The 57,671-nt window shown below is 70.7% G+C and carries 43 protein-coding genes (2 of these 43 cut by a window edge); 26 read left to right on the top strand and 17 right to left on the bottom strand.

The features are described from left to right. On the top strand, positions 1-312 hold the 3' portion of the coding sequence (locus WMF39_RS44640) for a hypothetical protein (protein WP_437742518.1). 663 nt of this gene lie to the left of the window's left edge; 312 of the gene's 975 nt are visible here — the last part of the coding sequence; its start codon lies off the left edge, out of view; it ends in the stop codon at positions 310-312. Between the two features lie 79 nt (positions 313-391). Here WMF39_RS44640 and WMF39_RS44635 read toward each other — a convergent pair whose 3' ends face one another. Together WMF39_RS44635 and WMF39_RS44630 are read right to left on the bottom strand one after the other, a co-directional pair. Next, complete coding sequence (locus WMF39_RS44635) at positions 392-3,568, bottom strand: efflux RND transporter permease subunit (RefSeq protein WP_437742517.1); 3,177 nt, start codon at positions 3,566-3,568, stop codon at positions 392-394. 7 nt (positions 3,569-3,575) lie between these two features. Then, positions 3,576-4,664, bottom strand: coding sequence for an efflux RND transporter periplasmic adaptor subunit (locus WMF39_RS44630; protein ID WP_437742516.1), 1,089 nt, complete (start codon positions 4,662-4,664; stop codon positions 3,576-3,578). Positions 4,665-4,984: 320 nt separating this feature from the next. Between WMF39_RS44630 and WMF39_RS44625 the strand changes: the two genes are divergently transcribed. The 5 genes from WMF39_RS44625 to WMF39_RS44605 all read left to right on the top strand — a co-directional run bounded on the left by WMF39_RS44625 (position 4,985) and on the right by WMF39_RS44605 (position 9,298). Continuing rightward, on the top strand, positions 4,985-5,617 hold the full coding sequence (locus tag WMF39_RS44625) for a TetR/AcrR family transcriptional regulator (protein ID WP_437742515.1): 633 nt from the start codon (positions 4,985-4,987) through the stop codon (positions 5,615-5,617). 304 nt (positions 5,618-5,921) lie between these two features. Beyond that, positions 5,922-6,257, top strand: coding sequence for a hypothetical protein (locus WMF39_RS44620; protein ID WP_437742514.1), 336 nt, complete (start codon positions 5,922-5,924; stop codon positions 6,255-6,257). Between the two features lie 281 nt (positions 6,258-6,538). After that, the gene (locus WMF39_RS44615) at positions 6,539-7,354 is read left to right on the top strand and encodes a DUF5131 family protein (protein WP_437742513.1); all 816 of its coding nucleotides are present in this window, start codon (positions 6,539-6,541) and stop codon (positions 7,352-7,354) included. Between the two features lie 9 nt (positions 7,355-7,363). Next, a complete protein-coding gene (locus WMF39_RS44610; protein ID WP_437742512.1) occupies positions 7,364-8,656 on the top strand; it encodes a three-Cys-motif partner protein TcmP in 1,293 nt (430 codons plus the stop codon). A 207-nt stretch (positions 8,657-8,863) separates the two neighbouring features. After that, the gene (locus tag WMF39_RS44605) at positions 8,864-9,298 is read left to right on the top strand and encodes a DUF488 domain-containing protein (protein WP_437742511.1); all 435 of its coding nucleotides are present in this window, start codon (positions 8,864-8,866) and stop codon (positions 9,296-9,298) included. Between the two features lie 78 nt (positions 9,299-9,376). Here the strand turns inward: WMF39_RS44605 and WMF39_RS44600 are convergent, their stop codons facing one another. Further along, a complete protein-coding gene (locus WMF39_RS44600) occupies positions 9,377-9,574 on the bottom strand; it encodes a hypothetical protein (protein ID WP_437742510.1) in 198 nt (65 codons plus the stop codon). Positions 9,575-10,036: 462 nt separating this feature from the next. On the opposite strand from WMF39_RS44600, the gene WMF39_RS44595 reads away from it, so the two are divergent. The 4 genes from WMF39_RS44595 (at position 10,037) to WMF39_RS44580 (ending at position 15,953) form a co-directional block, all read left to right on the top strand. Next, entirely contained in the window at positions 10,037-12,466 is a 2,430-nt protein-coding gene (locus WMF39_RS44595) for a protein kinase domain-containing protein (protein WP_437742509.1), read from the top strand. Between the two features lie 12 nt (positions 12,467-12,478). Further along, positions 12,479-13,234 carry a hypothetical protein gene (locus tag WMF39_RS44590; protein WP_437742508.1) on the top strand — a complete coding sequence of 252 codons (756 nt, stop codon included), beginning with the start codon at positions 12,479-12,481 and terminating at the stop codon, positions 13,232-13,234. 5 nt (positions 13,235-13,239) lie between these two features. Further along, positions 13,240-14,340 (top strand): hypothetical protein, encoded by a 1,101-nt coding sequence (locus WMF39_RS44585; RefSeq protein ID WP_437742507.1) that lies wholly within the window; start codon positions 13,240-13,242, stop codon positions 14,338-14,340. A 221-nt stretch (positions 14,341-14,561) separates the two neighbouring features. Further along, positions 14,562-15,953 (top strand): PGRS family protein, encoded by a 1,392-nt coding sequence (locus tag WMF39_RS44580; RefSeq protein ID WP_437742506.1) that lies wholly within the window; start codon positions 14,562-14,564, stop codon positions 15,951-15,953. Positions 15,954-16,149: 196 nt separating this feature from the next. On the opposite strand, the gene WMF39_RS44575 is transcribed toward WMF39_RS44580, so the two are convergent. Further along, positions 16,150-16,806 carry an MATE family efflux transporter gene (locus tag WMF39_RS44575; RefSeq protein WP_437742505.1) on the bottom strand — a complete coding sequence of 219 codons (657 nt, stop codon included), beginning with the start codon at positions 16,804-16,806 and terminating at the stop codon, positions 16,150-16,152. A 316-nt stretch (positions 16,807-17,122) separates the two neighbouring features. Between WMF39_RS44575 and zigA the strand changes: the two genes are divergently transcribed. Beyond that, a complete protein-coding gene (gene zigA, locus WMF39_RS44570) occupies positions 17,123-18,367 on the top strand; it encodes a zinc metallochaperone GTPase ZigA (RefSeq protein WP_437742504.1) in 1,245 nt (414 codons plus the stop codon). Between the two features lie 97 nt (positions 18,368-18,464). Here zigA and rpmG read toward each other — a convergent pair whose 3' ends face one another. Further along, positions 18,465-18,635, bottom strand: a complete 171-nt coding sequence (rpmG, locus tag WMF39_RS44565; protein ID WP_437742503.1) for a 50S ribosomal protein L33 — start codon at positions 18,633-18,635, stop codon at positions 18,465-18,467. A 426-nt stretch (positions 18,636-19,061) separates the two neighbouring features. On the opposite strand from rpmG, the gene WMF39_RS44560 reads away from it, so the two are divergent. From WMF39_RS44560 to WMF39_RS44505, 12 genes are all read left to right on the top strand, one after another. Continuing rightward, the gene (locus tag WMF39_RS44560; protein ID WP_437742502.1) at positions 19,062-21,533 is read left to right on the top strand and encodes an AAA family ATPase; all 2,472 of its coding nucleotides are present in this window, start codon (positions 19,062-19,064) and stop codon (positions 21,531-21,533) included. Then, entirely contained in the window at positions 21,530-22,771 is a 1,242-nt protein-coding gene (locus tag WMF39_RS44555; protein WP_437742501.1) for a hypothetical protein, read from the top strand. Before WMF39_RS44560 ends, WMF39_RS44555 begins: the two co-directional genes overlap by 4 nt. Before the next feature lie 191 nt (positions 22,772-22,962). Continuing rightward, positions 22,963-24,360: a hypothetical protein gene (locus tag WMF39_RS44550; RefSeq protein ID WP_437742500.1), complete on the top strand. Its 1,398-nt coding sequence runs from the start codon at positions 22,963-22,965 to the stop codon at positions 24,358-24,360. After that, positions 24,350-26,401 (top strand): phospholipase D family protein, encoded by a 2,052-nt coding sequence (locus tag WMF39_RS44545; RefSeq protein WP_437742499.1) that lies wholly within the window; start codon positions 24,350-24,352, stop codon positions 26,399-26,401. The genes WMF39_RS44550 and WMF39_RS44545 overlap by 11 nt, the downstream gene beginning before the upstream one ends. Continuing rightward, the gene (locus WMF39_RS44540) at positions 26,401-28,824 is read left to right on the top strand and encodes a DEAD/DEAH box helicase (RefSeq protein ID WP_437742498.1); all 2,424 of its coding nucleotides are present in this window, start codon (positions 26,401-26,403) and stop codon (positions 28,822-28,824) included. Before WMF39_RS44545 ends, WMF39_RS44540 begins: the two co-directional genes overlap by 1 nt. Positions 28,825-29,280: 456 nt before the next feature. Further along, positions 29,281-30,147: a fumarylacetoacetate hydrolase family protein gene (locus tag WMF39_RS44535; protein WP_437742497.1), complete on the top strand. Its 867-nt coding sequence runs from the start codon at positions 29,281-29,283 to the stop codon at positions 30,145-30,147. Positions 30,148-30,158: 11 nt separating this feature from the next. Continuing rightward, entirely contained in the window at positions 30,159-31,664 is a 1,506-nt protein-coding gene (locus WMF39_RS44530) for an aldehyde dehydrogenase (NADP(+)) (RefSeq protein WP_437742496.1), read from the top strand. Then, positions 31,661-33,610, top strand: coding sequence for a YjhG/YagF family D-xylonate dehydratase (locus WMF39_RS44525; protein WP_437742495.1), 1,950 nt, complete (start codon positions 31,661-31,663; stop codon positions 33,608-33,610). Before WMF39_RS44530 ends, WMF39_RS44525 begins: the two co-directional genes overlap by 4 nt. Before the next feature lie 426 nt (positions 33,611-34,036). Continuing rightward, entirely contained in the window at positions 34,037-35,284 is a 1,248-nt protein-coding gene (locus WMF39_RS44520) for a sugar ABC transporter substrate-binding protein (RefSeq protein ID WP_437742494.1), read from the top strand. A gap of 81 nt (positions 35,285-35,365) precedes the next feature. Continuing rightward, a complete protein-coding gene (locus tag WMF39_RS44515; RefSeq protein WP_437742493.1) occupies positions 35,366-36,934 on the top strand; it encodes a sugar ABC transporter ATP-binding protein in 1,569 nt (522 codons plus the stop codon). Continuing rightward, entirely contained in the window at positions 36,931-37,986 is a 1,056-nt protein-coding gene (locus WMF39_RS44510; RefSeq protein WP_437742492.1) for an ABC transporter permease, read from the top strand. Before WMF39_RS44515 ends, WMF39_RS44510 begins: the two co-directional genes overlap by 4 nt. 5 nt (positions 37,987-37,991) lie before the next feature. Continuing rightward, positions 37,992-38,960 (top strand): ABC transporter permease, encoded by a 969-nt coding sequence (locus WMF39_RS44505; RefSeq protein WP_437742491.1) that lies wholly within the window; start codon positions 37,992-37,994, stop codon positions 38,958-38,960. Here the strand turns inward: WMF39_RS44505 and WMF39_RS44500 are convergent, their stop codons facing one another. The 9 genes from WMF39_RS44500 to WMF39_RS44460 form a co-directional block, all read right to left on the bottom strand. Continuing rightward, a complete protein-coding gene (locus tag WMF39_RS44500; protein WP_437742490.1) occupies positions 38,961-39,881 on the bottom strand; it encodes an SMP-30/gluconolactonase/LRE family protein in 921 nt (306 codons plus the stop codon). It abuts the gene before it with no gap. A gap of 12 nt (positions 39,882-39,893) precedes the next feature. Further along, on the bottom strand, positions 39,894-40,793 hold the full coding sequence (locus WMF39_RS44495) for a M20/M25/M40 family metallo-hydrolase (protein WP_437742489.1): 900 nt from the start codon (positions 40,791-40,793) through the stop codon (positions 39,894-39,896). Positions 40,794-40,885: 92 nt separating this feature from the next. After that, positions 40,886-43,390 carry a GH25 family lysozyme gene (locus WMF39_RS44490; protein WP_437742488.1) on the bottom strand — a complete coding sequence of 835 codons (2,505 nt, stop codon included), beginning with the start codon at positions 43,388-43,390 and terminating at the stop codon, positions 40,886-40,888. Positions 43,391-43,688: 298 nt separating this feature from the next. Beyond that, complete coding sequence (locus WMF39_RS44485; RefSeq protein WP_437742487.1) at positions 43,689-45,323, bottom strand: pyridoxal phosphate-dependent aminotransferase; 1,635 nt, start codon at positions 45,321-45,323, stop codon at positions 43,689-43,691. Further along, positions 45,316-46,044, bottom strand: coding sequence for a cupin domain-containing protein (locus WMF39_RS44480; protein WP_437742486.1), 729 nt, complete (start codon positions 46,042-46,044; stop codon positions 45,316-45,318). Before WMF39_RS44480 ends, WMF39_RS44485 begins: the two co-directional genes overlap by 8 nt. Positions 46,045-46,120: 76 nt before the next feature. Further along, the gene (locus WMF39_RS44475) at positions 46,121-46,891 is read right to left on the bottom strand and encodes a TauD/TfdA family dioxygenase (RefSeq protein ID WP_437742485.1); all 771 of its coding nucleotides are present in this window, start codon (positions 46,889-46,891) and stop codon (positions 46,121-46,123) included. Between the two features lie 95 nt (positions 46,892-46,986). Then, positions 46,987-48,912, bottom strand: coding sequence for a methionine--tRNA ligase (locus WMF39_RS44470; protein ID WP_437742484.1), 1,926 nt, complete (start codon positions 48,910-48,912; stop codon positions 46,987-46,989). A gap of 351 nt (positions 48,913-49,263) precedes the next feature. After that, the gene (locus tag WMF39_RS44465; protein ID WP_437742483.1) at positions 49,264-49,446 is read right to left on the bottom strand and encodes a hypothetical protein; all 183 of its coding nucleotides are present in this window, start codon (positions 49,444-49,446) and stop codon (positions 49,264-49,266) included. A gap of 120 nt (positions 49,447-49,566) precedes the next feature. Continuing rightward, positions 49,567-51,444 (bottom strand): hypothetical protein, encoded by a 1,878-nt coding sequence (locus tag WMF39_RS44460; RefSeq protein WP_437742482.1) that lies wholly within the window; start codon positions 51,442-51,444, stop codon positions 49,567-49,569. 169 nt (positions 51,445-51,613) lie between these two features. Between WMF39_RS44460 and WMF39_RS44455 the strand changes: the two genes are divergently transcribed. From WMF39_RS44455 to WMF39_RS44445, 3 genes are all read left to right on the top strand, one after another. Continuing rightward, the gene (locus WMF39_RS44455; RefSeq protein ID WP_437742481.1) at positions 51,614-51,862 is read left to right on the top strand and encodes a phosphopantetheine-binding protein; all 249 of its coding nucleotides are present in this window, start codon (positions 51,614-51,616) and stop codon (positions 51,860-51,862) included. Between the two features lie 4 nt (positions 51,863-51,866). After that, the gene (locus tag WMF39_RS44450; RefSeq protein WP_437742480.1) at positions 51,867-53,477 is read left to right on the top strand and encodes a class I adenylate-forming enzyme family protein; all 1,611 of its coding nucleotides are present in this window, start codon (positions 51,867-51,869) and stop codon (positions 53,475-53,477) included. Positions 53,478-53,685: 208 nt separating this feature from the next. Then, on the top strand, positions 53,686-54,882 hold the full coding sequence (locus WMF39_RS44445; RefSeq protein ID WP_437742479.1) for a cytochrome P450: 1,197 nt from the start codon (positions 53,686-53,688) through the stop codon (positions 54,880-54,882). Positions 54,883-54,905: 23 nt separating this feature from the next. Here WMF39_RS44445 and WMF39_RS44440 read toward each other — a convergent pair whose 3' ends face one another. The 3 genes in view from WMF39_RS44440 to WMF39_RS44430 are tightly spaced (at most 1 nt apart) and all read right to left on the bottom strand, a layout consistent with a single transcriptional unit that may run on beyond the window. Beyond that, the gene (locus WMF39_RS44440) at positions 54,906-56,132 is read right to left on the bottom strand and encodes a threonine aldolase family protein (protein ID WP_437742478.1); all 1,227 of its coding nucleotides are present in this window, start codon (positions 56,130-56,132) and stop codon (positions 54,906-54,908) included. Beyond that, complete coding sequence (locus tag WMF39_RS44435) at positions 56,129-56,383, bottom strand: acyl carrier protein (RefSeq protein WP_437742477.1); 255 nt, start codon at positions 56,381-56,383, stop codon at positions 56,129-56,131. Before WMF39_RS44435 ends, WMF39_RS44440 begins: the two co-directional genes overlap by 4 nt. Before the next feature lies 1 nt (position 56,384). Beyond that, on the bottom strand, positions 56,385-57,671 hold the 3' portion of the coding sequence (locus WMF39_RS44430) for an HAD-IIIC family phosphatase (protein ID WP_437742476.1). Its footprint extends 432 nt past the window's final position; the window shows 1,287 of its 1,719 coding nt (coding positions 433-1,719); its start codon lies off the right edge, out of view; it ends in the stop codon at positions 56,385-56,387.

The raw sequence follows: 57,671 nt of genomic DNA, 5'->3' as shown, positions 1-57,671 counted from the left end.
GGCGCGAGCTTCGACGGGCAAGAGCCGGTCAAGGTGCGCAGGCACATGGACGGCGCCACGCTCATCGAGTTCGTCCCCCCGGGGACGCTCGAGGCCCCGAGCGGCCTCGAGGTCCACGAGGGCCTCGTCTACGTCACGGATCACGCGACCAGCAGGATCTACGCCTTCGACACGGCGGGGCAGGTGGTCCGCACCCTGGACACGGGCCTGCCCGCGGGCTCGCTCGCGGGGATCACCTTCGGGCCGGACGGCAAGCTCTACCTCGTCGACACGCTGACGAGCCGGGTCTACCGCATCGATCCGATCCTCTGAGGCGGCCGATCGCGCGCCGCGCGCCGGCCGTGACGGCCTCGGCAGCGCGGCGCGCCTGCGCCCCTGCGCTCCTAGCCCATCACTCGCCGCCCGCCGGCGCGCTCGCTTCCGGCCCGCCGAGCAGCGCGTCCAGCTCGGCCTCGCCCTTGTCCTCCGCCGCCCTGCGCCGGCGGCGGCGGAGCCACTCGGCCGCGTCGTCGAAGAGCGAGTACGCCACCGGCACCGCGAGCAGCGTGAGGACCAGGGAGAGCGACTGGCCGCCGAGCACGATGGCCCCCGTCGTCCGGTTCTGGCCCGAGCCGACCCCGTGCGAGAGCACGAGCGGGATCATGCCGGCCACGAAGGCGATCGTCGTCATGAGGATCGGGCGGAGCCGGTCCTTGTTCGCCTGCAGGATCGCCTGGAGCCGCGGCATCCCCTCCGCGCGCAGGTGGTTCGTGTGATCGATCTGGAGGATCGCGTTCTTCTTCACCACGCCGAAGAGGACGAGCAGCCCGAGCCCGGAGAAGAGGTTCAGCGACTGGCCGAAGAGCTTGAGCGAGAGCAGCGCGAAGGGCACCGTGAGCGGCAGCGAGAGCAGGATCGTGATCGGGTGGAGCCACGACTCGAACTGCGCCGCGAGGATGAGGTACATGAACACGAACGCGAGCCCGATGACGACGACGAAGCTCGCCGCCGTGCTCGCCGTGTTCTTGGAGCTGCCCACCGGCTGCGCGGAGTAGCCCGCCGGCATCCGCTGCTCGGCGATGATCCTGTCGAGCGCCGCCTGCACCGCCGAGTCGCCGACGCCGGGGGCGGCGTTCGCGCTGATCGTGATCTGCCGGCGCCGGCCGAGGCGGCCGATCGACGAGGGGCCGCTGTCGGGCTCCATCGTGACCACGCTGTGGAGCGGGACGGCGCCGTGCTTGGACGACGGCACCGTGAGGAACGCGAGGCTCTCGGCGTCGGCGCGGTGCTTCGCGTCGGCGCGCACACGGACGTCGTACTGCTCGCCGGCCTCCGAGTACGTCGACACCTTGAGCCCGCCGACGAAGAGCTGGAGCGCGCCGGCCACGTCGGCCACCTGGACGCCGAGATCCGCGGCGCGGTCGCGGTCGATGGTCGCGCGGAGCTCGGGCTTGCCCACGACGAGGCTGTTGTCGACGTCCACGGCGCCGGGGACCTTCCGCAGCTCCTCGGTGATGCGCGCCGCGTACTCGCCCAGCCGGTCGAGATCCGGCCCCTGGATCGCCACCTGGATCCTGGCCGAGGACTGGCCGCCGGACGAGATCGCCTGCACCTCGCCGGCCGTGACGCGCAGCTCCTTCGGCAGCTTCGCCAGGATCTCCTCGCGCACCCGCTGCATGATCGCGAGCTGCCCGAGCGCGCGCTGCTCCGGGTCGACGAGCATCACGTAGACCTTCGCGACGTTCGCGGCCTGCTGCTCGCCCTCCCCCACGGTCAGGAGCGTCCGGGTGACGCCCGGGAGCCGGCGCACGTCGCCGGCGATCCGCTCGGCGATGAGGCGGGTCGAGGTGAGGCTCGTCCCCTCGGGCGCGCGCATGTTGATCTCGAACTGCGCCTGATCGTCCTCGGGGAGGAAGCCGGCGGGCAGCGTCTTCGCGATGGGCGCGCACGAGCCGAGCGCGACCGCCGAGGCGACGACGATCACCCAGCGGCGCTTCATGACCCACGAGAGCGCGGCCATGTAGGCGCGCTCGATGGGCCGGTAGAAGACGTCGACGGCGCGCTCGAGGATCGAGGGCCGCGCGGGCGCGCCGTCATGCGCGTTGCGCGCGTGCCCCGAGAGCCACCGCGCGGCGAGCGAGGGCGTGAGGGAGAAGCTGACGATCAGCGAGACCCCGATCGCGAACGCCATCGTGAGGCCGAAGCTCTTGAGGAAGCGCCCCACGATCCCGGGCATGAACGCGACAGGGATGAAGACCGCCATGAGCGACAGCGTGGTCGCCAGCACCGCGAGGCCGATCTCCTTCGTCGCGAGCACGGCGGCCGGGAACGGCTTCATGCCCTTCTCGTCGATGTACCGGACGATGTTCTCGAGCACGACGATGGCGTCGTCGATGACGATGCCCACGGCGAGCGCGAGCGCGAGCAGCGTGAGGAAATTCAGCGTGAACCCGGCGATCCACATCACCGCGAACGTGCCGACGACCGAGATCGGGATCGCGAGCGCCGCGATGAGCGTGCTGCGGGCGTTGCCGAGGAAGAGGAGCACCACCGCCGCGGCGAGGAGGGCGCCTAGCACGAGGTGCTCCTTCACGGCGGCGATGCCCGTGCGGATCACGCGCGAGCCGTCGCGCACGACCTCGATCTTCGTCCCCTCGGGCAGCGAGCGCTGCACCTCGTCGAGGCGCGCCTTCACGGCGTCGACGACGGCGACGGTGTTCTGGCCCGACTGCTTGACCACCGACAGGAGGACGGTGCGCCGCTCGTCGAGCTGGGCCCAGGTCTTCTCCTCCGCGCGGCCGTCCTCGACGCGGGCGACGTCCGAGAGGCGCACGGCGTGACCGTCCTGCTCCCGGAGGACGATGCGCCCGAGGGCCTCGGGCGACTCGACGCGCCCCATCACGCGGAGCGTGAGGTCCTCGGGGCCGGTCTCGACGCTGCCGCCCGGCGTCATCAGGTTCTGCGCCGCGATCGCCCGCTGCACCTCGGCCGCGGTGATCCCCTGCGCCCGCAGGGCGATCGGGTCGAGCCAGACGTTGATCTGCCGGCTCTGCGCGCCGATCAGGCTGACCTGGCCGACGCCGGAGATGCCCTCGATCTGCCGGCGCACCCGCTTGTCGACGATCTCGCTGAGCTCGCGGATCGGCTGATCGGACGCGACGGAGACGAGCAGCACCGGGGCCGCGCCAAGGTCGATCCTGCTCACGATCGGCGGATCGACGCCCTTGGGCAGGCTGGGCAGGACGACGCTTATCTTGTCGCGCACCTCCTGGGCCGCGACGTCGGCGTCCTTCTCCAGCACGAAGCCGACGACGACCTGGCTCACGCCCTGGGTCGACGTCGAGCGCAGGTCCTCGATGCCGCTGATGGTGTTCACCGCGCCCTCGATCCGGTCGGAGATCTCGGCCTCGACCTCCTCGGGCGCGGCGCCGTCGAGGCGCGTCGTGACGACGACGTACGGGACGTCGATGTCGGGGAACTGGTCGAGGCCGAGCCGGGTGTAGCCGGCGACGCCGAGGACCACGATGACGAGCATGAGGACCGACGCGAAGACGGGCCTCTTGACGCAGACGCGAGCGAGCCACTGCATGACGACCTCACTCCACGGCTTGGCCGTTCTGGAGCGCCTCGGACGGGTTGATGACGATCGCTTCCCCTGCGCGGACGCCGCGGAGGACGGCCACGGCGTCGCCCTTCTCCACGCCGGTCTGCACGACGCGCTCCTCGAGCCTGTGGTCGACGACGGCGAACAGGTGCGCGCGCCCGTCCCGCGGGACGATGGCGGATCTCGGCACCACCGGGCCAGGCGCTTCGGCCGTGGCGAGCGCGACGGACGCGAACATGCCCGGCCGCAGCGCGCCGTCGGGGTCCTGCACCTCGGCCTCGGCGACGAGATCGCGCGTGGTCTCGCGGACCGCGGCGCCTACCCAGCGCACCGTGCCCGCGAACGACCGCCCCGGGTACGCCGGCACGGTGAACGTCAGCGCGCCGCCGGCCTTGACGGCCGCGAGGCTCGCCTCGGGCACGGTGAACCGGAGGCGCGGCGCGCCCTTCGAGACGAGCGCGACGACCCGGGAGTCCTGGCGGACGTACTCGCCGACGTCGACGAAGCGCTCGGCGACCACCCCGTCGAACGGCGCGCGGATCTGGCCGTCGCCGACCCCCTGCGCGGCGGCGCGGGCGCGGGCGGAGGCGGCCGCGACCGAGAGCGGGGCGCTCCGGCACTGGTCGGCGATCCGGTCGTGCTCGACGCCGGAGATCGCGCCGCTCTCGAGCAGCGCCCTGTAGCGCTCGCACTCGCGCTTCGCCGTCTCTTCCTGGGCGCGCGTCAGCGCGGCGTTCGCCTGCGCCTCCGCGGCGGAGAGCGCGGCGGCGCGGACGTCGAGGCGCGCGAGCAGGTCGCCCTTCTTCACCTCGGCGCCGCGCTCGACGAACGTCTCCACCACGCGGCCGACCGCGTTGGCGGCGAGATCGGTCTCCCGATCCCCGCGCAGCGTGCCGGTGAGCGCGATGCTGCGCGGCATGGGCTGCTCGCGCACCTCCGCTGTCTCGACGCGGGCCTTGGGCCCGTTCGTCTCGGCGGCGGTGGAGGCGCTGGCCCTGGTCCCGCAGCCCGCCGCTGCGGCGGCGAGCGCGAGGAGCAGGAGGAGGCTTCGGGCGCGGCCTTTCGTCGTGGTGTGGCTCAAGGGTCCCTCGGGGCAGCGTCGGTCGCGGAGCGGCCTGATGCGGGCGGAGCGCGGCCTCGGCCGAGCACGGCGCCGCGCGCGCCGGCGCACGCGCCGGTGCGCTGCGCCGTCCGCTCGTTCCCCCGTCGCCCAGCCTCCGGCCTTGCCGCCCGGGCGCGCCGGCGCCCAGGCGATCGCAACCGACAGTTGCGATGGGTATAACACGGCCGAAGCCGACCGCAACCACCGGTTGCGATGATCGCAACGAAAAGGTGCGATAGCCGGCCACGCCGTGAAATTGGGCTGGCGTGTGCCGCGCGGCGGAACTTCAATGGCGGCCGATGCAGGCGACGACGGCGAAGCGCACGGCGAAGCGGGGCTCCGCGAAGGCGCGCGCGCTCGTGCGCGGCGAGCCTGTCGTGCGGGGCATCCTCGCCGCCACGCTGGAGGAGCTCGCCAGCGCGGGGTATCGCGCGCTCCGGATCGAGGACGTGGCGACGCGCGCGGGGGTCAACAAGACCACCGTCTACCGGCGCTGGCCGACGAAGGAGGACCTCGTGCGGGCCGCGCTCCTGTCGGTCACGGACGAGAAGATCATCCCGCCGAACACGGGCTCGCTCCGTGGAGATCTCGTCGCGCTCGGGCGCGCGATCATCGAGATCCAGACGTCGCCGGTGGGGCAGAGCCTCTTTCACGTGTTCCTGTCGGAGGGGCCCGACTCGGAGCTCATCACCATCGCCCGCTCGCTGCGCGCGGTCCAGGAGGCAGGGCTCCGGGCCATCATCGAGGCCGCGGTCGCGCGCGGCGAGCTCGCGCCGAGCGCGGATCCGCTGCTGCCGTGCGAGCTGCTCGCGGCCTATCTCCGGCACCGGATGCTGGCGGACCGCACGGTCGTGGACGAGGCCCAGCTCGCTCACGTCATCGACGTGATCCTCCTCGGCGTGCTGCGCCCGGACAGGCGGAAGCGGGCCTGAGCCGCTCGGCTGCCCCGCCGAACGCGATCCCTCCTGCCGACGCACCGCCCTCGACGCGGCCGTTCGACGCGCGCGCCACCGGCATCGACTGTTAGCGCTCGGTCTCGCTACGGCCTTCTCCCCCTTTTCAATCAAACTCACCGAGGGGGACCTCCGCCCGCGCCAGTCTTCGCCCCCGGCCGCGCCACGAGCGCGCTCCCCGGCGCCGCCGCGCGATGATACCGCCGCCGTACCGCAGGTCGCCGGAATCATGCCCCAACGTTGAACCCGCAGGCATCCATGCTCGACCTTTCAGCATGGAATGATGGCCTGCCCATCATTCCGCGCTGGCCGAGCCAGCATCGACATTGAACCAGCCAGGAGGACTCCATGGCCCCCCCGAACGACCACGAAGGAGAGCGCGGAGAGCACCAAGAAGCCGAGCAGCGACAAGCCCCTGAAGCCGCCGAGCACGCGCGAGCTCGCCGCCCGCGCGATGAAGATGCTCGAGAAGCTCGCCCGGCGGGTCAACGCCCTGAAGGAGGACGACCGGGATCTGCCGCGGCGCTGGAAGCTCCTGCTCGACTTCCTCGGCACGTTCCGCCAAGGCGGCGCCAAGCGGAAGGCCGCGCCCGCGGAGCCGGCCGCCGCCGTCGAATAGAGCCGCGGAAGCGAGCCTCGCCAGCGGCGCTTGACCACGCGTGCTCGGGTGGCCATCGCCGGACGACCGTGATGCAGCCGGCTCGCATCTGTGGCCACGTCCGCTCCCCGTCGCGTCCGCTTCCGTCATCTCTGTCGTCGACTCCTGTACGTCCGGGGAAGCCGCGGACGCCGAGGTGCGCCTCACGCATCGAAAGTTGGGGGAGGTGACACGGGGCGCACGACCCGTGTCACCTCCCCTACTTGCTGCGCCTAGGTCTCTACTGTACACCTGTGCAAGTCATGAGCGACGGCAGCGCGATCGAGTGGACGGACGCGACCTGGAACCCCCTCCGTGGCTGCACGAAGGTCAGCCCCGGCTGCAAGCACTGCTACGCGGAGATCTTTGCGGAACGCTTCCGGGGCGTGCCCGGTCATCCGTACGAGCAGGGCTTCGATCTACTGCTGGTGCCCGACAAACTCTTCGAGCCGTTCCGATGGAGTCGCTCGCGCAGGATCTTCGTCAACTCCATGAGCGACCTCTTCCAGGTCGGAGTCCCAGATGAGTATGTCCGCCAGGTCTTTGAGGTCATGGCCTCCGCTGATTGGCACATCTACCAGATGCTCACCAAGCGTGCGGCACGCCTCCGCGCGCTCACGTCGCAGATGCCGCCCGAGATCGTTCGCCGCAAGCATATCTGGCTTGGGGTAAGCGTGGAGGACCGGGCTTACGGCCTCCCGAGAATCGACGAGCTCCGCCGGACTCCAGCCGAGGTACGCTTCCTCTCCATCGAGCCGCTGCTCGAAGACCTGGGCCGGATCGATCTAGAGGGCATCGACTGGGTGATCGTGGGCGGTGAGAGCGGTCCAAGGGCTCGTCCCATGGAGGAGCGCTGGGTGATTTCGCTCCGCGACCAGTGCAGGGAGGCGGGCGTCCCGTTCTTCTTCAAGCAGTGGGGAGGGGTCCAAAAGTCACGCGCCGGCAGGGAGCTTGGAAAGCGAACGTACGACGAGTACCCTGCGATTGAAGCGGCGGCGCCGCCCCCTGCGGTCGTACGCGCGCAGCGGCTTGCAATGCTTCGGGAGCGCTTCCAGCGTGGGGCACTGGCGGCGGAGTAGGAGCGCGTCGTGCCGAAATACGATTATTCTGACGGCCCAGCGACGCTGGGGGCCCACAGCTTGGCGAAGCACACGATCCTGAGGGAGTACATAGAGCGGTATATTCCCATCTTGACCAAAGGCGGCACTGTACCCCTCAAATTGATGCTCATCGACGGGTTCGCCGGAGGAGGTCAGTACGTCGTCGAAGGCCAGGGCAACACGCCCCACCCCGGCTCACCGCTCATCCTGATCAACGCTGTCCGGGCCGCAGAGGCGCGGCTCAACGCCACGACTGGCCGTAAGAAGCCGTTCTCCGTCGACGCGAGCTACGTCTTTATCGAGAAGAACCCCAAGACTCACGCTTATCTGAATGAAACGTTGAAGTCGCATGTCGGCGAGAGCTTCATCCGAGAGAAGGTCGACCTTCGGCGTGGGGCGTTCGAGGAGGAGCTCGATAGTGTCCTGGATCGGATCAAGGCTACGACTCCGAGGCGCCCGCGGCCGATCTTCGTGCTCGACCAGTACGGTTATAGTGCCATCCCCGTCGACTTCATCGCGAGGATCATGACGGAGATTCCCACAGCGGAGGTGTTTCTGACCCTGGCGGTAGACTACATCTCCGCACACGCGAAGACAGCCGGAGAGGCGCTCTCCAGGCTGAAGGACGCGCGCCTGGTCGCGCCCGAACTGGACGCGTTCCTTTCCGGTTTCCGGGAGATGGACGAAGCGGCGACACTGTCCACCGAGGACCGTGGCCAATTGATGCGCTCGATCCAGCTTCTCCTGCACGAGACGTTCGCGAAGCGCGCTTCTGCCAAGTGCTATACGCCATTTTTCATTAGGTCTAAGCTCAGCCACCGTTCGTACTGGTTCCTGCACCTTGCCAATAGCTCCAGGGCGAACGACGTCGTGAAGGCTCTCCATTGGTCGGTGAGCAACCACTTCGAACATTTCGGCCGCGAGGGCACGATGATGCTGGGCTTCGATCCGACGAAGAACAGGGACCAGATCCTCTTGCCGTTTTCGTTCGAGTTCGACGACTCGGCGAAGACGCGGACGGTCAGGGCTCTCGTCGAGGAGCTGCCGGCAATCTTCCACGCCAGGCACCAGAGCGGCGTCTCCCTCAAGGATCTCTACAGCGCCCTCTGCAACGAGACGCCGGCGGATCTAGCAACGCTCGGCGACGCCGTCAACCGGCTGTGTGCTGACCTCGAGTTCGAGAAGCGCGGAGCGAACGGTGAGGAACGCGAGATGTCGACGAAGGTAAAGAACTCGGACATCATCCGCCCCGCCAGACAAGGACGTCTGTTCAGGAAGTGAGCTCGACGAACGACGTGGGGAACGCGATGATGTGCATCCGACGCTCGACGCGTGTCGAGCGACCCCTCGCGCGCCCGCTTGCCCACGGCCGGCTCGGGTGAGCGCGTCCGCGTGGGCAAGAGACGCTGGATCGCTGCGCGAAGATGTCTATCCGCGCCGCGCTAGAGAGATCGAGTACGCGGAGTCGCGCTCTGAGGAGGACCGCGCATGAAGGTCTACACGATTGGCTTCACGAAGACTTCGGCCGAGCGGTTCTTCGGACGCCTCAAGGAGGCCGAGGTTCGGACGCTGATTGACGTTCGGCTCAACAATGTTTCCCAGCTCGCGGGCTTTGCGAAGAAGGACGACCTTCGGTACTTCACCCAGGAGATCGTGCGCGCGCCTTATATCTGCCGACCCGAGCTCGCGCCGACCAAGGACATTCTCGACAGGTACAAGAAGTCTGGTGGTAGCTGGGACCAGTACGCACAGAGGTTCCTGGACCTCATGGCTGTGCGTCGGATCGAGACGACGATGCGACCCGCCGATCTGGATGGTGCGTGTCTGCTGTGCAGCGAGGATAAGCCCAATCACTGCCATCGACGCCTCGTCGTCGAATACCTCCGCGACCGATGGGGCGACATGGAGATCGTGCATCTCTGATCGATCGGCTCCTGGATCACCGGCCGCCCGACCGTGCCCGCGTCGGGGGTGGGGAGTCGTCACCACATCAGGCAGCGGTCACATTTCCGGCGACCTGCGGTACGGCGGCGGCATCATCGCGGGGAGCACCAAGAAGCCGAGCGGCGCCAAGCCGCCCAGGCGCCCGAGCATCCGGGAGGTGGCCGAGATGGTGGGCGTCGAGCTTTCGCCCCCGCTCGAGCCCGAGCAGAGCGCGAGGGCGCGCAGGAGGCCGTCGAGGCTTGCGCACGGGGACACCGACGCTGCGCAGGGGCCACCTGATTGCCGCGCAGAACTCATGCACGAGCTGCGCAGGAAAGCGCCAGGGCTGCGCAGGCACCGAACGACGGTAACAAAGGACACCAACATGGGTGCGCAGGAGAGGCGCCGAGGCTGCGCAGGAGGGCCTCTGGGGCGCGCAGGAGTGGCGCCGGGGCCGCGCAGGAGGGCAACGGGGCTGCGCAGGAGCGGCGCCGGGGCTGCCCGTCGTCCCGGCGTCCCCCTCGGGGGCTGCGCCCCTGCGATCGCCGCCCGCTGATTTCCTGAGCACATCCGGCTCCAGCGCCCGATCACTCTGCAGGGGCTCCCAAAGCCGCGGCGCCCCCGCCAGAGCCCCGTGCCCACAGCGCTGAACGCCCTCCCAGACCCGTGCCGCGCGGGCACCCGCGCCGCGGGCGCCATTGACCCGCCGCGAGCGCGCTGCGTAGAAGGCGGCTCGCCATGAGCCTACCGGAGGGCACCCGCTCGGACGCGCCGCCGCCGCCGGCCGAGGACCGGACGTACGCCACCGGCGATCGCTGCGAGAAATACCGCATCGTGCGGCTCCTCGGCGAGGGCGGCATGGGGCAGGTCTACGTCGCGGAGGACGAGTACCTGGGGAGGCGCGTCGCGCTCAAGGTCGTGCGGCGCAAGTACATGCAGGGCGGCGGCTTCGCCCAGGGCCAGCGCAAGGAGGCGCGCGTCCTGGCGGAGCTCGACCACCCGGCCATCGTCAAGGTCTACGACGCGGGCATCACGCGCGGCGGGGTGATGTACATCGTCATGGAGCTCATCGAGGGCATCTCGCTCCGGGAGCTGATCTTCCGCGTCGGCGCGCTGGACCTCCCGAGCGCGCTCTCGATCGCCGCGCAGATCGCGGACGCCGTCCGCGTGGCCCACCGGGCGGGCATCGTGCACCGCGACCTCAAGCCCGAGAACGCCCTCGTCACGCGCGCCGGGCTGGTCAAGGTCGTGGACTTCGGGATCGCCAAGCGGGTCCGGCGGCAGCCGGCGGGGCACACGTCGAGCGATCCGTTCTCGAACATCGGGACGGTGCACTACATGGCGCCCGAGCAGATGCTCGGAGACGGCGCGACCAAGGCGTCGGACGTGTATGCGATCGGGATGATCCTCTACGAGATGATCGCCGGCAGGCACACGTTCGCGGCGACGTCGCACGAGGTGCCGACCGCGGGCGAGGTGATGCTCCACCAGCTGCACGCCGTGCCGACGCCGCTGGTGGAGGCGGTGCCGGGGTTCGACGCCCGGGAGATCAGCGATCTCGTCGACCGGATGCTGTCGAAGCTCCCGCGCGAGCGGCCCCGGGCGGCGGAGGTCCAGCGCGCGCTCGCGCGGGCGGTGCGCCGTTACCGGGAGGAGCACCCGCACGACGAGGGGCGCATCCCGCTCGCGACGGAACACCGGCGCGACCCGCCGATCGCGCCCCAGCCCCGGAACCGCCAGGCGAGCTGGGCGGAGCTCGACGCCGGCGCGGCGCGGGGCGCGGGCGGCGGTCCGGAGAGCACCGACGAGCGCGCCGCGTGGCCGGGGCCGGACGGAGCGCCTCACGTGCCGCAGTTCGGGACGGCGCCGCTCGCCGCCGCGTTCCGGGCGCCGGAGGCGGCGCTGCCGTTCCGGCCGGCGGGCGCCGCGCCGCCCGAGCTGCGGGGCCGCGGCTGGACGATGCGGATGCCCGGCGCGCCGGGGCCGGCGGGGGCCGTGGCGGGGCCGGCGGCTGGCGTGGCGACCGCCATGGCGGGGCCGGCGGCGGGCGCGGTGGCGCCACCGCCAGAGCGCGCGGCGGCGGGCGCATGGATGCCCGCAACCGGCGTCGTGCCGACGCCGCACGGCCCCCTGCCGTGGGAGCAGCCGGCGACCGTGGCGCCCACGACCGCGCCGCTCCTCGACGCCCGCGGGATGCCGACGGCCGCTCCGGGGCCGGGCGCGTACGCGCCGGAGGCGACGGGGCGGGCGGGGTTTTCGACCGCCCCGCTGGGAGGGAGCGCCGGCGCGCGCGCGAGCGCGCCGCATGCGGGGACGGCGCCGACCGATCCGAACGCGTGGGCGCGCTCGTTCGAGCGCCCCGCGCCCTCGACCGCGCCGCTGCGGCCCGCCGAGCTCGGCGCTGCACCGAGCGGAGCACCGCCGTGGGCGGGGGCCGGCCTGCCGGGGAGCATGCCGCCCCAGCCGAGCATGCCGCCCCAGCCGGTCGAGATCGGCCCGGCGTCGAGCGGAGGATCGCCGTGGGCTGGGCCCCCCCTGACGCGGGGCATCCCACCCCAGTCGGTCGGGCTGGGTCCACCGCCCATCGACCGGCGCCGGAGGGTGCGGCTGGGCTTGGCCGCCACCGTCGCGTGCTCGATGACCGTGGTGCTCTCGGCCGGGCTCGTGTTCGTCTGGCGCTCACCTCGCGATGCCGCGTCCTCGGCGCCCGTCGCAGCCGAGCCGGCAGAGAGGCGGATCGTGACGGTGGACCTGCCGGAGGGGGCGTCGAGCGCCGGCGCACCCTCGGCGCCGCCCTCGAGCGTCGAGCCGCTGGAGGAGCCTGCGCCGCCGCCGGCCGTGGAGCCCGTGCCCGGCGGGGCGGCGTCGCCCGCGCCAGCCGCCAGCGCGCGGCCGGCGGCCTCGGCGCAGGAGACGGCGACGCCCCCTGCCACGCCGGACGCCCCTCACGCCGCGGCCGCGCCCCCGGCGTCGCCCGCCCTGGTGGCGCCGCAACCGCGCCCAGCCGACGCGGCGCCGCAGCCACGGGCGGCGCCTGACGCGAAGGGCGCCCGGCCGCCCGTCACGGCGCTGGAGGACGACGACGACATCTATGGCATGCCGGCACCCGACCGCCGGCGCGCCGCCCCGCCGCCACCCGCGCGCAAGGCGCCCGCACGGCCGTTCTGATCGAGGTGCCGCATGAGCCACGACGTCAAGAATTACCTGCCGAACGATGAGACCCTGCGCCGGGTCGCGGATCAGGACGCCTCGGACGAGAACATGCGCCGCGCCATCGAGAACCCGCGCCTCCAGGACGTGCTGACGCAGCAGGAGGCGGCGCAGCAGGAGGCGAAGCGCGGCGCGGGAGGGCCGGCGAGGGCCAACCCCGCGGCGGTGCCAGCGACGGCGCCGGGGACGGCCACGCCCGGCGCCGCGGCGGCGCGGCCTCCGGCGCGACGGTGGCTCCGGTACGCGTTGATCGCGCTGGTCGCGGCGCTCTGCGTCCTCGTTCCGACGGCGCTCGCCTTCCTGGCCGGGAAGAAGAGCGCCCAGGAGGACGATCGCGGCGGCGCGCTCTCCCCGCCGGCGCCGCCGAGCGCGCTCCCGGGCGCGGCGAGCTCGGCGCCGGCCCCGAGCGCGTCCGCCACGGCGTCTGCTCCGAGCACGCCGGCCTCGGCACCGGTCGCCCCAAGCGCGCCCTCCTCGGCCACCGCCGCCCCAACCGCCTCGGCCTCGGCTCTCGCCGCCCCGAGCGCCTCGGCCGCCCCCGCCCCGAGCGCGGTGGTGCGCCCGAGCGCGGCGGCCGTGCCCGCCCCCCGAGCCGGCGCGGTCCGGGCGCTGCCGAGCGCGCAGCGCGCTCCGGCGCCGCGCTCCGCCGCGTCGTCCGCGCCCGCCCCGGCGGCGACCGCGCCCGCGCACGCCCCTCTTCCCTTCGGAAATAAGCCGGAGTTCTAACGCCCATGAAGACCCATCGATCGCTCGCCGCCTCGCTCCTCGCCGCCCTCGTGCTGTCGCCCGCGACAGGGAGCGCCGCCCCGCCCGCGCCACCGCAAGGCCAGCCGGCCGCGCCGCCGCAGGCCACCTCGCCAGCGCCAGCGCAAGCCGACGCCATGTCGCGGGCGGCGCGGGACATGTTCGCGAAGGGCGAGGAGGCGTGGATGCAGGGTAAGTACGACCAGTGCCACGCATGGTTCCTCGCGGCGTGGAGCATCCGGCCGCACCGGCAGATCGCCGGCAACCTGGCGGCCTGCGAGCTCAAAGTCGGGCGCTACAGGGACGCCGCTGAACACCTGGCGTTCCTCACGCGACCGACCCCCGACGGGAAGCCGACCCCGCTGAGCCAGGAGCACCGCGCCCTGCTGGACGAGGCGATGGCGAAGATCGCCGTGCTCCAGATCGACGCCGAGCCCGGCACGACCGTCGTGCTCGACGGCAAGATCGTAGGGCAGGCGCCGCTCCCCGCGCCGTTGTACCTGGAGCCGGGCGAACACACGATCGAAGGGCGATCGCATGCCGGCGGCCTGGCGCAGGTCCCGCTCACGCTCGCTCCGGGGACGCAACGGAACATCGATCTCCACCTGCAAGCGCCGCAGCCGGCGACCACCACACCGGAGCCGGCGCAGGCGCCGCCGCGGGTCGCGCCGCCGCCTCCGCCGCCGCCGGATACCCGGGTGCGCCACGGCGTCGTGATCGGAGGGCTCGCGCTCGGGGGAGCGGCGATCGCGGCAGGCGTGGTGCTGGCGGTCGTTTCGAACGGCAAGAGCGGGGAGGCGGACGACGCGCTTCATTCGATCGTGAAGGACGGCGGCATCAACGCGTGCAACGACCCCGCGTTCAGGGCGCGCTGCGACGCGCTCGCCGACGCGAACACCGCCAGGCGGACGACGAGGGACCTGGCAATCGCCGCCTTCGTGACCTCTGGCGCCGCGCTGGGCGGCGCAGCGCTCGCGTCCCTGCTATGGCCGGTCGGGGCGCCGCGAGAAGCGACCTCACGCGGCGTGCGCATCGTCCCGACGGTCACGGCGCAGAGCGCCGGGCTCACGTTTGGAGGTGCGTTTTGAGTGAGCATGCGGCGAAGCCAGGGACGACTTTGAGTGACCGAAGGAAGAGGGTGATGCGGCGCGTGTACTGGAGCGGTGTCGTTGTCATGCTGGCCGGCCTCGCGGTCGCCACCGGCTCAGGGTGCGGGACGCGGTCGGCGGACTGCTTATACGAGGCACGGTGCGATTTCGGGGAAGCAGGCGGGGGCGGGGGCGGTGGAGGGAGCACGCCGGAGGGGTGCGTGCCGAGCAAGAACAGCGGCGGGGCGGTCGACGATGTGTGCGGGATCTTCGTTGCAGCTAGCGGAGACGATGCAGGCGCAGGGACAAAGGGTGCGCCCGTCAAGACGATTCAGCAGGCCATAGCGCTGGCGCAGCAGGGAGGCGCCGCGCAACGGGTATACGCCTGCGCCGAGACGTTCGAGGGCCAGGTCGAGCTGCCCGGTGGCGTCGCGCTCTTCGGAGGGCTCGACTGCTCGAACGGCTGGGGCTGGATCGGTGAGACGACGAAGACGACACTCTCCGCCGGTGAAGGCGAGATCCCGCTCGTGATGCGTGGTGGCGACGGTGCGGTTCGCGTCGAGGATGTGCAGGTCACAGCGCGCGCCATCGACCCGAGCAACACGGCGGCGCGAAGTATGTCGTCCATCGCCGCCCTCGCAGAGGGCGTCTCCGTCGAGATGGCGCGCTGCGCGCTCGAGGCGAGCGACGCCGCTGACGGCGTCGATGGCGATGCGTACCCAGAGCCGGCACTAGCCGGCGAGCAGGGCAACCCGGGCAGAGAGGCGTGCTCGGACGAGATCGTCGTGCCGGGCGGTGTCAAGCAGAATGATTGCGGCACGCCGGACGACCCGAGCGACGATTCCACAGGCGGCACTGGCGGTATCGGGCAGCAGACCGAAGGCGGCGCTGGGTCGCCTGGGAAACCAACCGGAACTGGTGGCACGGGTGGCATGGGCGAGAGCCCACTGGAATGCACTCCTGGCGGCGCCGGTTCCGAAGGCGCCGCCGGCGACCCCGGTCCGAGCGCCACCGGCTTCGGATCGCTCTCCTCCTCCGGCTATGCCGGCGTCTCCGGCACCGCCGGCATGCCGGGCACCACCGCGCAAGGCGGCGGCGGCGGTGGTGGCGCCAAGGGCGGCGCCGCCGCCAACCAGTGCTCCGCCGAATCGCCCGGCGGTGCCAGCGGCGGCTCCGGCGGACCCGGCGGCTGCGGCGGCAAGGGCGGCCACCCCGGCGGCCCTGGCGGCGCCAGCATCGCCCTCGTCAGCCTCGACGCCGAGCTCACGTTCACCGACGTCTCCCTCAAGGCCGGCCGCGGCGGCCGCGGCGGCAACGGCGGGCCCGGTCAAGAGGGCGGCATCGGCGGCATCGGCGGCATCGGCGGCACCCTGCCGACCGGCGTCGAGGGCCTCAAGCCCGGCTGCTCCGGCGGCCCCGGGGGCAAGGGCGGCAACGGAGGCATCGGCGGCGGCGGCCTCGGCGGCCACTCCCTCGGCATCGCCTTCCGTGGCTCCCCGCCCCCCACCGACGGCCTCACCATCACCACCGGCGAGCCCGGCAACGGCGGCAACGGCGACGGCGACAGCGCCGCCACAGGCATCAAGGCCGATACGCAGGAGTTTGCTCAGTAGCCTCGTGCCGGCGACAGCCCCGCCGAGAAAAAACGCACTGCTTCAACAAAATCTGGCAACAAACGGCGCCCATCGGCAATGGCTCGTGGCGAGGAGGCTTCGCCCTTGGGCCCGCACATAGGACCTTCACGGGGGGTGGGCAGCCATCTCCCTCTCTGCATCTTCTTCCCTGCATCTTTCATGAACAAGCCGGAGCTCATGCGCCCATGAAGCTCCATCGACCGATCGCCTCCCTGCTCGTCGCCGCGCTGCTGCTCCCGCCTGCGGCAGCGAGCGCCGCACCACCCACGGCGGGGAGCGCGGCGAGGGTGGCCACGGCGAGCGGCGTCCTCGTGTCGCCGACGCCCTGCAGCGCCGCCGCGGCGGTGGCCTCGACGAACGCGAACGGGAGCGCCGGCAGCACGATCCCGAGGTACGCGGCCGCCTGCTCGATGACCGCCCCGCCGGCGTGCGGGAAGAGCGCGCGGAGCAGCAGGCCGCAGGCGGCGAGCAGCGGCAGCGCGATCGCCGCCCCGAAGGCGAGCGCGAAGAGGAGCGAGGCGCGCGCCGCGGCGGCGGCCGCGGCGCGATCGCCGCCGCCCACGCTGCGCGCGACGACGGCGAGCGTGCCGGCGGAGGTGGCGCTGAAGACGGAGACGATGGTCCACGTGAGCGTCCCGCAGATCTGCATCGAGGCGAGCGCGGTCGTGGAGTAGCGACCGACCATGCCGCGCCCGACGAGGAAGACCAGCGTCAGGAGCAGCATGTGCGTGATCGCGGGCCAAGCGAGCCGCCAGACCTGCCCCGCCAGCACGGCCCACTCCCGCGCCGCGGGGGCGGCGCGCTGGGCCGTCGGGGAGCCTGTCGCGGCCACGCGGCTACCGTAGCGCCGAGCCGGCGCCCGTCGAGGCGAGCGACCAGGCGGCGCGGCGGCCCGCGCTGGGCGCGGCGATCGGGTCGGTCTCGGCGCGCGGGTCGGCCCGCGCGTGAGGTGTCCGGCGTGCGCTCGGCCACAAAAGATATTTTATTGTAAATGCAATCAAGTTGCTTTAAAGCGAGCGCACGCCAGACCGGGGCCCGGCCGATCGCGCCGTGGCCGCGGGTTCGCCTTGTTCACCCCACGCCGCGCGCGCGGCACGCGCACCCGCCCGCGCTGGAGCGCGCCGGCGCTGGCGAGAGAGGATCTCGACGTGACGCAAAAGCTTCCTGTGACCGTGCTGTCCGGCTTCCTGGGCGCCGGCAAGACCACGCTGCTGAACCATGTCCTCGCGAACCGCGATTCGCTGCGCGTCGCGGTGATCGTCAACGACATGAGCGAGGTCAACGTCGACGCCGCGCTCGTGCGGGGCGGGGGCGCGGCGCTGCGCCGCGTGGAGGAGCGGCTCGTCGAGATGTCGAACGGCTGCATCTGCTGCACGCTCCGGGAGGACCTTCTGATCGAGGTGGCTCGCCTGGCGGCCGAGGGACGCTTCGACTACCTGCTGATCGAGTCGACCGGCATCTCGGAGCCGCTCCCGGTCGCCGAGACGTTCACCTTCGACGATCCGGCGACGGGCAAGAGCCTCTCGGAGGTCGCCCGGCTCGACACGCTGGTCACCGTCGTCGACGCGCAGCGGTTCCTCGCCGACTGGACGAGCGCCGACGACCTGCGCGCGCGCGAGGCCGCGCTGGACGGCGACGACGAGCGCACGGTCGCGGATCTGCTCGTCGAGCAGATCGAGTTCGCGAACGTGCTCGTGCTCAACAAGACGGATCTCGTGAGCGCTGACGAGGTCGAGCGGCTCACGGCGATGCTGCTGCACCTGAACCCCGGCGCCCGGATCGTCAGGGCCTGCCGCGGCCGGGTCGATCCTCGGGAGATCCTCGGCACCGGGCGCTTCGATTTCGAGGAAGCGGCGCGCTCGCCCGGCTGGATGCGGGAGCTGCGCGGAGAGCACGTCCCCGAGACCGAGGAGTACGGGATCGAGAGCTTCGTCTACTCCGCGGAGCGCCCGATGCACCCGGAGCGGCTCTGGGCCTTCCTCCACGGGGCGGCCGCCTGGGATGGAGTGCTCCGCTCCAAGGGGTTCTTCTGGCTGGCGACGCGCATGGACATCACAGGCGCCTGGTCGCAGGCGGGTGGCGCCGCCTCGTTCGAGGCGGCCGGGCTCTGGTACGCCGCCTTGCCGGAGGAGGAGCGGCCGGAGGACGACCGGCCGGCCGCCGCGTGGCATCCGGTCTGGGGCGACCGGCGGCAGGAGATCGTGTTTATCGGCGTCGACATGGTCCGAGAGGAGCTCACGCGCGGGCTCGACGCCTGCTTGCTCACGCCGGACGAGATGGCCGCGGGGCCTTCCGCCTGGAGACGGTTCGAGGATCCCTTCCCGGCGTGGGAGAACGCGGGTGAGCCGGATGAACAGGAGCGCGAGGCCGGGCCGGCGCAGCTCCTGTCCTGAGACGCTCCCTGCAGGCCGGCTGACGCGGCCTCGGCGGGGCGCGCTGCTGCGCGGCGCGGCCACGCTGGCTGCATGGCCGCGAGCTGTGGAGTCGCGACTACTTGCCTCCTCCCTTCGAGATCTTCCCTTCCGTGAAGACCACATGTTTGCGGGCGATCGGATCGTACTTCTTCATCTGCATCTTCTCCGTCATCGTCCGTTTGTTCTTCGTCGTGTAGTAGCAGTGACCCGTCCCCGCAGACGAGACGAGCTTGATGACATCGCGCATGAGGTGCCCTCCTTGACAATCGGCGTCAGGTCGCGTTCCGCGGCAGCGGCGCCGGATCGGCATGACCTGCTGGATGCGACACCACTAGCGCCGCCTGGCCATTGATGCAACTTGATTGCATAAATGGCGCTCCTCATGACATCTTGTTCCATGCGGCTTCGTCGCGGCATGGCGGCTCATGCCCGGGACCGGCTCGGGCATGGCGCGGGCGGGGTCCCCGACCAGGGCTCGGGGGCGCTGCGCGCCGGAGCGCGCCTCCACCAGTTGGGTCCGTTCACCGTCGGGCTGCTCAAGGGCGTTCAGCATGGAGGTGTAGCAACGAGGCTGACAGCAACCCTGGATCTGTGTAGATTTCTCCAGCGTGCCCCCGCTCTCGACAAGCGCTGACGCTCTCGTGCACCTCGTCCGGCCAGGAGGAAACGCGCGATGCGCTCCGAAGCGCCCCTGATGGCCTCTGGAACGACACACCCGCCCGCCGCGGCGACCGCCGATCGCCCCGATGCCAATCGCATCGCCCTGCGCGCGTTGCGATCCCTCCTCGACGCCGCGGCGCCGATGGATCTCACCGTCGAGGCAAGGCCCGTCCAGGTCGCGGTCGAGCGCCTCCCGGCTGCACCGTGGCCAGCGCGAGGGCTGGAGGGGCTCGACCAGGCCGTGGACGGGCCGTTGCCCCGCGCCGTGCGCCTGCGCTGCAGCTGGCCGGGCGGCAGCACCGAGTTGCTCTTCAGCGTGGCCTGGTGGCAGACGATGGGCGCTTACCGGCACCTCGTGGGCATCAAGGTCAACGTCGTGTCGACCAACCGCGAGATCCTGTGGACCACGGTGGCGCTCCGGCTGCGCGATCGGCTGGACGGCGAGGTCGTGCCCGTTCCGGCCGCGTTCTCGACGTCGCGGCGGAGGGACGAGGACTCCGAGGAGGCGTTTCGCCAGCGGAGCCTGCCCTTGAAAGGCGCCGTCGAGCGCGCCGGATTGCCCCTCGTATCGCCCTGGAACATGGAGGCCTTCGCCGTTCGCTTGCCCGATGGCGAGGTCGTCCCCTCGCCCGAGGAGGGCTTTCGACGCCTCGCGCACCTCGCCTTGCTCAAGCTGCCCTTCTTCCTTCGCGACGGCGAGGGAGGCATCGAAGGCGAACCCCTGTTCGACCTCGCCGCGCTCGCCCTCGCGAACGGCGAGCCCCCGGCGGGCCCCGCCGTCGCGGAGGTCGGCGAGCCCGCGCGTAGGCCCTCTGCCGATGCGCGGCGCGATGGTGTCTGGCCGCTGCCGGGAGGGGTTCGACACTACAAGCAGACGCTCGACACGCTCCTCTCGGAGCTGCGCGATCGCCGGTTGCCGGAGGCGGAGTTCTTCGCGCTGCTGCGCGATCGGTACGAGGTCACGGGCGACACGGCACGGCAAGGCTACGTCAATCTGCTCCTCTACCTGGGCCTCGTGAGGCTCTCCGACGATCGCCTCGAGCTCACGCCCGGAGGGGAGTCGTATCTGGAGAACCCGCGGCCACAAGCGCTCTTCGAGCGACTTCACGAGACCTACACCGGATTCCTCGAAGTGCTGGTCATCGCGAACGCCCTGGGCCGGATGGACACGACCAACGCGAGGAACCTGTTGACGGCGCTCCTCGAGAAGGACTGGAGAACCAGCAACCAGGTATCCTTCCGTCGAAACTGGCTCCTGTCGCTCGGGGCCACGGAGCGTCAGGGCGACGGGGACGCCCTGACGGATCTCGGCCGGCAGATCCTCGCCGATCACGCGGCAGAAGAAGCCCGAATTCGGACGCGGCTCGACGAGCTGCTCGCCGATCGCAGCAGCCTCGGCGATAGCGCCGTGACCGGAGGCGACGTGGACGAAGACCTGGTGACCCCGCCAGGGACGACCATTCCCGCCCCGCCCGAGCCGCATGCGAGCACGGCTCCATCGGCCTGGTTCGATGAGACGCTCGATCTTACGCCCGAGCTCGCCGGTCCGTTCACCTCCGATCTCGAGCTCCCCGCCGGCCTGCTCGCCCAGGCCTGCGCCGCCCTCTCGGCGGGCAAGCACCTGCTCCTCGTCGGCCCGCCCGGCACGGGCAAGACGCAGCTCGCGCAGGCGCTCGCGAAGGCCGCCGCGAACGACGGCTACTGCACGGGCGCCTTCGTGGCCACGGCGTCCGCCGACTGGACCACGTTCGACACGATCGGCGGCTATGCGCTGCAGCAGAACAGCGCATTGACCTTCCGGCCCGGGGTGTTCCTCCGCGCCGTCGAGCGATACCAGTGGCTCGTGATCGACGAGCTGAACCGGGCCGACGTCGATCGCGCCTTCGGTGAGCTAATGACGGTCCTGTCGGGGCACTCCATCGATACCGCCCTGCTCGGCGAGGACGGCAGGACCATCTCGATCGGGCCACGCGAGTCCCACACCTACCGCGTGTCGCCGACGTTCCGGGTGATCGCGACCATGAACACCTGGGACAAGACGTCGCTCTTCCGCCTGTCCTACGCTGTGCAGCGGCGCTTCGCGATGATCCACGTCGACGCCCCCGACGACGCGACCTATGCGCGTCTGCTCGAGGCGCACGCCCGCCGCGAGGGCGTCGCGCCGCCGCTGGCCGAGGGCGCCCTCGGGCCGCTCACGCGGTTATTCAGCACAGCAAGCCTGCTCGCCCACCGCGCGATCGGCCCCGCCGTGGCGCTCGACATGGTGCACTACATGCGGCGCCGACAGGCCTCTGGAGATGGGCTCGCGGAGGCCATGGCCATGTACCTCTTGCCGCAGCTCGAGGGGCTACCGCAGGAGCCGGCGGCGAAGGTGCTCCGGGCCCTTCTTTCGAGCCTCACGGGCTGGACGTCAGCAGAGGCAGTGGTCCGGCTGCGGCGTCGTTATGAGGAGCTCTTCCCGCACCAGACCTTCGGCGAGGTATGAGCGACGGCGGCTGGGAGGCGTTCGTCCGCGCCCATTTTCCGGGCTATCTGTTGCCGAGCTCGCGGGTCGAGGCCATCGCGGTCGAGGAGGCGGCGCGGTTCCTCGCGCGGATCACGGGGAGGAACCATGAGCTCGCCTTGCTCCGCGCGGTGAGCACGGTGGCGCCGCGGATCGCCGAGCTGCGCGCGTTCGCCATGCAGCTCCTGCCCGACCTCGCCCGGAACCTGCCTTCCCGGGCCGACATCACGACGCGCGACTGGCGAGGTGGCTTTCAGGGCCGGCTCGACGTCCGGCGGACTTCCTATCAACAGGCCAGCGGGGATCGTTCGCGCTACGTGACGCAAGCGCGGGACCCGAGCTTCGCCCTGCCGGAGAACATCCTCGTGCGGGCGGTGGCCGAGCGGCTGCTCCGGCTCTTGATCGACCTGCGCAAGGCGGACGTACTCGCGAAGCACGGGTGGGGTGCTGACGCGCAGGGAGCCGAGGGCGAGCTAAGGCGCATCTTGAGCGCGACGGCGCTGCGTGAGGTGCCCTCGGAGCCGATCACCCCGCAGCACGAGCTCGGCGCGCAGGGGGCGGCGCACCGCGGCTATGGCGCAGCGCTCACGTGGCACAAGGCGCTGCGGCAGGGCCTCGACGCGACCGAGGCGAACGCCATCGCCACCATGCTCGCCGAGGGCGCGCTGACGCCCATCGAGGAGCACACACGCTTCGAGATCGCCGTGGTGATCCGGCTCCTGCAGGCGCTGTGGAGCAAGCTCGAGGCAGCCCAGGGGGCGAAGGGCGAGCGCTTCGAGTTTCATCGGTCCCTCGTGCACGCGAATCGCGACGAAGTGGCGTCGTTCGAGCGAGGCGACGGCACGCGCGTGCAGGTCTATTACAATCAATGTCACCTCGACCCAGGCCCGCGTGACGATGGGGCAAAGTACTATATGGGCGGGCGCGCTGGACGTCTGCGGCCCGATATCACCGTGGTGGTCGAGAAAGATGGACAGCGGCGGGCCGCGGTGGTCGAGATCAAGCTGACCGAGAATGCGAGCTACGTCCTCCAGGGCTTTCACGAAGCCATCGTGTATCGATGGGAATACGCTGGGGCGCTGCGGGGGTGGCCGAAGGCGATCCTGGTGACGTCGGCGGATGTGCCGGGGGCGGTGCGGCCGGGGGATGATGTGATCGCGGTGGGGTGGAGCAAGTGGGTGCCGGAGACAGTGGTGGAGGGGCTCCTGGAGGGGGTGTGACGCAGAGCGTCCACCGACATTTCGATCGAGGTCGCGCCCCCGAACGCAGCCCTCTCGGGAGGGAGCGACCATGTTAGCTTCGCCCATCTAGGATGCTGGACGAATCCATCGCCTCGTTTCTCCCGTCCTGGCTCGTGCGCCTCGACGCACCCCCCTCGAGCCGTGACCCTCTGGGCCTGCAAGCGCACGCCATGGCGCAAGCCGATCGGCTCTTGCCGGGTCTCAACGTCTTCACCTCGCGGGCCCGCTACTACACCTTCCTCTGCTGGGCTCTCTCTCGCGCGCAGGCCGATGCGCCGCCGCGCACGCACCTCGAGCGCGCGCTCCGCCTGGAGCGCCTCCTCGTCCTCTGCGAGGCTCTGCAGCACGAGGACGATCCTCTCGCGTGCGCCTACATCGGCCGTCGGCGCGGTCGCCGCTTCGTGTCCGAGCGAAGAGGCGCAGGGCTGTGGGAGCTGCCGACGCGCGTCCTCAAGAACCAGGTATCGAACGGCGCGCTGCGCCTCTACCGCACCTCGCTCGCGAGCCTGGGCCTCATCGAGGAGGACGACCTCGATGAGGGCCTAGGCCTGCGCCTCACCGATCGCGGACAGCAGCTCGCGAACCAGCTCGAGAAGGTGATCGACGAAGGCGTCGTGGGCTGGGCGCTCGAGGGCGGCACGCAGCAACAGAAGCGGCGCAGCACCCTCGTCGAGGCTGGCGCGCGCATGTGCCTGAGCAGCCGCATGGGCGCCTACGAGCGGCGCTACCTCGTCGCGGCGCTCCTCGGCGCCGACGGCGACGGCATCGAGCGCCGCGAGACGATGCAGGTCCTGTTCGAGCACAAACTGCTCGGCTTCGCGTCCGTGGGCAGCGACTCGACCGACAACGACGCGGACCTCATCACCGACGATGGCGGCAGGCCCGCGGAGGAGGCCGCCCTCTTCGAGACGCGAACGAACTGGAGCGTCCTCCGGCCTGCGCTGGCGCTCCCTCCCACGAACCGCCTTCAGTCCGTCCAGATCGCCGGCGCCTACCAGCTCGCCGCCCTCGGCCTCAATGCGCTCTTCGCCTCTGCGCTCGAGCCGACCGCGGAGCAGGGCCGTTGTCCCCTTGCGACCTGGCGCGAGCGCATCGCCGAGCGCGCGGGCATCGATTTCGAGGCCGCGTCCGCGGCCGCCTGGGCAGGGCACCGCTCGCCCACGGAGGTGGCCCAGGATCTGCTCGACGAGACCCGTCGGCCCTGGCCCGAGATCGGCGCGCTCGCCATCGAGCTCCTCCTCCGCCTCGGCCTCGACGAGCGTTACGCGCGCTGGCTCGGCGACGACCCAACCCCGATCGTCGAGCGCCTGCTCCTGTGGACCCGTGACGCGGCCATCGAGCGTGCGGGGGAGCTTGCGGCGCGGCTCCTGCCGGATCTCGTCGAGCATCACCGCGATGTCTCGGCCAAGAAGGGCAAGGGCGAATGGCTCTTCCTCGACGGCGAGGAGCTCGTGAAGCACGACCCGCGCCCGCTGCGCCCGCTCCTGCACTCGCTCCGCTTCGCGCAGCTCTCGCAGCTGGCAGCCGATCTCAACCTGCACCCGAAGGACGTGGCCGATGAAGCGTGAGACCCGCCTCTTCGACGAGCTCGATCGGTTCGCCGGCGGCAGCGAGATCACGCACGCGCTCGGTCTGTCGTTCGGGTACGACGGCGACCTCGCGAACGAGCGCCTCTGGAAGCCGCTCGTCGAGAAATATGGGCTGCGGCATCCGCTCGTGATCGCAGACGGGGTGGTGGACGCGGGGACCGCGCTCGGTGTTCACGTGCTGCGGGCGAGGCGCCCGAGTGGCGTCTTCCATTCCAAACTCTTCCTCGCGGTCCGGGACGGCGCGGTCTTCGCCGCCATCGGCAGCGCCAACCTCACGCGGGGCGGACTCGGCGCGAACCTCGAGCTCCTCACGCCGCTCGTGTTCGCGCCCGACGCAGAGCGGTCACCTCCTCGAGCGGTCCTCGAGGAGATCCTGGCGTTCGTCCGACGCGTGGCCGGCAACCTGCACATCGCTGAGGACTCCATCGAGCGGGTCCTCGACGTCGTGGACCAAGCGACGCTCGTGCTCGATGATCTGCCAGCGCCGCGGCGCGGCCTGGATCTGCGGTTCTTTCATTCCTACGAGGTGCCGATCTGGGAGCAGCTCCGCGATCTGCATGGCGACGATCCGGTGCAGCATCTCCTCGTCGTGAGCCCGTTCCTGGAGGCCGACAAACCGGAGGCGGAGGGGGCCGACTCGCTCCTGCGCCATGCGCTCGGGGAGGGCCTCCCGTGGGCGCCGCGGGCGAAAACGCCGCGCCTCTCGCTCTGCACCGACGCCATCGACCCGAACAAGCCCATGCCGCTGCCTCGCCTGGCCCTCGAGGAGCTCGCGGCCGCCGTGGAGATCCGGGCGCAGGCGCTCAGCGCCGAGCCGCGGCGACTCCACGGAAAGCTCGTGGCCATCTTCGGCAAGAAGCGCACGACGGTGCTCTGGGGCTCGCCCAACTTCACACCCTCGGCGCTCCTGCGGGCGGCGCGAGATCGCGGAAATGCCGAGTGCGCGCTGGCGCTCTCCATGGCTGCCAGCTCGGCGGATACCGCGGACGTGCTCGAGGAGTTCGACCTCGGCGATCTCTTTCACGTCTACCGCGGCCCGTTGCCCCTCGCGCTCATCCCCGCCCCGCCCCCGCCATTGATCTTCGATGTCGGCGAAGCGCTCTACGATCCGAAGACGCGCGTCCTCGTGGTCTGTGGCGAGGCCTGGAGCCCGAGCGTGGACCGCATCCGCGTGCTGGCCGTGGAACAGCAGGGGTCGCAGGTCCTCTTCGAGGGCGCGTTGCTCGGGGCGGGGAAATACGCCTTCGAGATCCAGGGGCCGCTGCTCGAAGAGGAGGACCCGGAGACCGGCAGGCGGAGGCTGCGGACGCTCGCGCTGCGGATCGAGGCGCTCGACAGCGGCGGCGCCGTGCTGGATGCGCGCGAGGTGCGCCCGAACGTGCGGTTCGAGGACGCGCTCGCGTTGCGGGAAAACCTGCTCATCGAGACCGAGGCGATCACCGCGGACGCCCTGCTCATGCCCACGGCCACACCAGAGCAGCGCGCCACGGCCATCGACGCGCAGATCGAAGCGTGGAAGGCCGCTCGACAGGGCGAGCAGAAGGGGCCGACACTGCACCAGGCGTCGCTCGATACGTTCTTCCGGAACGTCCGGCTGGGGCTGGACAAACAAGAGAATGGGCTCGTTGGACGGCGTTGCTCGCGCTTCGCGCTGCGCAGATGGTCGGGCGATCTAAGGCGCTCGTTGACCTCGGCCTGCGCAGGTTCCATCGACGGACTGCGCTGCGCGTACCTCGTGGCGCGCGTCGCCGAGCACGTGGCGCGTGTGCTCGACATGGTGCCACCATGCCATGAGGATCCGGCGCCGGCGTATGCCGCGATGGAGGCGGAAAAGCTCGCGGCAGCGCTCGAATCGATATCTCTGGAGGGGGGCGTGCAGCAGGAGCTCCTGGACGAGGTGCGTGTTGCGCGGGACAGCGCCGCCGCGTTGCTGCGGCGGATCGCCGCCGGAGAGCAGGTGGCTCCACCGAAGGGGAACGACGCGGAGAGGCCGAAGCGGCGCGCGCGGAGGAGTACGTGATGAGCGTGGATATCCACCAGCTCGCTGCCGGGATCGGGCTCGACCGGGAGCACCAGATGCGCGCGATGCGGGCCGCGCTGGAGGCGCTGCTCGTCAGGGGCCAGCGTGGGATCGTGCTGGCTGACGAGGTCGGGTGCGGCAAGACGTACGAGGCGCTCGGGATCACGGCCTTGCTCTGGCGGCATTTCCAGCGAACGAGCACGCCCATCCAGCGCGTGCTCGTCGTGGCCGAGCCGGCCCTGATGAACAAGTGGTTCGACGAGATCGAGAAGCCGGAGACCCAGGGGCGAGGGTTCCAGCAATACGTCGCCGGCGACGACTGGAAGCCCTTCCGGCAGATGCTGCGCGACGTCACCCAGATCGGCAAACGCTGGGAAGCTGACGAGATGCGGGGGGTGCGCGAGGCAGGGAGGTTCCAGGTCCCGCCGGGGCGGTTTTACCTGGTCAAGCCGCTCCTGCTCACCGGCGGCCGCGCCGGCGAGTCCTCGCCGATTGTGCGCTGGCTGCGCCGGACCGATTGGGACGTGGTGATTGCCGACGAGGCGCACCACTTCACCGGCCTGCACACCGAGCGAAGCCGCGTGTTCTTCCCCGAGCAGACTGCGGAGAGCCGCGAGCGAGGGCTCCTCGGCCGGTTCACGCTGGCGCTGACGGCGACCCCGTTCCAGCTCGCGACGAAGGAGATGCTCAATCTGCTCCGGATCGTGCGCGCGCCCGAGGAGGACATCGAGCGGACGCGGGACGGGTTGGAGCGCTACGAGAATGCCCTGGGGCAATTCTACGCGCGGCGGCGCCTGTCGCCCTCGGACGAGGCGCGCAGCCGGTGGGTGGAGCGCCTGTACGAGCTGCGCACGAAGGACGCGTCGGGCGGGCAGCACCCGGGCACGCCGGGCTTGCAGGAGCTCTTGCGTCGCTATCTCCTCCGCAACGTCAAGGACCTGAGCGAGCGCGACTACACGCTGACCGAGAAGAAGGATGGCGGCTACGAGCCGCGCCCCTTCGGCAAGCTCGACGATTTGCGTCCGCTCGTCGGGTCGAGCCCCCTCATCCCCCTCGAAGGCGATGACGCCTGGGTCTACCTGCACCTGCGCGATCTGCTCGTCGACGCCCAGCAGGCGGCGCAGGTGCGCCAGGGGGAAGATGCGCACGAGACGCCGTCTTTCGTCGCGGGGGATCTCCGGCAATGCCTGTCGAGCTACGAGCAGCTCGCGGCGAGCGCAATCCTCCAGAAGAACCTGCCCCGCGCGGAGAGGACCCGTGCGATGGTCAAGCGGCTGCAGGATTCGGGCCACGCGCACCCGAAGATCGCGGCCCTGTGCGCGGTGATCGGAAGGATCCTCGATCGGGAGCTGGAAGCGCTCCTTGCGCGGCCCCAGGCAGGGCTCGGCAAGATCCTCGTCTTCAACACGCTGATCCACACCGCGGGCGCGCTCAAGCATGCGCTCGACAAGGCGGTGGAGGCGCGGCTCGATCCGTTCGTCGAAGAGCAGGTGAAGGCCGCCGGCTGGGCCAGCCTGGACGACGCGCGGGTGATGATCCGCGCGGCGCTGGAAGAGGAGCGTGAGGCCGTCAAGGCGCAGCTCGGCGGGAGGTTCGACCGCCGGTTCCTCGTGGTCACGCGGGAGCTGCTCGAGGGCACGGGGCTCGAAATGAAGGCCGACGAGGGTGAGATCGTCGACATCATGTTCAACCGGGCGGAGAACCACTGCACGCAGCCGCTCTTCTTGCTTCGGCTCGCCCTGTGGTTCAGGGCGAGGGGGGAACAGCCGGATCCCTTCGAGGTGCAGACGTTCCTCATGCAGCGCGTCGGGCACAGGTTGCGTAAATCGCTCGAGACGATCGTCGATGATTACCTCGACGACACACCCAAGCAGGGCGACGCGTTCAGCGAGGAAAACCAGGACCGCGCGCGCCGCGAGATCCGCCGGCTCGCGCACGTGCTTTCACACCCTGGATACGTGGCTCGCTTCGACGGCGCGCAACGCGACGAGGACCGCGAGATGCGTCGGGAAAATTTCAACCGTCCCTATGCTCCGCTCGTCCTGCTCACGAGCCGCGTGGGCGAGGAGGGCATCGATCTGCAGCAGCATACCCGCTACCTGCTGCACTACGATGTCGAGTGGAACCCGGCCAAGATGGAGCAGCGCGAGGGGCGGGTCGACCGGGAAGGCCGCAAGACGCGAGGGCCGGTCAAGGTGCAGTTTTTCCTGCTGAAGGATACGTACGAGGAGCGGATCTTTCACACGGTGATGCAGCGGGATGCATGGTTCCAGGTCCTCATCGGCTCGAAGCGCAAGGAGCTCGCCCGCGGGGTCGAGGACGACGAGCCGGAGGCCACTGCCGGCATCGACACCGGGACCGAGGAGCAGGGGCGGCTCACGGCCGAGGAGAGAACGAAGGTGATGATCGATCTGCGGCCGTGAAGCCGACGTCAACGGGCGTGACGTGCGGATCTCGCCACAACCGGGCATCGAGCGGTTCATGCCCGACTTCGAGTCAGCATTCCCTCCAGAGATCGCCGCTGCGCGGCGTTCAGCCGGATCCCGGGCCGTCGGAGCCGGAGCTGGGCCTCCGCCTCGCTCGCGTTCGCGGCGAGCCCCCGGTTCAACAGCAGGGCTGCCGCGATCGCCGCCGAGCGACCATGGCCGGACGGCGCGAACGGCAGGCAGGCCCACCACGCCAGCGCGCCGTCGACCCGCTTTCCTGGCAGGGCGGGCTGCCGCGCCAGGTAGGCAGCGCCGACGAGGGCGAAGCTCAGCGCCGGCCAGAGAAGTGTTGACGCGATTCCAGGATTGCATCGAGAGTGCGTGGGTGGACGCGCAGGGCGGCGCGGCCCTGGCATCGCGATCGACAGGGCGACCCTGTAGGAAGGTGCGGACATGAAGCTGTTTCGGTTTGCGAGCGGTGGCGGTCCTCGGCTCGGGCTCGAGGACGAGCGAGGAGCGCGCCACGACCTCACGGCGGCATCCCCGGAGGCGTTCGCGTCCGTCGCCTCGTGGCTCGCCTTGCCGGATCCCCTCGGCGCGGTGCGCGACGCGCGCGCGCGCGCCGCGGCCCACCCCCTCCCGCCCGACGTCCCGCTGCTCGCCCCGATCGACGGGCAGGACGTCTGGGCGGCGGGCGTCACCTACGAGCGCTCGCGCGCCGCGCGCAAAGAGGAGAGCGCCGGCGGCGGCGACTTCTACGACCGCGTGTACGAGGCCGAGCGCCCCGAGCTGTTCTTCAAGGCGACGCCCCGCCTGGTCGTCGGCCCGGGCGCGCCGGTGCGCGTCCGGCGCGACTCGATCTGGAACGTGCCCGAGCCGGAGCTCTCGCTCGTCGTCTCCGCGGCGGGCCGTATCGTCGGCTACACGGCCGGCAACGACGTCTCGTCGCGGTCCATCGAGGGCGACAACCCCCTCTACCTGCCGCAGGCGAAGGTCTACGACGGCTGCTGCGCGCTCGGCCCCGCCATCGCGCTCGCGGACGAGCCCGGGCTGGACCTGCGCGCGCTCTCCATCGAGCTCGCGATCCGGCGCCGGGGCGAGGCGGTGTTCGCGGGGAAGACCTCGACCGCGAGCATGCGGCGCTCGCCCGAGGAGCTCGTCGCCTACCTCACGCGCGAGCTGAGCTTCCCGGCGGGCGTCGTCCTCATGACCGGGACCGGCATCGTCCCGCCAGACTCGTTCACCCTGGAGCCCGGCGATCTCGTGGAGATCACGATCCACGGCGTCGGCACGCTGGCGAACCCCGTATCTCCACGTTGACAAGGCTCCCCATGGAATTCCTCGCCCACAACGCCGCCACCGGCGAAACGCTCGGCGCCTACCGTGACGCCACCGCCGACGAGATCGACGCCGCCGCCCGCGCCGCCGTCGCTGCGGCGCCGGCCCTCGCCGGCCTCGCGCCGGAGATGCGCGCCCGGCTCCTGGAGACCGCCGCCGACGAGATCATGGCGCTCGGCGACCCCCTGATCCAGACCGCGCACCGGGAAACCGGGCTGCCCATCGCCCGCCTCGAAGGCGAACGCGCCCGCACCACCGGCCAGCTGCGCCTCTTCGCCGCCGTCGCGCGCGAGGGCTCCTGGGTCGATGCCCGGATCGATCCCGCGCTGCCGGACCGCAAGCCGCTCCCGCGCCCCGACGTGCGCCGCATGCTGCGGCCGCTCGGTCCGGTCGCCGTCTTCGGCGCGAGCAATTTCCCCCTCGCGTTCTCCGTGGCCGGCGGCGACACCGCCTCCGCCCTCGCCGCGGGCAACCCGGTCGTGGTCAAGGCCCACCCGGCGCACCCCGGTACCTCCGAGCTCGCGGCCTCGGCCCTGCGCTCCGCCGTGCAGAAGGCGGGTCTGCCCGCGGGCGTGTTCGGCATGGTGCACGGCGCCTCGCCCGACGTCTCGCTCGCGCTGGTGCGCCACGAGGCCATCCAGGCGGTGGGCTTCACCGGGTCCACCCGCGCGGGCCGCGCCCTCTGGGACGCCGCCGCCGCCCGCCCGCGGCCCATCCCCGTCTTTGCCGAGATGAGCAGCATCAACCCGCTGGTCGTGCTGCCCGGCGCGCTGCGCGAGCGCCGCGACGCGATCGCCGAAGGGCTGATCAACTCGTGCACGCTCGGCGTCGGCCAGTTCTGCACCAAGCCCGGCCTTGTCCTGGGGCTGGCCTCCCCCGAATGGGATGCGTTCGCGCGGTCGGTCGCCGACCGGGCCCGCGCCATCACGCCTGGTGTGATGCTGCACGCCGGTATCCAGGCGTCGTTCGACCGCTCCGTGCGGGAGCTGAGAGGCGTGGAGTGGCTGACCGACGCCGGCGCGCGCGTCGCTCGCGTCTCCGCCGCCGACTTCGCGCGGGAGCCGCACCTCGCGCACGAGATCTTCGGGCCGTACACGCTGCTCGTCACCGCTTCGAGCCGCGGCGAGCTGCTCCAGCTCCTCGGCGCGCTCGACGGCCAGCTCACCGCCACGGTTCACGGGACCGCCGGCGACCTCGCCGCCGCCCAGGACCTCGTCGATGTCCTCGGCCGGGTCGCGGGCCGCCTCGTCTTCGATGGCTACCCGACCGGCGTGGAGGTGTCGCACGCCATGCACCACGGCGGGCCGTATCCAGCGAGCAGCGACGCGCGCTTCACGTCGGTTGGGACCGCGGCCATCCTCCGCTTCGCGCGCCCCGTTTGCTACCAGTCGTGCCCGCCCGCGCTGCTCCCGCTGGAGCTGCGCGACGAGAATCCGCTCGGAATATCGCGTCTCGTCGACGGCCGGGCCACCTGCGACCCCATCGCACCCCGCGCATGAGCCACGACCCGGTATTCGAGTCCGGCAGCGAGGCGATCTACACCCTGCGCACGACCGCGCCCGGACCGTCGGGGCGCCTCCCGCTCGGCGCCGAGCAGCTGCGCGCCATGTCCAGCGGCGAGCTGTTCGGCTGGACTCAGAATGCCGGGATGGGGTGGGATCCTGCGCGCCTGAACGGGAAGCAGTTCCTCGTGCTCAGCACGCAGGGGGGGATCCGCGCGCCCGACGGCACGCCGATCGCGCTCGGGTACCACACCGGGCACTGGGAGGTGGGGCTGCTCATGGAGGAGGCAGCCCGCACGTTCACGGCCGGCGGGGCCATCCCGTTCGCCGGCTATGTCAGCGATCCGTGCGACGGGCGGACCAACGGCACCGTCGGCATGCTCGACAGCCTCGCTTACCGCAACGACGCCGCCATCGTCTTTCGGCGACTGATACGCTCGCTGCCCACCCGCCGAGGCGTGCTCGGCGTCGCCACCTGCGACAAGGGGCTGCCGGCCATGTTGATGGCGCTCGCCGGCACCCTCGACCTCCCCACGGTGCTCGTGCCGGGAGGCGTCACGCTCCTCGCGGAGGAGGCCGAGGACACCGCCAAGGTCCAGACGCTCGCGGCGCGTTATGCGCGCGGGGAGGTGAGCCTCGACTACGCCGCCGAGATGGGCTGCCGCGCCTGCGGTTCCCCCGGCGGCGGCTGCCAGTTCATGGGCACGGCCGCGACGAGCCAGGTGGTGGCGGAGGCGCTCGGCCTCGCCCTCCCGCACGGCGCGCTCAGCCCGTCGGGCGCCGAGATCTGGCGCGACCTCGCCCGCCGCTCCGCGCACGCGCTCATGGCCCTCGAGCGACGTGGAGCGACCACGCGGGACATCGTCACCGACGACTCGGTCCACAACGCCATGGTGCTGCATGCCGCCGTCGGCGGGTCGACCAACCTGGTGCTCCATGTGCCGGCGATCGCCCACGCGGCCGGGCTTCGGCGCCCCACGGTGGACGACTGGGCGCGCATCAACGCCCTCGTTCCGCGGCTCGTGGACGTGCTGCCCAACGGGCCGAAACACCACGCCACGGTTCAGGTCTTCCTCGCGGGAGGCGTCCCGGAGGTCATGCTCCATCTGCGCGAGCTCGGCCTGCTGCGGCTCGGCGCGCGCACCGTCAGCGGCCGGACCCTGGGCGAGAACCTCGAGTGGTGGGAGCGCAGCGAGCGGCGCCGGCGCCTGCGCGACAAGCTACGGCAGCTGGACGGCATCGATCCGGACGACGTGATCATGTCCGCCGGGAAGGCACGCGAGCGCGGCCTCACCAGCACGGTGACCTTCCTGCGCGGCGACCTCGCGCCCGAGGGAGCGCTCGTGAAGAGCACCGCGATCGCTCCCCAGGTGATCGGACCGGACGGCGTTTATCTGCACGAAGGGCCTGCGCGCGTGTTCGGCAGCGAGGACGCGGCGATCGAGGCGATCAAGACGGGCGCCGTGCAACCGGGTGACGTGATGGTGCTGATCGGCATCGGCCCCGGTATCGGGATGCCGGAGACGTACCAGATCACCTCGGCCCTCAAGCACGTGAAGGAGGGGCATCGTATCGCCCTGGTCACGGACGGTCGTTTCTCCGGCGTGTCCACCGGGGCGTGCATCGGCCACGTCAGCCCGGAGGCGTGGGCGGGTGGACCCATCGGCCGCGTGCGCGACGGCGACCGCATCAGGCTGCGGATCGACACGCGCAAGCTGGAGGGGACGGTGGACGTCGTGGGTGTGGACGCAGGCGGTCTTGCCGCCCGCTCGCCCAATCCAGCCCTTCAACCCGACGGCCGAGTGAACGCGGATACGCGGTTGTGGGCTGCGCTTCAGGATGCCAGCGGCGGCAGCTGGGGTGGTTGCGTCTATGACGCGGAACGCATCATAGGGCTCCTCGGTCGCGCCATCGCCGCTGAGCGGAGCTCCTCTGGCACATAGGCTTTTGATGTAGCGTTATTTTTCCAGGAGAAAGGCGGATCGCGTGAGATTTCATCATTCAGCCAACGCGTGCAGCGTGGCTGTACGATGTGAACGATCACAACGAGAAGCTTGACTTCCGGATCGCGTTTGGATTTCCTAAGCCCCGAAACCAGAAGATCTGTCGTGGTAGGCCCCACGAGCGTCGCCGATCACGTCATTGAATTGTGAGGGCGCCCGCGAAATCCGCGTGGTGCCCCGGGAATGACGCGCGACACCGTCGCTCGCCAGATGCGAATCGTTGTACCCCAGTGTTTTTGCCGTGAGCAACGCGGCGGCACGCAGACATTGCCCTCGTGGTTCGTGAGGGCGAGAACGTGACGACGTGGGATGGGCCGCAGAGGTCTCCATCCGACCACGTCTCTTTGCTCGAAAGGTAGCGGCACGATGTCGATTGGCCAGTTGAAGTCACGTGGATCGGCGCGGCGCGCAGCGGCGGTGTTGAGCTGTGCGCTCGGGCTCTGGGGTCTCTCTGCTTGCAAAGACAAGCCCGACAGCGCTCCGGCCGCAGGAGGCTCCGCCAGCGCCGCGGCCGCGCAGGCGCCGAGCGTCGCGGCCGCGCAGGCGCCGAGCGGGCAAGGGCCCAAGGTCGTGCCAGGGCCCGGCTATAACCCCGAGTGCTTCGCGCCGTGGAAGCAGGACACCAAGTATCTGCAGTGGACGGCGCGAAAGCCGCCGTTCCGCCTCGCGCTCGTCAACGGCTACGTCGGGAACGCCTGGCGCATCCAGATGGTCAAGACGGCCAAGGCCTTCGCCAAGGATCCGGCCATCGCGCCGCTGATCAAGGAGTTCAAGGTGGTGTCGACCGGCACCGACGTCGCGGCCCAGCTCGGTGCGATCGAGGACTTCATCAACCAGGGCTTCGACGGCATCGTCACGCTCGCCGTCAGCCCCGACGGCTTCGATCGCGTGATCCGGCTCGCCGACAAGAAGGACGTCGTCCTGGTTCCGTTCGACAACGTGCTCGACACGGACAAGGTGATGCAGGTCAACGAGGACCAGCTGGCGATGGGGCGCCAGTGGGGCGAGTTCCTCGACAAGCAGCTCGGCGGGAAGGGCAAGGTGCTCGAGGTCCGCGGCCTGCAGGGCAACTCCGTCGATCGCGACCGCCACCTCGGCTTCCGCCAGGTCATGGAAGCGCCGGGGAAGAGCTACACCATCGTGGAGGTGGTGGGCAGCTGGGACGACGGCAAGGCGCAGAAGGCGGTGGCCGACGCGCTGGCCGTGCACCGCCAGTTCGACGCGCTCTTCGCGCAGGGCGGCTCGACGGGCGCCGTCCGCGCGCTGCTCGACGCCGGACACAAGCCGATCCCGGTCGCCACGGAGGCCGAGAACGGCGTGCGCAAGCTGATCGCGAAGCACCACGAACAGGGCATGAAGGGCCTGTCGCTCGGCCAGTCGCCGGGGCTCGCGGCCATCGCGATGAAGGCGGCGCTCGAGGGCCTGCAAGGCAAGGTGCTGCCGCAGATGATCTCCGTGCCGATCCCCGCCGCCGATCACACAACGCTGAAGGACGGCGAGAGCTTCTTCTCCCAGCTCTCCGACAACTTCTTCACGCCCAACGAGTTCCCGCCCTGCGGGGTCAACATCTCGGGCGTGAAGATCATGAACGAGTCGGAATCCGACGTGAAGTAGACGTGAAGCAGACGTGAAACGTGAAGTAGACGTGAAACGTGAAGCAGACGTGAAGTAGCGCCCCGCGGGCGCCCCAGCATCATGACCGAACCGGTGAGCCCTCCGCTTCTCGAGCTCCGGGCCGTCTCCAAGCACTATGGCGGAGTCACCGCCCTCAGCGGCGTCGACTTCGCCTGCGCGCCGGGGAAGGTGCACGCCATCCTCGGCGAGAACGGCGCGGGCAAGAGCACCCTGATCAAGATCATCGGCGGCGTGGTCAAGCCGAGCGCCGGGGAGCTCTTGCTCCACGGCAAGCCGGTCCGGTTCGACCACCCGATCGAGGCGAACGCCGCCGGCATCGTCTGCGTCTTTCAGGAGCTGTCCCTGATGCCGACGCTGACCGTGGCCGAGAACATCGGCATCACCATGCCGACGAGCCGCCTGGGCCTCTTCGATCGCAAGGCGCAGGTCCGCAGGGCCGAGGAGCTCCTGGCGCGCGTCGGCTGCGAGGGCGTGAACCCGAACGCCTGGGTGAGCGACCTGCCGCTCTCGCGCCGCCAGATGGTCGAGATCGCGAAGGCGCTCGGCAAGAACCCGCGGCTGCTGATCCTGGACGAGGCCACCTCCGCGCTGACCAACACCGACGTCAAGAAGGTCTACGAGCTCCTGGCCGAGCTCAAGGCTCAGGGCGTCGGCATGCTCTACATCTCGCACCGCATGCACGAGATCAAGGAGCTCGCGGACGTGATGTCGGTCTTCCGCAACGGTCGGCACATCGAGACCTTCGCCAAGGGCCAGCGCAGCGACGACCAGATCGTGGAGCTCATGATCGGCCGCGACATGGGTCACGTCTTCCCGCCGAAGCCGGCGGCCCGCAGCTTCCCGGCGACGCTGCTCGAGGTGAGCGGCCTGAGCTGGGAGCGGCAGCTCGAGGACGTGTCGTTCAAGCTCGGCAAGGGCGAGATCCTCGGCATCGGCGGGCTCGACGGCCAGGGCCAGCGCGAGCTGTTGCTCAGCTTGTTCGGTGTGCTCAGGGATGTGCGCGGCGAGATCAAGATCGACGGCAAGCCGGTCAAGCTGACGAGCCCGCGCCAGGCCAAGGGCCGCGCGCACGGCATCGCCCTCGTGCCCGAAGACAGGAAGACCGAAGGCCTGATGTTGCCGATGTCCATCGCCACGAACCTGTCGCTGGCGTCGCTCGACAAGTTCACGAGCGGCGTGGTGCTCGACCGCCGGCGCGAGGCGGCGCGCATCGACGAGATGGTGCGCCGCATCCAGATCAAGATCGGCTCGCTCGATCACCCGGTCTCGTCGCTGTCCGGGGGCAACCAGCAGAAGGTCGTGCTGGCCAAGTGGCTGATGACGGAGCCGCGGCTGCTGATGCTCAACGATCCCACCCGCGGCATCGACGTCGGCACGAAGCAGGAGATCTACCAGCTGCTCCGCGAGCTGGCGGACGCCGGCACGTCCATCCTCTTCTACAGCACGGACTACGACGAGCTGATCGGCTGCTGTGACCGCGTGCTCGTCCTTTACCGGAACCGCGTGCAGGGCGAGCTCGTGGGGCCCGACATCACCGAAAAGAACATCCTGGACCTGGCCCTCGGTCTGCGCGGCGGGCCTGATCGCGCGAAGCGCGAGGACGAACGCGCGCCATCGGAGGCACGATGAACGACTGGAAGCTCCGCCTGCGCCAGAACCAGGGCCTGCTCGTGGCCGTCGGTCTGTGCATCGTGTTCTACGGGCTCTACTCGCTGTCCCATCCCAAGGGCTTCAGCGCGCCGCTGCTGGGGCAGAACGCCAACGAGTCGTTCGTGCTGGTGGCGGCGGCCATGGCCCAGACGATCCCCGTGCTGACCGGCGGCCTGGATCTGTCCGTGGGCGCGGTGATCACGCTCGTCAACTGCGTGGCCTCGCACGTCCTCGCCGGCAGCGCGCTCACGATGTTCCTGGGCATCCTGCTGTGCCTGGCCGTGGGCATGGCGGCGGGCCTGCTCAACGGCTGCCTCGTGGTCTATGGCCGCCTGCAACCGATCATCGCCACCCTGGCCTCGGGCACGATCTTCCTCGGCGTCGCGCTGTTCCTGAGACCGACGCCCGGCGGCCAGGTCGACGGCGATCTGGCGTTCGCGGCCACCTTCGATCTCAACGAGCTGCTGCAGGTCGCGGGCGCCGCCCCCCTCGAGGGCGCGCTCGGCTTCGTCGGCAAGATCCCGTCGCCCGCGATCTGGATGGCGCTGCTCGCGCTGCTCTGGACCTACTACCGCCGCACCCGCTACGGCCTCGGCGCTTACGCCGTCGGCGCGTCGCAGGAGGCGGCGTACATGTCGGGCGTCCGCATCAAGCGCGTCAAGCTGGCCGCGTACACGCTGTCGGGGTTCTTCGCCAGCGTCGGCGGCCTCTACCTCGCGCTGCAAACGACGTCGGGCAACGCCGACATCCCACAAGCCGGCTCTTACACGCTGAACTCCATCGCCAGCGTCGTGATCGGGGGCACCTCGCTGTACGGAGGGATCGGCGGCGCCATCGGATCGCTCTTCGGCGCGCTGGTGCTCCGCTCCGTCGCCTTCAACTTCCGCGTCTTCGACGAGGGCTCGGCGCTGGGCCTCCTCGCCAACCCGCTCTACCAGCCGCTGTTCGAGGGCCTCATCCTGCTCGCGGCCGTCTGCCTCGGCGCGCTCTGGGTCATCCGCGTCAAGAACCGGCTGCAGATCTTCAGGTGAGCTCGATGCAACAGCCCCTCTCCCTCAAGAGCCGACTCGGCGAGATCGACAAGCCGACCTGGTACGCGCTGCTGTCGATCGGCGTCGTGCTCGTGACCGGCTCGATCGGCACGCTGGTCACCCAGGGCACGCTGAGCTTCCTGAGCCCTTACTACATCCTGCAACAGCTGCAGATCGCGGCCTTCCTGGGCGTGGCCGCCACCGGCATGATGATCGTGATCCTGCTCGGTCACATCGATCTCTCGCTGCCGTGGGTGCTCACCTCGAGCGCCATGCTGGCCGCAGGGGTCGGCGGCTGGGCCGCGTTGCCCTGCGGCCTGGCCGTCGGCGCCGCCGCGGGTCTGGTGAACGGTCTCGGCGTCGCCTACCTGCGCGTGCCCTCGATGATCTTCACGCTGGGCACGAACACCGTGCTTCAGGGGCTGATGGTGCTCTACACTGGCGGCTTCGCTCCGCGCAGCGAGGCACCGGAGTGGATGGAGGTCCTGGCCGTGGGCAGGACGCTCTCCATCCCGAACTCGCTGTTCGTGTGGATCCTGGTCGGCGGCGTCGGCACCTTCGTGCTGAAGAAGACCGCGCTCGGTCGCTACATCTATGCCGTGGGCAACCAGGAGCAGGCCGTCTACCTGTCGGGCGTCAGAACGCACCTGGTGCTGATCGGCGCCTTCGTGATGTGCGGCGTGTGCTCCGCCATGACCGGTATGCTGCTGGCAGGTTTCTCGCACAAGGCCTACCAGGCCATGGGCAACGACTACCTCATGCCGGCCATCGCCGCGGTGGTGATCGGCGGAACCAACATCATGGGCGGGCGCGGGACGTACCTCGGCACCGTCCTCGGCACCATCCTGATCGTGCTGCTCCAGAGCATGCTCAGCGTGCTGCAGATGCCCGAGGCCGGCCGCCAGATCATCTACGGCGCCGTGATCATCGCCATGCTGCTGGTCTACGGCCGACAGCATCAGGAGGGACGATGACTAGCGCCCGGCGCCGCGGGTGTTTAGATAGACCGCGTAGAGCGAGGTGGTGCCGCAGATGAACAGGCGGTTGCGCTTGGCGCCGCCGAAGCAGACGTTGGACACCGTCTCGGGGATCAGCACCTTCCCGAGGAGCGCGCCGTCGCTCGCGTGGCAGTGCACGCCGTCGCCGGCCGACAGCCACAGGTTGCCGTGCACGTCGACGCGGAAGCCGTCGTACACGCCCACCGGGCAGATCGCGAACACCTCGCCGCCGGTCAGCGTGCCCTTCGCGTCGACGCGGAACTTGCGCACGTGGTGCGGGCCGCCCTTCACGTGCGTCGCGCCGGTGTCGGCGATGTACAGCAGCGACTCGTCCGGCGAGAAGGCGAGGCCGTTGGGCTGCACGAAGTCGGCCGCGACGACCGTCAGCGCACCCGAGGCCGGGTCGAGGCGGTAGACGCGCTGCGCGCCCTGCTCGCTCGGCGACGCGTCGCCTTCGTAGTCGCTGTCGATGCCGTAGCTCGGGTCGCTGAACCAGACGCTGCCGTCGGACTTCACGACCACGTCGTTCGGCGAGTTCAGCCGCTTTCCCTCGAAGTGCGACGCGAGCACCGTGCGCGAGCCGTCGTGCTCGGTGCGCGAGACGCAGCGGCCGCGGTGCTCGCAGGACACGAGGCGGCCCTGCAGATCGACCGTGTGGCCGTTGGTGTTCATCGCGGGCTGGCGGAACACCGAGACCGAGCCGTCGGTCTCATCCCAGCGCATCATGCGGTCGTTCGGGATGTCCGACCAGACGAGGTAGCGCCCCGCCGGGAACCACGCCGGCCCCTCCGCCCAGCGGCAGCCCGTGTACAGCTTCTCGACGTGCACGTGCGGCAGCGCCAGCTTGCGGAAGCGCGCGTCGATCACCTTGAAGCTCGGGGTCAGCTCGATGACCATCGGGTTCTCCTTCTAGCCGGTCCGGACCTGCCGCGTCACCGTCGCGAGGACGAGCTGCGTCACGCGGCGCATGAAGCCATAGTCGAGCGTCTCGGGGGTGTCCGTCGGGCGGTGGTAGTTCGGGTTGCGGAACTCCGCCGTGTCGGTCCAGAGCATGGCGGGGATCTTCGCCTTCCAGAACGGCGAGTGATCGCTCCGGTGGAGCACGGGGAGCCACTCTTCGAGGCCGAGGTAGACCTTGAGGCCCACGACCGGCAGCTCGGGCACCAGCGCCTCTGCCTGCTTCGCGGCGAGCTCCACGAGGTGGTTCGAGCGGTGGTTCGTGAGCAGCCCGATGAAGTCGCCGACGTCCGGCGCGCCGGGGACCGGGACCGGCATCCGCTGGGATCCCGGCTCGTGGCTCGCGTAGCCGACCATCTCCAGCACGTGCACGGCGGCGATCGGCGCTCCGCCCTGCGATCGATGGCGCGCCACGAACTCGACGCTGCCGAGCAGCCCGTCCTCCTCGCCGTTCCAGGCCACGAAGCCCACCGGCAGGGCCGGCTCGAAGCGCGAGAGCGCCCTCGCGCAGGCGAGCATCGCGGCGATCCCGCTCGCGTTGTCGTCGGCGCCGGGCGTGTCGGGCACGCTGTCGTAGTGCGCCCCGACGAGGATCATCGGGCGATCGACCGCGGCCCGGGGCGTCGCGACCACGTTCGCGAGCTCGCCCTCGACCTCGACGGCATAGCCTTGCTCCTCCAGCGCACCTGCGACGTACTGCGCCGCGCGGCGGTTCTCCGCGCGCTGGCGGAACATGTGCCGCGGCCTCGCGAGCGCGACGATCGCGTCGAGCAGCTCCGCCTCGCTGACCGACGCGAGCGCATCGATGAGGCTGCCGTGATCGCCCATGGCCTTCGTGCGCCTCAGCTCCATCGCGGGGACTCCTCCTGCTACCCGCGGAGTGTAGCCGAGCCCCACCCCTCCCCTCACCCCGACGTTCGGCCGCGGCAAAACGACCGCAACGGTCACCCGAGCGGGTGCACTTCGTACCTCGGAACGCTGATGATCCCCTCGTCGCTCACGAGGCCGCACAGCGCCGGGTCGAGCAGGACGTCGGCCACGCAGCGCTGCTCCGACCCGAGGGCCATCAGGCCGCCGATCAGCCGCACCCCGTGGCTGTAGTCGGCGTAGGTGTCCTCGTGCGGCAGCCGCCGCCGGAGCGACGTGTCCAGCGGCTGCCACGGCTTGCCGTCCGCCTTGTAGAAGCCGAAGATCGCCAGCCGGCGCGCGTGGTGGTGCAGCCGGTTGGTCACCACGACGTCCTTCTTGTGTCCCGCGAGCAGCTCGCCGAGCTCGCCGACCCGGTGCTGCTCGATGGCCAGGTGGTGGTCACGAAAGCGCTCCACCTTGGTGCCGTCCTGGGGATCGAACGGGATGGCCGTCTGCTTCCGCGAGGCGGCATAGATGTCCTTCACGAGCTTCTTCGTCGGCAGCACGCAGCCGCACGCATCCGCCACGCGCTGGGCGGTGACGCCGGTGAGCGGCATGCGCAGGAAATCGGTGTCCGGGCCGATCGCCAGGTAGTCGGCGCATACGTACGCGACGCCCCGCTTTCCGTCGGGCGCCTCGACCGTGACGCGATGGAAGCGGCGCAGGAAGCTGGGCACGTTCCCCCGCAGCACCTCCTGGAGAAAGAGCTCCTCCCGCGCCGCGAGCGACAGGCCCCGGACCTGCTCGTAGAACCTCGTGCCGGTGAGCGCGCCCGGATCGCGCGGCGGCAGCCAGTCGAGTCCCGTCCCGTCGAACACGGGCGCCAGACGCGCGGACCCGGGCTGCGCCTGGCTCGACGCGAAGAACGCCACGGCGCCCCCGGCGTCGTTCGCCCGAGCCGCCGCGACCGGCTCGGGGGTGGCGGTCACCGTGAACCGGAAGCCGCTCTCCGCGAACGTGTAGCGGCGGACGCCGGCCGCGTCGTGGCCCGGCGTCGCCATCGCCGCCGACCCGCTCACCGCTCCCTGGAGCTCTGCCTGCGGCCCCGCCGCGCGCGCCGCGCCTCCCGCGGCCGCCCCCTGGCCGACGACGCCCAGGAGCGCTCGGCCCAGCGCGCGCGGCAGCTCGAGCGCGCAGGGCGGGCGCGGCAGCGCGCGCTGCATGGCGTCGCGCGTCTCGGGCCCGACCGCGCCGGTCACGGGCAACCCCATCTCCTGCTGGAAGATCCGCGTGGCCGCCTCGGTCTCCGCGCCGAACTCGCCGTCCGCGCCGGACCGCGGCAGGAGCCCGGCGCGCCACATCAACAGGTGCTGTTGCCAGGCCTTCACCTCGGGCCCCCTGGCGCCGCGCGCGAGCCCGCCGCCGGGCGGCGAGGCGCCGTAGTCGAGGCCCGGGATCCGGCCCGCGTGTGTCCAGCCCCGGTCGAGCGCCGGGAACACGCCGACGCCATGCGCGGTGTCACGCGCCTCGATGGTGCGGCCGTCGCCCAGGCTCATGGCCACGTGGGCGTGCTCGGGGCGCCCGCCCGTGAACGGATCCGCCGAGAAGCGGAACAGGAGGGCGCCGCGGGTCGCGATCGCCGTGTCCACCGGCATGAGCAGCCGCGCCGCCTTCACATGGCGCGCCTGCATCCAGGAGCCGTCAGGCATCGTGGGCTCGACGGCGAGCTGGGCGCAGCCCCACTCGATGAGCTCGGAGCAATCGAACGCGGAGGGGTTGGGGTCGGTGAGGCGCACCTCGTGTCCGAAGATGTATCTGTCATCCGCCTGCGAGAGCAGCTTCTGGCAGAGCGCGTCGGCCGTGGGCAGCGGCTCGGACGTCACGGACCCGGCCTCGAGCCGGGCGAGGCGCCGCAGATCGCTCACCGTTCCATTGAACAGGTTGGCGTCCACCGTGTTGGTCCGGACGCCCGGCATCACGGCCTTGGCGGTGATCTGCCAGAACGACCACGCGGACCAGGGGTCCCAGGCCCTGAGCGGCTTCCTGTGCGCCCAGTCCGCCCATTCCTTCGGGTTGGCCGGGGGCCTCGCCCGCACCGAGTCGAGGCCATAGGTATAGTTCGCGATCCAGAGCGGGCAGTCGACGAACTCGGAGCTGCCGCCGAGGTGATCGTGCCAGAAGTTGTGGCGGGTATAGAGGATGACGGAGCGGCCCGGGTAGCGCGACTTCACCTCCTGGACGAAGCGGCGGGTCCACACCTGGAGAGCCAGGGTGTCCTGCGACGTCCAGACATGGCCGTTGTCGCCCGCGTGCTGCGTCTCCTCGAGGTCGAGCACCATGTCGAGCTCCCCGGGCTCGAGGTCGCCGACCGCGCTGCAGAGCCTCTGCGCCTGCTCGGCGGCGTCGAGGCGCGGTAACGCGTAATGGTAATACCCCCGGAGGAGCCCGCAGCGCGCAGCCTCCGCGCGGTTGGTCGCGAACTTCCTGTCGACCCCCTCGATCCCATACGTCGCTCGGATGAAGACGAAATCGAGCCGTGAGGCGAACGCGTCCCACTGGATATTTCCCTGGTGGACGGAAACATCAGCACCGCTCAACATAGGCTCCCACCTCCCCCGCGCGCGCGGAGCGCGGCCTCGTGCCCGAGAGCCGTGCCCTGCGTGCGCGCCCTTACGCTCATGTCGCGCCGCCCGGGCGACGTGATCCCCGGGGTAGCTCAACTGCTATCGCAGGGCGGCGCGTCCGTCGAGCAAGGTCGACGCCGTGGCTCATCCGTCCCCGCGGTCATCGCGGCTGTGGAGGCGGCGATCAGCGCGTGTGTTGGAAGCCTATGGCACCGTGCAGCAGAAGACGCGAGACGCCTTCACGCTCGTGAACCACAACGGCCGCGCCTTCCGATCAGCGGCCCCCCGGGAGGCCGAGCTGGGCCTCCAGCCGCGCGATCGCCGACGAGAGATCGTGCCATTGGCGCGCCGTCGTGACCCTGACGATCCCGCCCGAGAAGCAGAACGTCAGGATGCCTGGAAAGACCGCCACGCGGCTCTGCCGGAGGAGATCGCGGAAGCACCGATACGAGTCGTTCCACCCCGGTAGCTCGACGGCGAGGTTGATCGAGCAGCGCGGCGAGATGACGCGCGCGGACGCTCGCGCGAGCCGGCCGATGGAGGCGTCGCGCAGCGTCTGCAACGCGTCCTGCCGCGCGCGCCGCTCGGTCCGATATCTCTCATAAGCTATCGAGAGCTGCGCGCGATCCAGCCCGTAGGAGCGCTCGAACTCGTCGACCTCGGCCGCCCCCGGCTCCGTGACGCCGGTGATGAGCCAGCGCTCCATCCGCGCCAGCACCTCCACCAGCGTGTAGAAGAAGGAAGGCGGCCCGCCGAAGGTCGTCGAGGCGTATTCGTAGTAGTCGGCCATGAACCCGGCGTCGGCGAGGAACCAACCTATCTTCAGCCCCGGCGCCGACCATGTCTTCGAGGCGCTGAAGACGCGGATCACGTTGGTGGCCGCGCGCCGCTGCGAGCACCGCCCGAGCGGGCCGAGCCACTCGTGGCACTCGTCGAGCACGATCATCGTCGACGGAGACGCGGCGCCGATCAGCCGCCCGAGATCGGCGTCGGAGACCGCCGCCCCCGTCGGGTTCGCGACCGTCTGCAGGAGGACGAGCGGGGTGCGCGGCGTGAGCGCGGCGATCAGCGGCTCGAGCGACGTGTGGCCGGCCCTCGACGGGAGGGGAACGAGCTCGACGTTGCGCCGACGGGCTATCGACTCCACGAGAGGGGGATAGTTGGGGATCCCGCACAGCACGGGCGCCCCCTCCCTCGGCGCGCCCGAGAGGATGAAGTCCGCGAGCGCGCTGATCGCGAATGTCCCGCCCATCGTCAGCGCGACGTTGTCGGCCGTGTAGACCGCCCCGTCGATCCGAGCGTTCTCGTACATGGCGACGGCCTCGCGCGCCGGGCGGCGCCCGCACGAGTCGGAGTAGCCGTACCAGTCCCGCTCGAGCGCGAAGCGGACGCAGTCCTTCAACGCCTCCGGGAGGCCCCACGCCTGCTCGTCGACGGACCCGCTCGAGAGGATGATGTGATCGTCGGACCGGAGCTCCCCGTAGAGGTCGTCGCGAAAGAACCAGTTGAAGAGCTCCTTGATGAAGCGCACGGTCGCGCGCGAGGTGAGCACCTCGCTCGGGTGGACCTGCCTCCGCAGCGTCGCGGCGCGCCAGCGCTCGGCGAGCGATGGCCTGTGCGCGTGCCTGCCGAGCTCGTGCTCGACGCGTCCGAGCCAGAGATCCCGCAGCTCGATCGGATCATCGGGGTTCTTCGCCCGCGCGTACACGTCGAGCATGCGCTCGTCGACGGTCGGCACGAACGTATCGTCGAAATCCCCGAGGGAGCGGGCGCGCCGCGCGGCCTCGTGCGCCTCGTCGGGCAGATCGAAGGAGCGCGCGCGCGGGGCCCTGGCGAAGAGCTGGAGCTCTTGCCCAGCGAGCTCCGCCGGCGCCGGGGGCCACGGAGCCCTGGTTCGCTCCTCACTCATTGGGCTGCTCGGCTGTGCGAATCCGCTCCACGTGCCGCGCGGAGATGCCGTCCACGATGGTCCGGTTGATCATCGGGTGATCGTCGTGAACAGGGCCGAAGTCGCTGTCGGGGTGGAAGGCGACGACATCCATGCTCTCCGCTTCGGTCTGGAACGCGTGCTTCGAGCCCGGCGGCAGGTGGAACACCAGCCCGGGCGAGAGCGGCACCCGCCGGTCGCCCAGCCTGCAGACGCCGCGCCCTCGCACGATGAGCCCCGCGCGGAGCGAAGGATGGGTGTGGAGCGTCTGGTCCGTACGAGGGGGGAAATGCAGGTGGTTGAGGCACGGCTCGCCCCGGACCTGAGGGGCGATGAGCAGGGAGTCGGTGCAACCGTCGATGTAGCGGAGCCGCCCGGACGCCTCGATCGGCCCGGCGATCTGGAAGAACCCTTTGCTCCGAACGTGGGTGATCCCGAACGCCTCCCCCTCGCCGTGCAACGCCAGCTCTCCCGGGACGCAGAACACCATCCCTGCGCCGATCTCGAAGACCCCCGAGCGGCAACGGAGGGTCAGCCTCCCCGAGAAGACAGCGCCGTAGTGAGTCCCCTCCGCAGGAGGTTGCCACGGCCCCGGGCGATAGCTCCAGAGCTCGCAGGGCCACGTCGGGTGCGGGAGCCTCTTCAGGCTGCCGCACTCGATCCGGTGAACCGAAAAATCCGTCGCTGGATCCATCCCCGCCATGGGCTCAGCCTACCAGGCGTCCTGGTCGATTGTCGCCTCTCGTGACGTCGTGGAGCTCTCCGGCCGCCTTGGCCCGTCAGGCGGAGGGGCCGGCGAGGATCCGCAGGCGCTGGAGATGGCGGCGCTGGCTCGATCCGGCGCTTCGCCCGGCCGTCCGCCCATGGAAAAAGAACGTGTTGTCGATGATGACGAGCTTTCCGCGCGTCCAATGGACGCGGATTGCGGCGCCGGGAGCGTACATCGATGCCAGCAGGTCGCGAAGAGCGCCGTTGATGGCGTCCGCGGAGGGGGCGTGCCCCGCGTGCGTCCACTCGAGCGGCTGCGAGAGGAAGTCGCGGAACGAGAACACCCACCGACCGTCGACGCGCCGCGCTATCCATGGACCGTCGGGGCTCCTTCGATATCGCGTCTGCTCCAGCGTCGCCAGCGCGTCTGGCGACAGCCCCTCTGCGACGGCCGCCATCGGGACGAGCACGGTCTGGGCCGCGGTCCCTTCGTCGCCGGGATCGCGGCACATCAGGACGATGTACCGAGGCTGCTCCTCGGCCCGCCGGCCGCTGCCCTCGCTGTGGAGCGTCAGCGGGTTCGTCGCGAAGGGCTGGAGAGAGACGTCCTCCGTGCGCCCGTGCTCGGCCACGAGGTTGAGGATCACGCCCCTCTCCACGTACGGGAGCACCGCTGGATCCGTCTCCGGAGAGGCGGTCCCGAGGAGCGATCCCAGGGTGGTGAATCGATCGTTCGAGAGCGGCTCGTCGAGCTGGACGGCGACGAGGCCGCGCTCGCCGAGCTCGCGGAGGAGGCGCTCGCGGACCGCGTCCGGGAACTCTGCGGCCGACGCGCGGAGCACGTCTGCGCACGGCTGCAGGGCGGCGCCGCCCTCGAGCAGATCTCGCCTCCGCCCGACGTGGGCGTCGCCCGCGCGCTCGGTGAAAACGCCCTCGATCAGGTCTCGCCCTCCCTCGACGGCGCCGGGAAATACGGCTGCTTGGCGCCGATCTCGTGGCCCGCGGGGATGGGCGTGCCGAGCTCTTCCAGGCGGAACACCTCGGGCGGCAGCCGGAGCGACGCGCGGAGGCGATCCATCGTCTCGGGGACGAACGGGTAGAGCATGATCATCAGGGTCTTCAGCACGTAGAACGACGTGTAGAGGGCGTCGCGGCGCCCCTGCTCCGGGTGCCGATCGTCGTGCGGTTTGTACTGCGTGAAGAGGCTGTTGATCGTGCGGGCGTAGTTCTCGATCTCGAAGAGAAGGTTCGGGTAGTCGGCCCGCTCCATGGCGCGCACGTAGCGCTGGACGATGCGCACCGTGTCGGCGACCACCTTGTCGAGCAGGGCGCCCTCGGGGACCTTGCCGCCGAACTTGGAGTGCACCGCCGAGATGGGGCGCTCGAACGCGGCGTTCATCGGCCCGGCGAGGAACTTGTTGCGCTCGTCGAGCTTCTCGAAGTCGAAATCCGAGGGTTTCTCCGCGAGCGAGAGGAGCGCGAGGTAATACCGGATCTGATCGACGGAGTAGCCCTTCTCGTCGAGGAGCTGATTGCCGGTGAAGAAGTTGCCGCGGCTCTTGCTCATCTTCTCGCCGCCGACGAGGAGGTGGAAGCAGCCGAAGACGTCGGTGAGCTGGAGCTCGCCCGCCGCCGGCAGCCGGTGCGGGTCCTCCTGGGTCCCGAGCCACATGGCCCCCTGCATGAGCACGTAGAAGTAGACGTTGTCCTGCCCCAGGAACTGGACCACGCGGGCCTCGGGATCGCGCCAGAACTCCGCATAGCGCGCCGGGTCGACCCCCTTGTCGCGGAGCGCCACCTTCGAGAACGAGATGGGCGCGATGAGCGAGTCGGGCCAGACATAGAGCGTCTTGCCCGCGAGGTCCGGATCCTCGGTGATCGGGATCCCCCAGGCGATGTCGCGCGTGATCGACCGGTGCGCCCACTCGTCGACGAGCTCGACGCGGACGCCGTGCTGCTCGAGGATCGCGCGGCCGCTCTCCAGATCGGCCTTGTTGCCGAACTGGACAACGAGCTCCTTCCCGCGGGCGAGCTTGCTCTTGTGCTTGGGCAGGCTCGCCTTGATCTCCTTGTAGGTGGCCTCGTGCGCCCGGTCGAGGCGCACCGACGGCATCACCGTCTCCAGGACCTCGGACAGCATGGCGCGCCGCCACGTCTTCTCTTTGCCGCTGATCCACTCGCGCAGCGTCTCGGACACGGACCACATGTCGAGCCACCAGTGAACCGTCTCGCGGAGCTCGGGCACCGCGTCGCTCAGCGTGCTGCGCGGGTTGAGGAGCGCGGCGGGGGCGTGCTGCTGGCCGCAGCGGTCGCACTCGTCGCTGTAGGCGTCCTCGTTGTCGCACTGCGGGTTGGGGCAGCGGCCGCGCACGTAGCGGTCGGGGAGGAATCGCCCCATCTTCGGATCGAACCACTGACGCGTTGCGCGCTTCTCGAGGAGGCCGTTCTCCGAGAACCGCGTCAGGAACTCGTGCGCGAGCTCTCGCTGGAGCGGAAAGGTCTCCGGCTGCGAGGTGCCCGTGAAGGCGTCCAGGCTGATGCAATACCGCTCGAGCGTCTTCTTCTGCGCCTGCTGGATGCGATCGATGTACTCGCGGATGGGGAGCCCGGCCTGGACCGCGGCGATCTCGCTGGTCGACCCGTGCTCGTCGGTGCCGCACACGTACAGCACGTTCTCTGCCCCGATGAGCATTCGACACCACCGAGCGTAGATGTCGGCGGGCAGCTGGGCTCCAGCGAGGTGCCCGAGGTGCAACGGGCCATTCGCGTACGGCATGCCCGCGGTCACCACCATCCGCTTGGGCCTGCGGAGCTGCCCGATGATCGAAGCGACGTCGGAGGGGGGGCCTTTACGCGTTTCCATTGGTAAATCCAGGGTTTCCTTTAGCCCGAAGCCCCTCCCCTGACAACCGCAAAGGGCGGCCCCGCCGGAGCGGCGAGAGCGCGCGTCACCCGTTTTGACCGGATTTCCACGACCGGATCGGCGCGGACTCGCAGGTCGATCGCTCCAGAGGGCGCCGCGGACGATGCTGCTCGTTCGCCACGTGGTGAGCGCTGGCCAGCGGCGGCGCTGCGTCGTGGGGCGCAGGGAGTCGGGGGACGAGGCGCCGGTGATCCGCGCTGAATGTCGGGCCGCGCTGAATGTCGGGAGGCTTCGCGGGGCGTGGAGTCGAGGGCTAGCGTCGCGAGCCCTCGTGAGAGCGAGCCCTCTCGACTACCAGCAGGCGACGGAGCCCGGGTTGACTCGCAGGCCGGCCTTGATGAGCTCGAGGTTCACCTCGTTGAGGCGCGCCTGCGCCTTACGGTACTCCGAGAGCGCCTTCAGCTTTTCGCTGTAGAGCTTCAACTGCTCTTGATTGAGGTTGTGCGCGAGATCCTTGAGGTCACGTTCCGCCATGGCTGATTCCTCCCATACCTGCGATTGATCGCAGCAATCGAAGAGGCTATGGGATCGGTCGGCGGACTGTCAAGGGCGATGGGGGACCGCGCCTCGGGCGATTTCTCGCCGAGCGCTGCGTCATGGCGTATCGGAGGTCGCGAGGAATGCGCGCCGCATATGAATCGACACACGCGAAGCTTCGATGAACATCGCCAGCCTGAATATCGGGCCCACCTGCGATGTTCCCGTCAGGCGGCATTCCGGTAGGGGCAGATCGTCTTCACCTCGCGGCCACTCGGTCGACACGAGATCGGGGCCGATCGGCGCCGACACGAGGGCGCCGCTCCAATCGCCCTTGGGCCCCCCCTGCGAGAGCCCGAGGCCGTGATCGGCGCGCTCGATCACGGCCTCGCAGCTCGCCGGACGGTCGTCGACGGCGCCGCAGCTGGCGCAGCTGGCGAAATAGCGGGGGGCGCCGCCGGGCGCGCTCACGTCGTAGACTCCCGCCCAGAGGTCGGCGCCGCAGTCGCCGCACGTCCTGCCGGCCAGCTCCTCGCGGAGAGTGGCCGTCGGCAGCCACGAGTCCAGCCAGCTCGACCACATCGTCCTCGTCAGCACCCCGAGGAGCGTTCGTCGCAACGCGGCCTCCAGCTCGGCGCGCGGCCCCGGCGTCGTGCTCGAGCGCGCGAGCTCGCTCGCCTCGACCGCCGCCCGACACGCATCGACCGCCGGGGAGAGATCGGGCTGCCACGCTCTCACGTTCTCGAGGAAGCGCAGAATGAGCGGCGCCTCGGTGGCCTCGACGGGGGCCGAGGGCGAGGGCGCCGTCATATCGAGGGCGGCCTCGTCGAGGGCGGCCTCGTCGAGGGCGGCCTCGTCGAGGGCGGCCTCGTCGAGGGCGGCCTCGCGCGCTGGGTTTGCGACGACCGCGGGATCGCCGAACAGAAAGAGGCGATCTCGGATCATCGCGTGGGACTGTCTCCCGAGCGTCTCTCGCCACGCCGCGAGCGCGTCACCCACGCTCACCCCTTCATGCAGCGTGGCGACGAGGGGGATGACCTGCACCGGCCCGGTGTTCACGATCGCGCGCAGCGCGACGAGGCAACCGACCTCGGCCGAGGCGAGGAGCTGGGGCATAAGCCCCCAGGCGTCGACAACGCTCCAGTGCCGCCCCATGATCCCGAAGCAGCTGTTCCACATGAGGACCCGGCTCGACAGCGCGCGCGCCGGCACGAGCCGGCCGGACGCCAGCGCCTCCGCCACCCGCATCTTCTGCCGGTGGCATTGGCCGGTGATCACGCACTTCGGCGACGGACCTCCGGGGACGGAGCTCGGGTCGAGGTCCACGAGGGCACAGAGCGTCGCCCGCTCGCCGAGCAAGGCGTCGATCCCGTCGGAGTGCGTCGTCAGCGCCATGACGGCGTGCGGCCCCGTCTCGAGATCGCCGGGCGTCTTCAGCGCCCCCCGGAGCTCGACGGCGCCGACGCGGACGGGCTCGATGTGCCCTGTCATCGGGCTCAGCACGGTGGCCCGATCGAGCGGCGCAGGATCGAGCCGCGCGGCCGCGGCGCGGATCCGGACCTGTCGCGAGAGGGAGCCCGCGTCGGCCGCCCAGAGGATCCCCAAACGAGCATTCCTGCGCGCGCGCGTGATCTCGTCGAGGAGATCGTGCGGCGCCGACGGGGCGACGCAGACGACGACGTCGACCGCGTCCATCGCCGTCGCCTCCCGCGGCGAGCCCACATGAACGTAGCGGCGCCCGGTGAGATGGGCATACAGGCGGCCTGCCCGCTCGGCGCCCTCGTCGTACCCCGCGACGAGCCGTTCGCCGCCGTCGCGTGGGCCCCTCGAGGCCGGCTGGACATCGACGATCTCCCGCCCGAACAGCGTCGCGACCTGGGCGAGCAGCGCCCTCTCATCGGGGCCGGCGTAGGGCCACACCGGAGCTCCCCGCTCGTCGCTCAACAGCGGATCGTCCCCGGCCTGCGCCACCGGCAAGGCGAGCAGTCGCTCCATCGGCTCACGCGGAGCCTATCAAGGACCTCCCGGGGGATCAATCGGCGGCCGCCGCGGCTGTCTTGGCGCATTCGTCGACGGTTCTCCGTCGGCGCCTCTTCGCCGGCAGCTCGGGCAGGGAGAAAAAACGTGCAGATCCACCCCTCGCCGGAGAGGTAGTCTCCAGACGATGGATGACCTCCTACGAGCGGTGTTGGACATCGCGGCGCGCCACGTCGACGCGGAGAGAGCCTCCGCCGTGGGCCCCGACACGGATCTCTCGGCGCTCGGGCTCGCGTCGCTCGAGATGGTCGGCTTCATCCTCGATCTCGAGCGGGGCCTCGCGGTCCGGTTCCCCGCGGACCTGATCGATCCCGCCACGTTCCGCGACGCGCGGACCATCGCCGGCCACGTGCGCGCGCTGCGCGGGCCCGGGTGACCCCATGTCGACCGACTTCGATCTCGCCCACAGCTACGGCGGCGTCCCCTTCGATCGAACGCTCCCGATCGAGCCGACGATCCTCGCGCACGTCGCCGCTCGCGCGCGGTCGCAAGGCGACGATCCCTTCCTCACGGCGGCGCGGGCCGACGGAGGGGTCGTGACGCTCACCTACCGTGATCTCGAGGTCCTGAGCCGCCGGGTGTCGTCGTGGGCCCGCCGGCGGCTCGGGGTCGGCTCCGGCGACGTCCTGGCGCTCGTCCCGACGAACGAGGCGAGCTCGGTCGTCGCCCTCTTCGGCGCGTTGCGCGCCGGCTGCGCGCTCCTCCTCCTCAGCCCGGCGGACCCCGCCGGGCGGCTCCGACAGCTCACCGAGGCGCTCGGGGCGAAGGCGGTCCTCCGCTCCCCCGACGTTGCGGCCGACGTCCTCCCGGAGGCGATCCCGGTCCCCGAGGCCGCTTCGCTCGAGGACGGCGCCGCGTCCGATCCCGATCCCGCCGTCGAGCCCCGGGCAGACGCCCTGTTCTTCGGGACGTCGGGGTCGACCGCGACGTCGAAGCTCGTCGCGCAGTCGCACTACGCCGCGGCCGTGAACGCGGAGGCGCTCCGCCGTCACCACGGGCTGAAGCGCGGGGACCGCCTCCTCGGCTGCCTCCCCATTCATCACGTGAACTGCCTTCATTTCACCATCTTCGCGACGCTCGCCGCGGGCGCGCACGCCGTCCTCGCGCACGCCTTCGATCCGTTCGGCTACCCGCGGCTCGTCGAGCGGTTCCGCCCGCGCATCGCCAGCGTCGTGCCCAGCATCCTCGAGGCGCTGCTCGGGATGTGGCGGCAGCCCGCGCTGCCGGGCGATTTCGAGTACTTCGTCTCGGCCGCCGCGCCGCTGACCGCGCGCACGGCCCGCGCCGTCCGCGAGAAGCTCGGCGCGCGGATCCTCCAGGGCTACGGGCTCACGGAGACCACCAATTTCTCGACGACGATGCCGGCGGACCTCTCCGAGGACGCGTATCGGGCGCACATGCTCGACGTGGAGATCCCCTCGATCGGCACGGCCTTGTACGGCAACGAGGTGGCGGTGCTCGACCGCGGCGGCGAGCGCGCGGCGCCCGGCGAGATCGGGGAGATCTGCATGCGTGGGCACAACGTGATGACGTGTTACGCCGGCAACGACGAGGCGACGGCCGAGGCCTTCCGGGGCGGGTGGTTCCATTCCGGGGATCTGGGCCACGAGATCGAAGATCGAAGAGACGGCCGGCGTTATTTCACCATCACGGGGCGGAGCAAGAACATCGCGAAGGTGCGGGGAGAGTCGGTGTCTCTCGACGAGATGGACCGCGTCCTCCGCGCGCTCCCGCACGTCGAGGACGCCGCGTGCGTCGCGCTCCAGCACCCCCTGCTGGGAGAGGAGATCGTCGCCGCGATCGTGGGCTCGCAGGGCGCCGTCGGCGATGCGGAGATCCTGGCCCACCTCCGCGCCGTCTTCGCCCCGACGGTGCTGCCCCGCCGCCTGGTGCGGCTCGAGGCGATCCCGCGGACGCCGACGGGGAAGCTCCTCCGCGCGGATCTCGCGCGGAGGCTCGCCGCGCTCGTCGGGGCCGCTCCGGAGCGCTGATCAGCCGCGCTTCGGCGCCCGGTACACGGTCCTGTTCGGGTACGAGCGTCGCAGAGCGGCGGTCACCCGCACAGGCGCCAACGCGGGTGCGCGACTCCCGCCGTGGAGCGCTGGTTGACAGCGCGCCACGAGGGTGCGACCGTCGCTCTCATCCCCGCTCCCGAGATACCGTCTTTTCCATCCACGCGATAACACGGAGACGCTCCCCATGTCGACTCCCCACACGCTGCAGCCCGACGATGTCATGGAAGAAGGCGGCGACGTCGTCCGGCGCGCGCAGGAGGCCTGCTGGTATGCCGAGACCTCGATGGGGAAGGCGGTGCTGCGGTATCGCGAGGTCCACGATCTCCTCCGCGACGCTCGGTTCCGTAACATGGGCACCGACGTGCTCACGAGACAAGGAGTCACCGATGGCCTCGTCCGGCGGATGTACGAGGGGTTCCTCCTGAGCACGGAGGGCGCCGCGCACGCGCGCCTCCGGGGCCTGCTCAAGAAGGGTTTCACGCCCGACGCCGTGGACGCGCTCCGCCCGCGGATGCGGGAGAGGATGCACGCGCTGCTGGACGAGATCGGCGATCGAACCGAGTTCGATTTCGTCACCGCGGTCGCCGAGCGATTCCCCGGCCAGGTCATCATCGAGCTGCTCGGGCTGCCGGTCTCCTTCGAAGATCCCGATTTCCGGCGGTGGTGCTCGGATCTCGGTTACATCGTCGGGCTCGAGGTGAAGAAGCACCTGCCTCGGCTCGAGGCCGCGTTCGAGGGCCTCCGCAGGTACATCGAGCCGACCATCGCGGCGCGCAGGGCCGAGCCGAGGGGCGACCTGATCTCGACGCTCGCCGCCGCCGAGCAGAACGGGGATCGGTTCAGCGAGGAGGAGCTCGTGTGTCAGATCGTGGCGCTCCTCTTCGGCGGCCTCGACACCACCCGGCGCACGATCGGCAAGGCATTCCTGGTGATGCTGGAGCACCCGGACCAGCGGCGGCTCCTGCAGGAGCGGCCCGATCTGGCGGAGCCGGCGGCGGAGGAGATCCTCCGCTACGCCCCGGGGACGCGCGTCGCGATCCGGGTCGCTACCTGCGATCTCGAGCTCGACGGAGTCCCGATCCGGGCCGGCGAGCTGGTGATCGCCGCGACGGGCGCGGCGAACCGCGATCCCAGGGTGTTCGAGGCGCCGGAGACGTTCGATATCACCCGGCGAGGCGCCGCCCCGCTCTCGCTGGGCGCCGGCCCCCACCACTGCCTGGGCGCCTACCTGGCGCGCGCCGAGCTGCAGGAGGCGGTGCCGATCCTGACCCGGCGCCTCACGGAGGCGGCGCTCGCCAGCCCGGTCGTGGTGCGGACGGCGCGCGAGGGGTCGCCCGGCCCGCGGGTGATCCCGCTCCGATGCCGCGTGCGCCCGCGCTGACGAGCGCCTGCTGCGCCGCCGGATCACCGCCCGGCGGGCAGCCCCGCGAGCCCGTCGAAGAGCCGGTCCTCCCACCCGGGGGGGTACCACGAGGCGATCATCAACCGCAGCATCACGTGGCCTCGATCCGCGCACCGGAGGGGCCATCGGCCCGCTCCGTGGCGCAGGAAGACCTCCGCCGTCTCGGGCGGCGTGGAGAGAAACACCACATTGCCGGCGCTCTCCGGGCTCATCACGAAGCCTCGTGATCCGAGCTCCGCGCGGATGCGCGCGGCGCGATCGACGTGGCTCCGGAGCGTCTCCCAGAGCAAGGCGCGGTGCGACGTCCACGCCGCCTCCCACCGCGCCGACGTCTCCCAGGCCTCGAACTCCGCGAGTCCGATGGGCTTCACCGAGGCCCGGAGTCGGTCGAGGCTCCCCTCCTCCGCGCGGGGGAAGAAGACGAACGCGCCCGGCCCACAGTCGATCTTGGGGAGCGAGAACGTCACCGCGTCGGCGAGCCCCATCAGATCGAGGAGCCGAGGGAGAGGATCGGAGTCCTCCGCGAGCTTGTGCGGGCCCCAGACGAGATCGAGCGCGAGCTTCATCCCCTCCCGGTCGCAGGCGGCGCGGAGGGCCCGGAGCTCGTCGATGGACGGCGCGAAGCCGAACAGCGACGGCCACGAGAGGAGGAGCACACGGGGGGTGGGGAAGTGATCCCGCCCGAGGGTCGTCTCCGCCGCTCGTGGGCAATGGGCGAGGAGCGCGTCTTCGAGGTCTTCGAGGCGTATCGTCCCCCTTTCGTCCGTCCGGATCGCGACGGGGAAGAGCTGCCCGCCGCTCATGACCGTGACGGCCCCCGCCTCGAGGATCATCGCATGTCCGACGTCCTCGGCGAAGAGCGCGCCCGGCCCGCTCCCCGCGAGGAAGCGCGCCGCGACGGCGCCCGCCGCGGTCGCCGAGGGGCAAGGGAGCCACACGCCCGGCCCGAAGAAGGGGGCGAGCGTCTCGGAGAGGCGCTTCGTGATTCGATCCCTGGCGTAGGGCCCGAGATCCCGGCGAATCAGCTGCTCCGACAGCGCGCGGAGGCTCGATCCGGCCAGCGCCGTCCGGAGCGCGATCTTCCCGGGCTCGGCGGCGCCTGCCACAGAGTCGCCCGCGGAGGAGCTGCCGTATCCCTCCAGCACGCGGCGGAGCAGCCACGGAGGCGCCCCGAAGTGATCGGCGATCACCCGCAGCGCCCCCTCGATCTCGTCGTCCCTCCGGATCATCGCGCCCGCCCCTCCCGCCGCGCTCGGAGCAGAGCGCAGATCGCCCCGACGTTCTCCAGACCTCGAATCTCCCGGGTCGTGAACCGGACCCGGAAGTGCTTCTCGATGGCCAGGACGATTTGCACGTTCGAGAGCGAGTCCCAGCCGGGCACGTCTCGCGCGACCGTCTCCTCACGGAGCTCGAGGCTGTCCGCGTCGAGGATGCCGGCGATGATCCTGGTCAGCTGGGCGAGGATGTCGTCCCCTTCCACGTCACGCCCTCCGGATGAAATGCTCGCGAGGCCGGTAGGTCTCCAGATCGAGATACCAGAGATCGCCGCGGCGCTCGAAGCCGAGCGTCGCGTAATGGTCCCTCACGAGCGCGTTCTTCGGCGTGGGCAGGTGCTCGCCGACGATCCCGCGCGCCCCTCGCCCGCGCGCCGCCTCGACGAGCACGTCGAGCACGAAGATCTCCAGCCCGCGCTTCAGCACCCGGCAGCTCATCAGCCAGGTGTCGACGAACATGGCCTCTCCCCGCGCCTCGAGGATGACCACGCTCACCAGACCGTAGGCGCCGAGCCGATCCTCCAGGCTGAACGCGAACGGGAGGTGCCCCGCCGAGCCGCTGATCCGCCGCAGCTCACCCTCCGCGTGGCGCACCGACCGCAGGTTGAACTGGTTGGATCGCTGCGTGAGCTGCGCGACGCGGGGGAGGTTGAAGGGCGTGAAGCCCTCGACCTTCGCCATCATCTCGAGGCCCCGGAGGAAGTCCTCCGGAGCTCCGGACGAGCCCTGGAGGGCGCGCCTCTCGCTCTCCTCCCGATAATACGCGGTGCGCCGCGCGTCCTCGCCGGTGAAGGACGCCGCCTCGAAGAGGTTCAGCCGCCGGAGGAAGGGCATCACCTCGACAGGATCGGCGGGCAGCTCGGGCACGCACACCTCGGGCAGCGCCGCGCGCACGGCCGCCCGCTCCACGGCGCTGTCGTCGAGGAAGACCATGCCGTCGAACCCGATCCCGATCACGCTCTGGATGTGCCGGAGGTGGTCGACCTTGCTCTCCCAGCCGGCGCAGAAGACCGCGATGTCCTCGAGCCGCAGCACCATGTCCGGGTGACGGTCGAACACCTCCCTCGCGACGCGCTCTTCGTTCTTGCTGGACACCGCGAGGACGACGCCGCGCCGCTCGAGCTCCTTCGCCCAGCACTGGATCTCCGTGAACGCGGGCCCGAGGCCGAGCTCGCCGAGCTCGATGCCCGGCAGGCCGTCCTCCGCCGCGATCCCGCCCCAGAGCGTGTTGTCGAGATCGAGGACCAGGCACTTTCGGGCGCGCCCGAGGATCGCGTCCACGACGTCCAGCGTTCTCTCGGCGAAGACCGGGAGGAAGTCGACGCCGAGCGCCATCCTCGCGGTGGCGGCGAGCCGCCGGTCCTCCGCGGCCGCCCTGCCGTGCTCCGCGAAGAGGAGGGCGAGATCGAGGACGAAGAAATCGTCGCGCGAGCTCGCGAGCTCCATCAGAAGGACGTTGATCCGGCGGAGCTGATGGACCCAGGACGAAGGGAT

Source organism: Sorangium sp. So ce1504, assembly GCF_051521635.1.
Classification (GTDB): domain Bacteria; phylum Myxococcota_A; class Polyangia; order Polyangiales; family Polyangiaceae; genus Sorangium; species Sorangium cellulosum_B.
This window is presented reverse-complemented; position numbering and strand designations above follow the sequence as displayed.

Coding starts and splice junctions, on each gene's coding strand:
- WMF39_RS44510 (WP_437742492.1), top strand. CDS start 36,931: ATGAACGACTGGAAGCTCCGCCTGCGCCAGAACCAGGGCCTGCTCGTG.
- WMF39_RS44615 (WP_437742513.1), top strand. CDS start 6,539: ATGAGCGACGGCAGCGCGATCGAGTGGACGGACGCGACCTGGAACCCC.
- WMF39_RS44555 (WP_437742501.1), top strand. CDS start 21,530: ATGAGCGACGGCGGCTGGGAGGCGTTCGTCCGCGCCCATTTTCCGGGC.
- WMF39_RS44560 (WP_437742502.1), top strand. CDS start 19,062: ATGCGCTCCGAAGCGCCCCTGATGGCCTCTGGAACGACACACCCGCCC.
- WMF39_RS44515 (WP_437742493.1), top strand. CDS start 35,366: ATGACCGAACCGGTGAGCCCTCCGCTTCTCGAGCTCCGGGCCGTCTCC.
- WMF39_RS44495 (WP_437742489.1), bottom strand. CDS start 40,793: ATGGAGCTGAGGCGCACGAAGGCCATGGGCGATCACGGCAGCCTCATC.
- WMF39_RS44460 (WP_437742482.1), bottom strand. CDS start 51,444: ATGGAGCGACTGCTCGCCTTGCCGGTGGCGCAGGCCGGGGACGATCCG.
- WMF39_RS44470 (WP_437742484.1), bottom strand. CDS start 48,912: ATGGAAACGCGTAAAGGCCCCCCCTCCGACGTCGCTTCGATCATCGGG.
- WMF39_RS44550 (WP_437742500.1), top strand. CDS start 22,963: ATGGCGCAAGCCGATCGGCTCTTGCCGGGTCTCAACGTCTTCACCTCG.
- rpmG (WP_437742503.1), bottom strand. CDS start 18,635: ATGCGCGATGTCATCAAGCTCGTCTCGTCTGCGGGGACGGGTCACTGC.
- WMF39_RS44525 (WP_437742495.1), top strand. CDS start 31,661: ATGAGCCACGACCCGGTATTCGAGTCCGGCAGCGAGGCGATCTACACC.
- WMF39_RS44590 (WP_437742508.1), top strand. CDS start 12,479: ATGAGCCACGACGTCAAGAATTACCTGCCGAACGATGAGACCCTGCGC.
- WMF39_RS44440 (WP_437742478.1), bottom strand. CDS start 56,132: ATGATCCGGAGGGACGACGAGATCGAGGGGGCGCTGCGGGTGATCGCC.
- WMF39_RS44625 (WP_437742515.1), top strand. CDS start 4,985: ATGCAGGCGACGACGGCGAAGCGCACGGCGAAGCGGGGCTCCGCGAAG.
- WMF39_RS44585 (WP_437742507.1), top strand. CDS start 13,240: ATGAAGACCCATCGATCGCTCGCCGCCTCGCTCCTCGCCGCCCTCGTG.
- WMF39_RS44605 (WP_437742511.1), top strand. CDS start 8,864: ATGAAGGTCTACACGATTGGCTTCACGAAGACTTCGGCCGAGCGGTTC.
- WMF39_RS44620 (WP_437742514.1), top strand. CDS start 5,922: ATGGCCTGCCCATCATTCCGCGCTGGCCGAGCCAGCATCGACATTGAA.
- WMF39_RS44540 (WP_437742498.1), top strand. CDS start 26,401: ATGAGCGTGGATATCCACCAGCTCGCTGCCGGGATCGGGCTCGACCGG.
- WMF39_RS44490 (WP_437742488.1), bottom strand. CDS start 43,390: ATGTTGAGCGGTGCTGATGTTTCCGTCCACCAGGGAAATATCCAGTGG.
- WMF39_RS44635 (WP_437742517.1), bottom strand. CDS start 3,568: ATGCAGTGGCTCGCTCGCGTCTGCGTCAAGAGGCCCGTCTTCGCGTCG.
- WMF39_RS44485 (WP_437742487.1), bottom strand. CDS start 45,323: ATGAGTGAGGAGCGAACCAGGGCTCCGTGGCCCCCGGCGCCGGCGGAG.
- WMF39_RS44465 (WP_437742483.1), bottom strand. CDS start 49,446: ATGGCGGAACGTGACCTCAAGGATCTCGCGCACAACCTCAATCAAGAG.
- WMF39_RS44530 (WP_437742496.1), top strand. CDS start 30,159: ATGGAATTCCTCGCCCACAACGCCGCCACCGGCGAAACGCTCGGCGCC.
- WMF39_RS44545 (WP_437742499.1), top strand. CDS start 24,350: ATGAAGCGTGAGACCCGCCTCTTCGACGAGCTCGATCGGTTCGCCGGC.
- WMF39_RS44505 (WP_437742491.1), top strand. CDS start 37,992: ATGCAACAGCCCCTCTCCCTCAAGAGCCGACTCGGCGAGATCGACAAG.
- WMF39_RS44445 (WP_437742479.1), top strand. CDS start 53,686: ATGTCGACTCCCCACACGCTGCAGCCCGACGATGTCATGGAAGAAGGC.
- WMF39_RS44520 (WP_437742494.1), top strand. CDS start 34,037: ATGTCGATTGGCCAGTTGAAGTCACGTGGATCGGCGCGGCGCGCAGCG.
- WMF39_RS44450 (WP_437742480.1), top strand. CDS start 51,867: ATGTCGACCGACTTCGATCTCGCCCACAGCTACGGCGGCGTCCCCTTC.
- WMF39_RS44595 (WP_437742509.1), top strand. CDS start 10,037: ATGAGCCTACCGGAGGGCACCCGCTCGGACGCGCCGCCGCCGCCGGCC.
- WMF39_RS44455 (WP_437742481.1), top strand. CDS start 51,614: ATGGATGACCTCCTACGAGCGGTGTTGGACATCGCGGCGCGCCACGTC.
- WMF39_RS44480 (WP_437742486.1), bottom strand. CDS start 46,044: ATGGCGGGGATGGATCCAGCGACGGATTTTTCGGTTCACCGGATCGAG.
- WMF39_RS44500 (WP_437742490.1), bottom strand. CDS start 39,881: ATGGTCATCGAGCTGACCCCGAGCTTCAAGGTGATCGACGCGCGCTTC.
- WMF39_RS44535 (WP_437742497.1), top strand. CDS start 29,281: ATGAAGCTGTTTCGGTTTGCGAGCGGTGGCGGTCCTCGGCTCGGGCTC.